The 56,663-nt window shown below is 65.9% G+C and carries 49 protein-coding genes (1 of these 49 running past the window's edge); 22 read left to right on the forward strand and 27 right to left on the reverse strand.

The window, feature by feature from the left end:
• Positions 1–434 precede the first annotated feature (434 nt).
• Complete coding sequence (locus tag ACQR1E_RS20665) at positions 435–983, forward strand: hypothetical protein (RefSeq protein WP_315751958.1); 549 nt, start codon at positions 435–437, stop codon at positions 981–983.
• Between the two features lie 556 nt (positions 984–1,539).
• Positions 1,540–2,574: a glycoside hydrolase domain-containing protein gene (locus ACQR1E_RS20670; protein WP_315751959.1), complete on the forward strand. Its 1,035-nt coding sequence runs from the start codon at positions 1,540–1,542 to the stop codon at positions 2,572–2,574.
• A 762-nt stretch (positions 2,575–3,336) separates the two neighbouring features.
• Here the strand turns inward: ACQR1E_RS20670 and ACQR1E_RS20675 are convergent.
• A complete protein-coding gene (locus ACQR1E_RS20675) occupies positions 3,337–4,383 on the reverse strand; it encodes a S1C family serine protease (protein WP_434897510.1) in 1,047 nt (348 codons plus the stop codon).
• A 156-nt stretch (positions 4,384–4,539) separates the two neighbouring features.
• Here ACQR1E_RS20675 and ACQR1E_RS20680 point away from each other — a divergent pair, with 156 nt between their 5' ends.
• Positions 4,540–5,307 carry a thermonuclease family protein gene (locus ACQR1E_RS20680; RefSeq protein WP_409977929.1) on the forward strand — a complete coding sequence of 256 codons (768 nt, stop codon included), beginning with the start codon at positions 4,540–4,542 and terminating at the stop codon, positions 5,305–5,307.
• Between the two features lie 76 nt (positions 5,308–5,383).
• Here ACQR1E_RS20680 and cyoD read toward each other — a convergent pair whose 3' ends face one another.
• The 6 genes from cyoD to ACQR1E_RS20710 form a co-directional block, all read right to left on the reverse strand.
• Positions 5,384–5,767 carry a cytochrome o ubiquinol oxidase subunit IV gene (cyoD, locus tag ACQR1E_RS20685; protein ID WP_315715673.1) on the reverse strand — a complete coding sequence of 128 codons (384 nt, stop codon included), beginning with the start codon at positions 5,765–5,767 and terminating at the stop codon, positions 5,384–5,386.
• Positions 5,764–6,405 (reverse strand): cytochrome o ubiquinol oxidase subunit III, encoded by a 642-nt coding sequence (cyoC, locus tag ACQR1E_RS20690; RefSeq protein ID WP_315715672.1) that lies wholly within the window; start codon positions 6,403–6,405, stop codon positions 5,764–5,766. The genes cyoD and cyoC overlap by 4 nt, the downstream gene beginning before the upstream one ends.
• A 24-nt stretch (positions 6,406–6,429) precedes the next feature.
• Positions 6,430–7,263, reverse strand: a complete 834-nt coding sequence (locus ACQR1E_RS20695; protein ID WP_315715809.1) for a COX aromatic rich motif-containing protein — start codon at positions 7,261–7,263, stop codon at positions 6,430–6,432.
• A 72-nt stretch (positions 7,264–7,335) separates the two neighbouring features.
• On the reverse strand, positions 7,336–8,667 hold the full coding sequence (locus ACQR1E_RS20700; RefSeq protein WP_434897511.1) for a PQQ-dependent sugar dehydrogenase: 1,332 nt from the start codon (positions 8,665–8,667) through the stop codon (positions 7,336–7,338).
• A gap of 81 nt (positions 8,668–8,748) precedes the next feature.
• Complete coding sequence (locus tag ACQR1E_RS20705; protein WP_315751963.1) at positions 8,749–10,536, reverse strand: chloride channel protein; 1,788 nt, start codon at positions 10,534–10,536, stop codon at positions 8,749–8,751.
• A gap of 255 nt (positions 10,537–10,791) precedes the next feature.
• The gene (locus tag ACQR1E_RS20710) at positions 10,792–12,024 is read right to left on the reverse strand and encodes an acetyl-CoA C-acetyltransferase (RefSeq protein ID WP_316185122.1); all 1,233 of its coding nucleotides are present in this window, start codon (positions 12,022–12,024) and stop codon (positions 10,792–10,794) included.
• A 569-nt stretch (positions 12,025–12,593) separates the two neighbouring features.
• Between ACQR1E_RS20710 and ACQR1E_RS20715 the strand changes: the two genes are divergently transcribed.
• The 7 genes from ACQR1E_RS20715 (at position 12,594) to ACQR1E_RS20745 (ending at position 23,029) form a co-directional block, all read left to right on the forward strand.
• Positions 12,594–13,559, forward strand: coding sequence for an amidohydrolase family protein (locus tag ACQR1E_RS20715; RefSeq protein ID WP_316185120.1), 966 nt, complete (start codon positions 12,594–12,596; stop codon positions 13,557–13,559).
• Positions 13,560–13,604: 45 nt separating this feature from the next.
• Positions 13,605–14,918: a C4-dicarboxylate transporter DctA gene (gene dctA / locus ACQR1E_RS20720; RefSeq protein ID WP_316164317.1), complete on the forward strand. Its 1,314-nt coding sequence runs from the start codon at positions 13,605–13,607 to the stop codon at positions 14,916–14,918.
• A 242-nt stretch (positions 14,919–15,160) separates the two neighbouring features.
• Positions 15,161–16,081, forward strand: coding sequence for a PepSY domain-containing protein (locus ACQR1E_RS20725; protein ID WP_434897512.1), 921 nt, complete (start codon positions 15,161–15,163; stop codon positions 16,079–16,081).
• 365 nt (positions 16,082–16,446) lie between these two features.
• Positions 16,447–18,009 carry an efflux transporter outer membrane subunit gene (locus tag ACQR1E_RS20730; protein ID WP_316170642.1) on the forward strand — a complete coding sequence of 521 codons (1,563 nt, stop codon included), beginning with the start codon at positions 16,447–16,449 and terminating at the stop codon, positions 18,007–18,009.
• A complete protein-coding gene (locus tag ACQR1E_RS20735; RefSeq protein ID WP_316170643.1) occupies positions 18,009–19,124 on the forward strand; it encodes an efflux RND transporter periplasmic adaptor subunit in 1,116 nt (371 codons plus the stop codon). Before ACQR1E_RS20730 ends, ACQR1E_RS20735 begins: the two co-directional genes overlap by 1 nt.
• 32 nt (positions 19,125–19,156) lie before the next feature.
• The gene (locus ACQR1E_RS20740; RefSeq protein ID WP_434841961.1) at positions 19,157–22,228 is read left to right on the forward strand and encodes an efflux RND transporter permease subunit; all 3,072 of its coding nucleotides are present in this window, start codon (positions 19,157–19,159) and stop codon (positions 22,226–22,228) included.
• Positions 22,229–22,339: 111 nt separating this feature from the next.
• Positions 22,340–23,029, forward strand: a complete 690-nt coding sequence (locus ACQR1E_RS20745) for a PadR family transcriptional regulator (protein ID WP_315715662.1) — start codon at positions 22,340–22,342, stop codon at positions 23,027–23,029.
• A gap of 339 nt (positions 23,030–23,368) precedes the next feature.
• On the opposite strand, the gene ACQR1E_RS20750 is transcribed toward ACQR1E_RS20745, so the two are convergent.
• Both ACQR1E_RS20750 and ACQR1E_RS20755 read right to left on the reverse strand, forming a co-directional pair.
• Positions 23,369–24,205 carry a class III extradiol dioxygenase family protein gene (locus ACQR1E_RS20750; protein ID WP_315751971.1) on the reverse strand — a complete coding sequence of 279 codons (837 nt, stop codon included), beginning with the start codon at positions 24,203–24,205 and terminating at the stop codon, positions 23,369–23,371.
• Between the two features lie 5 nt (positions 24,206–24,210).
• Positions 24,211–24,564 carry a protocatechuate 4,5-dioxygenase subunit alpha gene (locus ACQR1E_RS20755; RefSeq protein ID WP_315751972.1) on the reverse strand — a complete coding sequence of 118 codons (354 nt, stop codon included), beginning with the start codon at positions 24,562–24,564 and terminating at the stop codon, positions 24,211–24,213.
• A 123-nt stretch (positions 24,565–24,687) separates the two neighbouring features.
• Here ACQR1E_RS20755 and ACQR1E_RS20760 point away from each other — a divergent pair, with 123 nt between their 5' ends.
• The gene (locus tag ACQR1E_RS20760) at positions 24,688–25,620 is read left to right on the forward strand and encodes a LysR family transcriptional regulator (RefSeq protein WP_315715659.1); all 933 of its coding nucleotides are present in this window, start codon (positions 24,688–24,690) and stop codon (positions 25,618–25,620) included.
• Positions 25,621–25,644: 24 nt separating this feature from the next.
• On the opposite strand, the gene ACQR1E_RS20765 is transcribed toward ACQR1E_RS20760, so the two are convergent.
• The 3 genes from ACQR1E_RS20765 to ACQR1E_RS20775 form a co-directional block, all read right to left on the reverse strand.
• On the reverse strand, positions 25,645–26,031 hold the full coding sequence (locus ACQR1E_RS20765) for a VOC family protein (protein WP_315715658.1): 387 nt from the start codon (positions 26,029–26,031) through the stop codon (positions 25,645–25,647).
• Between the two features lie 73 nt (positions 26,032–26,104).
• Complete coding sequence (locus ACQR1E_RS20770; protein ID WP_434897513.1) at positions 26,105–27,382, reverse strand: flavin monoamine oxidase family protein; 1,278 nt, start codon at positions 27,380–27,382, stop codon at positions 26,105–26,107.
• Positions 27,375–28,094 (reverse strand): RibD family protein, encoded by a 720-nt coding sequence (locus tag ACQR1E_RS20775; RefSeq protein ID WP_434897514.1) that lies wholly within the window; start codon positions 28,092–28,094, stop codon positions 27,375–27,377. The genes ACQR1E_RS20770 and ACQR1E_RS20775 overlap by 8 nt, the downstream gene beginning before the upstream one ends.
• 165 nt (positions 28,095–28,259) lie before the next feature.
• On the opposite strand from ACQR1E_RS20775, the gene ACQR1E_RS20780 reads away from it, so the two are divergent.
• A complete protein-coding gene (locus ACQR1E_RS20780) occupies positions 28,260–29,786 on the forward strand; it encodes an alpha/beta fold hydrolase (RefSeq protein ID WP_434897515.1) in 1,527 nt (508 codons plus the stop codon).
• A 132-nt stretch (positions 29,787–29,918) separates the two neighbouring features.
• Positions 29,919–30,272: a DUF2200 domain-containing protein gene (locus ACQR1E_RS20785; RefSeq protein WP_315715654.1), complete on the forward strand. Its 354-nt coding sequence runs from the start codon at positions 29,919–29,921 to the stop codon at positions 30,270–30,272.
• A 24-nt stretch (positions 30,273–30,296) separates the two neighbouring features.
• On the opposite strand, the gene ACQR1E_RS20790 is transcribed toward ACQR1E_RS20785, so the two are convergent.
• Entirely contained in the window at positions 30,297–31,214 is a 918-nt protein-coding gene (locus ACQR1E_RS20790) for a PaaI family thioesterase (RefSeq protein WP_315715653.1), read from the reverse strand.
• A gap of 260 nt (positions 31,215–31,474) precedes the next feature.
• On the opposite strand from ACQR1E_RS20790, the gene ACQR1E_RS20795 reads away from it, so the two are divergent.
• Positions 31,475–32,143, forward strand: coding sequence for a hypothetical protein (locus ACQR1E_RS20795; RefSeq protein WP_315715652.1), 669 nt, complete (start codon positions 31,475–31,477; stop codon positions 32,141–32,143).
• Positions 32,144–32,218: 75 nt separating this feature from the next.
• Here the strand turns inward: ACQR1E_RS20795 and ACQR1E_RS20800 are convergent, their stop codons facing one another.
• Positions 32,219–33,772 carry a L,D-transpeptidase gene (locus ACQR1E_RS20800; protein ID WP_434897516.1) on the reverse strand — a complete coding sequence of 518 codons (1,554 nt, stop codon included), beginning with the start codon at positions 33,770–33,772 and terminating at the stop codon, positions 32,219–32,221.
• A gap of 463 nt (positions 33,773–34,235) precedes the next feature.
• On the opposite strand from ACQR1E_RS20800, the gene ACQR1E_RS20805 reads away from it, so the two are divergent.
• On the forward strand, positions 34,236–34,553 hold the full coding sequence (locus tag ACQR1E_RS20805) for an antibiotic biosynthesis monooxygenase family protein (RefSeq protein WP_315826451.1): 318 nt from the start codon (positions 34,236–34,238) through the stop codon (positions 34,551–34,553).
• Positions 34,554–34,566: 13 nt separating this feature from the next.
• Here ACQR1E_RS20805 and ACQR1E_RS20810 read toward each other — a convergent pair whose 3' ends face one another.
• Positions 34,567–35,949 carry a pyridoxal phosphate-dependent decarboxylase family protein gene (locus tag ACQR1E_RS20810; RefSeq protein ID WP_434897517.1) on the reverse strand — a complete coding sequence of 461 codons (1,383 nt, stop codon included), beginning with the start codon at positions 35,947–35,949 and terminating at the stop codon, positions 34,567–34,569.
• Positions 35,950–36,063: 114 nt separating this feature from the next.
• Between ACQR1E_RS20810 and ACQR1E_RS20815 the strand changes: the two genes are divergently transcribed.
• Both ACQR1E_RS20815 and fabA read left to right on the forward strand, forming a co-directional pair.
• Positions 36,064–36,744, forward strand: a complete 681-nt coding sequence (locus ACQR1E_RS20815; protein ID WP_434863308.1) for an ArsR/SmtB family transcription factor — start codon at positions 36,064–36,066, stop codon at positions 36,742–36,744.
• Between the two features lie 172 nt (positions 36,745–36,916).
• A complete protein-coding gene (gene fabA / locus ACQR1E_RS20820) occupies positions 36,917–37,441 on the forward strand; it encodes a bifunctional 3-hydroxydecanoyl-ACP dehydratase/trans-2-decenoyl-ACP isomerase (RefSeq protein ID WP_434863309.1) in 525 nt (174 codons plus the stop codon).
• A gap of 12 nt (positions 37,442–37,453) precedes the next feature.
• On the opposite strand, the gene ACQR1E_RS20825 is transcribed toward fabA, so the two are convergent.
• The 9 genes from ACQR1E_RS20825 to ACQR1E_RS20865 form a co-directional block, all read right to left on the reverse strand.
• On the reverse strand, positions 37,454–38,332 hold the full coding sequence (locus tag ACQR1E_RS20825; protein WP_434863310.1) for a bifunctional helix-turn-helix transcriptional regulator/GNAT family N-acetyltransferase: 879 nt from the start codon (positions 38,330–38,332) through the stop codon (positions 37,454–37,456).
• A gap of 244 nt (positions 38,333–38,576) precedes the next feature.
• Positions 38,577–39,512: a sugar-binding protein gene (locus tag ACQR1E_RS20830; protein ID WP_315715648.1), complete on the reverse strand. Its 936-nt coding sequence runs from the start codon at positions 39,510–39,512 to the stop codon at positions 38,577–38,579.
• Positions 39,513–39,595: 83 nt separating this feature from the next.
• Complete coding sequence (locus ACQR1E_RS20835; RefSeq protein ID WP_315751980.1) at positions 39,596–40,693, reverse strand: ABC transporter permease; 1,098 nt, start codon at positions 40,691–40,693, stop codon at positions 39,596–39,598.
• Complete coding sequence (locus ACQR1E_RS20840; RefSeq protein ID WP_315768001.1) at positions 40,693–41,448, reverse strand: ATP-binding cassette domain-containing protein; 756 nt, start codon at positions 41,446–41,448, stop codon at positions 40,693–40,695. The genes ACQR1E_RS20835 and ACQR1E_RS20840 overlap by 1 nt, the downstream gene beginning before the upstream one ends.
• A 46-nt stretch (positions 41,449–41,494) precedes the next feature.
• Complete coding sequence (gene xylA / locus ACQR1E_RS20845; RefSeq protein WP_315767971.1) at positions 41,495–42,817, reverse strand: xylose isomerase; 1,323 nt, start codon at positions 42,815–42,817, stop codon at positions 41,495–41,497.
• Positions 42,818–42,821: 4 nt separating this feature from the next.
• Entirely contained in the window at positions 42,822–44,270 is a 1,449-nt protein-coding gene (gene xylB, locus ACQR1E_RS20850; RefSeq protein ID WP_315826456.1) for a xylulokinase, read from the reverse strand.
• A 118-nt stretch (positions 44,271–44,388) separates the two neighbouring features.
• Positions 44,389–45,417, reverse strand: coding sequence for a LacI family DNA-binding transcriptional regulator (locus tag ACQR1E_RS20855; protein WP_315826457.1), 1,029 nt, complete (start codon positions 45,415–45,417; stop codon positions 44,389–44,391).
• 322 nt (positions 45,418–45,739) lie between these two features.
• A complete protein-coding gene (pobA, locus tag ACQR1E_RS20860) occupies positions 45,740–46,912 on the reverse strand; it encodes a 4-hydroxybenzoate 3-monooxygenase (RefSeq protein WP_315715643.1) in 1,173 nt (390 codons plus the stop codon).
• A 172-nt stretch (positions 46,913–47,084) separates the two neighbouring features.
• Complete coding sequence (locus ACQR1E_RS20865) at positions 47,085–48,005, reverse strand: helix-turn-helix domain-containing protein (RefSeq protein WP_315751984.1); 921 nt, start codon at positions 48,003–48,005, stop codon at positions 47,085–47,087.
• A 133-nt stretch (positions 48,006–48,138) separates the two neighbouring features.
• Between ACQR1E_RS20865 and ACQR1E_RS20870 the strand changes: the two genes are divergently transcribed.
• A complete protein-coding gene (locus ACQR1E_RS20870) occupies positions 48,139–49,302 on the forward strand; it encodes a cytochrome P450 (RefSeq protein ID WP_315767959.1) in 1,164 nt (387 codons plus the stop codon).
• Positions 49,303–49,406: 104 nt separating this feature from the next.
• Here ACQR1E_RS20870 and ACQR1E_RS20875 read toward each other — a convergent pair whose 3' ends face one another.
• Positions 49,407–50,525, reverse strand: a complete 1,119-nt coding sequence (locus ACQR1E_RS20875; RefSeq protein ID WP_315715640.1) for an NADH:flavin oxidoreductase — start codon at positions 50,523–50,525, stop codon at positions 49,407–49,409.
• Between the two features lie 181 nt (positions 50,526–50,706).
• Here ACQR1E_RS20875 and ACQR1E_RS20880 point away from each other — a divergent pair, with 181 nt between their 5' ends.
• On the forward strand, positions 50,707–51,030 hold the full coding sequence (locus tag ACQR1E_RS20880; RefSeq protein ID WP_409977936.1) for a winged helix-turn-helix transcriptional regulator: 324 nt from the start codon (positions 50,707–50,709) through the stop codon (positions 51,028–51,030).
• 20 nt (positions 51,031–51,050) lie between these two features.
• Here ACQR1E_RS20880 and ACQR1E_RS20885 read toward each other — a convergent pair whose 3' ends face one another.
• Positions 51,051–52,535 (reverse strand): AMP nucleosidase, encoded by a 1,485-nt coding sequence (locus tag ACQR1E_RS20885; RefSeq protein WP_315715638.1) that lies wholly within the window; start codon positions 52,533–52,535, stop codon positions 51,051–51,053.
• Between the two features lie 251 nt (positions 52,536–52,786).
• Between ACQR1E_RS20885 and ACQR1E_RS20890 the strand changes: the two genes are divergently transcribed.
• The 3 genes from ACQR1E_RS20890 to ACQR1E_RS20900 are packed head-to-tail and all read left to right on the forward strand — an operon-like array spanning position 52,787 to position 55,684.
• A complete protein-coding gene (locus ACQR1E_RS20890) occupies positions 52,787–53,629 on the forward strand; it encodes a shikimate dehydrogenase (RefSeq protein WP_315826459.1) in 843 nt (280 codons plus the stop codon).
• Positions 53,630–53,653: 24 nt separating this feature from the next.
• Complete coding sequence (locus ACQR1E_RS20895) at positions 53,654–54,505, forward strand: amidohydrolase family protein (RefSeq protein ID WP_316194529.1); 852 nt, start codon at positions 53,654–53,656, stop codon at positions 54,503–54,505.
• Between the two features lie 24 nt (positions 54,506–54,529).
• The gene (locus tag ACQR1E_RS20900; RefSeq protein WP_316194528.1) at positions 54,530–55,684 is read left to right on the forward strand and encodes an ABC transporter substrate-binding protein; all 1,155 of its coding nucleotides are present in this window, start codon (positions 54,530–54,532) and stop codon (positions 55,682–55,684) included.
• 58 nt (positions 55,685–55,742) lie between these two features.
• Here ACQR1E_RS20900 and ACQR1E_RS20905 read toward each other — a convergent pair whose 3' ends face one another.
• Positions 55,743–56,663 carry the 3' portion of a Gfo/Idh/MocA family oxidoreductase gene (locus ACQR1E_RS20905; RefSeq protein WP_315751989.1) on the reverse strand. It continues 39 nt past the right edge of the window, so 921 of the gene's 960 nt are visible here — the last part of the coding sequence; its start codon lies beyond the right edge, outside the window; its stop codon occupies positions 55,743–55,745.

Genomic DNA, 56,663 nt, shown 5'->3' on the forward strand with positions numbered 1-56,663 from the left:
TCATGACCTTCAGTCCTGCCCACTAGACAGACTGAATCACCGATATCTCTGCGTCGCAACTGCTGACTTTTTCAACAAAATCGACCCGAAGCGGACATCAGAACAACGGTGCTGCGCGCTGCAATCTGAACTTTATCAGGGAGCCCGAGTCGCGGCCGTTGTCACCGGGCAGTCAGACGCCACTGCCGGATGACGCCTTGAGAGTTGCCACTACAGGGGATCGGTCAATTGGACAGTGACAAAGCGTGAAAATTGGCGGCGCTATTTAGCAGCCTCCTTCATTAATATATGTTTGTAACATTTACAACCTTTCGGTATACTTCTAAACTTTCGCACTGGGCGGGCTCAAGGGGGATTGCATGAGGCTAATTAGTCGAAGGTCATTACTAACAGGCGCTGGCGCAGTCGCGATTTCGAGCTCCAAACTTTTGGCCATGAAAGACAGCGTTGGCACCTTGCAGCGCGCCTACGTTGCCAAGCCGCAAATCATTAAACAGGAATGTCCTGAATGGTGCTGGGCAGCCTCCACAGCAATGATCTTTGCGGCGCACGGACATCGTACCGATCAAAAGAAAATCGTAGCCAAAGTATTTGGCGGCCTCGCATGCAAACCCGCTGGAACGCCGCTCGCCATAGCGCAAGCACTCAGTGCGCCGTGGGTCGACGACAGCGGCCAGTCTTTCCAGGCGAGCATCAGCGCAGCCTACGATCCGACTGACGGTATTATGGCCATCAGTAATAACTTCATTATCAACGAACTTGCGAACGACCGACCCGTCTTGTACTGCAACACTCACCACGCAATGGTCATAGTCGATTTCAACTATGTTATGAGTCCAATGGGTCCGGCTCCCCAGCAAGTGGGCGTGCTCGATCCGTGGCCCGGCAGTCCGGACTACCATCCACTTTCTCAACCCGAAATGTACGGAATTAATATGGCGCCCGGCGGCCAGATGACGTTTCTGGCCGCGGTTGCTTTGTAACTGCGCATGCATGCTCGAATAGAACGAATAACATTTTGCATGGAGTCTAAGCGATGAGAAACGCACTAATCGCCTTAATACTCGTTGCGTCTACCACTTTTTCGTTAGCCGAAGACAGGGTACGGGCCGGCGACTGTTCGGTTATTGCAAGCTATCTCGAAGATCAGATCACTCCCGCTGATACGGACAATCCTTTTCACTCAGAGTAGATTTGCTACAGGTGGCAGGCGAGGACCACTTGTAACGTTCAGATGCGTTTTGACTATCGTGTTAGAAAAATGCGCGGGGGCGATGTGTCAGTCAAAAGCGGTACTATCAGCAAGGGCTCGCTGAAGAGCTTTTGCGGCCCCGGCGGGGATAGCGAACGCTTCTTTGTGGAATAAGGATAGGAAGCATTAGTGAGCGTCACGAGACGGGCGATCTCCATATCGCCCACCTCGGCGAGGAATTTATATCCCAACAAACTAGTGCTGCTCATGAAATAGCAAACGACGCCGCATCTCAGGCCCGGCAGCCTGATGTATGGGTATTGTCTATAGAATGACGAGGACACGCTATGGAGCGTCGACAATTTCTGTCTGGCATGTGTATAGGCGCTACGATCGGTGTCTTCCCTTCGATGGCTCGCGCTGAAGCGACTTGTAGGACCTCAAATCAAACCGACATACGCATCATTGATGCCAGCAAGAATCTTACCAGATCCGCCAAGCGGGTAGCAGACGCCGGCGTCACTACAGTGATCCGGTTTTATACACGCCTCGAAAATTTGGATCACGGCCCTTATCAGAACGCAGTTCTATCCAAAGCGGAACTAAATGCGCTTGAAGACCAGAGGATCGCCGTCGCAACTGTATTCCAGTATTTTAGCGGCGGGAGTGGCCGAACTTTTCAAGAGCCCACCAAGAAAATTTATGACGTGCGCGACGCAGTGAAGAATGCTGATAACATGAAGCAGCCCGAAGGGAGCGCTATCTACTTTGGCGCGGATTTTGACCTAGCGAGCGGCGACCGTGAGAAAAATATTCTGGCGATAAAACAGTATTTTCAGTACGCGCAAAAAGAAGTAGCCAAATCTGGTCGCAAAATCGGTGTCTACGGCTGCGGAAAAACCTGCGAAATCCTCGCAGAAGAACAGTGGGATATGTACTATTGGCTTTCGGCTTCTGTCGCTTATTGGCGCACAGCAGAATTTTACAATTCAGGCAATTGGCATCTATTTCAAACCAAGACTGATCTAGCCCGCCCCTATGGTGAGATCGATACCAATGTACTCAATCCGAAATTCACGTCGTTCGGGCAATGGCGGAGCGACGGGAGCCTAGTGACGGAACCCGCCGCGGTCTCGAAACGGATCCTTGATGCCCGTCGTTTCGTGGCACCGAAGCGGATACAGTTGTTCTCAGATCCGCTAAATCCCGATCAAACACTGATTCCTCTGGAGGATGCGGAGCTTAGTCGCGCCAGCTTCGGGCGTTCCGTGAGAGTAATGTGCCAAGAGGGAGAAGCACTCGGAGTAAGCCTAGATGAGCAGATGCTTCGTGGCTTCTGCCGACCTGAAGCTCTCCGTTCCACTATCCCGAGTTTCGGTTAGTTATCTAACTTTTATTGCCGCTCGACGTTTTATGTTGATCGGATTTTCAAGGGCGCAAGCCTGGTCGGCCTTCCCGTTCAACAGCCGACTCGGGTTTTTCTCGTCATCAATCGTCCGGCAACGGCTTCGCCCCCGGTACCGGCTGATCGGGCGACATTTCAGATAAAGATAAACCTCTTGCGATTTTACAGAAATCGTGATTGTCTATGCGTATCCCGCCTCATGCAGAGGGGCGTTGCGCGCGATCGTCACGACACGCGAGGTGGGGAGCGATGGCCGCGAGAGATCGCAGCGTCTTCGGTAACGAGGGCGCGGACGAACGATCTGTCGTGGACGTGAAGTCGCAGCGTCCTGACACCCCGATGCTGGTGTCCCGCGCAATGCGCAAGCGTTGCCGCGAATGGTGGCCAACAAGCCCGGTGCACCAGGGAGACTGCGTATAAGCGTGAAGACCATCGCGCAGGGAATGCCGGCGTGTTTCGGCTTTGCCTGTGGTACCTGCCGCCTGCATTCTTTTCGCAGGCGGGCCATGGGTGAGGCCTTCACCCGGCATTCCCTGCGCCCTCTGCATGAGTTGCGAGGGACGGACTGATCGCGGGACTCGGGCGTGCTACGCCGCGAGAATGCGATGACATGTCCCTCATCCGTTGGCTGTTTGAAACGTAAAATCCCGCCAGACCTTCTGCTGTCGTCCCGGACAAGCCGGCAGCGTTCGCCGGGACGACCGCGGTGTTGTTTATGGCTTTCGATATCTCACGACGCTCACGACGCCTGCCGTGCCGCCGGCCTGCGCTCGACCGGGTGGATGTCGATGCCACGCAGGCGGCCCAGCCGCAGCACGTCCATCGGCACGGTACGGCCGATGCGGTCGCGGTCGAGCACGCGGATCAGGTCGTCGACGCCGTTGATGTCGACGCCGTCGAGCTTGATCACGACGTCGCCGGGCAGCAGGCCGGCGCGGGCCGCGGGCCCGTCCGGCTCGATCTGCATCAACAGCGCGCCCATCTTGTTCTCGACGCCGGCGAGCAACGCATGTCGCCGCGGCACCGGCGCGGTCTGCCCGGACACGCCGACATAGGCGCGGCGGACGTAGCCGTGGCGGATGATCTCCGACAGCACGAACTGCGCGGTGTTGCTGGCGACCGCAAAGCAGATGCCCTGCGCGCCCTGGATGATGGCAGTGTTGATGCCGATCACCTCGGCGGCCGACGACACCAGCGCCCCGCCGGAATTGCCTGGGTTGAGCGCCGCATCGGTCTGGATGACGTCCTCGATCATGCGGCCCGAGACCGAGCGGATCGAGCGGCCGAGCGCCGAGACCACGCCAGCCGTCACCGTGGATTCGAAGCCGAGCGGATTGCCGATCGCGACCACGAGCTGGCCGCGGCGCAGGCTCTTGGAGTTGCCGAGCGCGGCGTAGCGCAGGTCGCGCGCGTGATTGGCGCGCAGCAAGGCGAGATCGGTGTCGGGATCGACGCCGAGCACCTGAGCGTCGGTGACGACGCCCTCGACGTCGCGCAGCCGGATGCTCTTGGAGGAGCCGACGACATGGCTGTTGGTCAGCACGAGACCGTCGGGCGAGATCACGATGCCCGAGCCGAGCCCGCCGCGCTCGGCGCGGGAGCCGGCGGTCGACCCAGCCCTGGGGCCGGTTTCGACGCGCACGACCGCAGGGCCGACCCGCTCGGTGACGTCGATGACGGCATTGGAATAGGCGTCCAGCAGCGCGCGGTCGTCGGCCGGCGCAGCATCAGACGCGCGCGCCGGCGACAGCGCATCGCCGGCGAGATCGGAGGTAAAGTCCAACATGGCAAGATTTCCTTCGCCCGGTCAGATGGGTAGCAGCCGCCCCCCGCGCAAGGTGGCGATCCGGCGACGCCGTTCCGCGCCGTCCTTGGCGAGACTCACGCGCGCTGTGATAGGACTACGGCCGGGTATTTGATGAATCTGATTGCGGGAGGAAGCATGCGGCTGCGAGATCGGCTGTTGTCGTTGTGTGGGGCCATGGTGCTGGGAGCCGACATGACCGGCGCATCGCTGGCGGCGAGCGCCACGGTGCGCAGCGGCGACACGATCCAGCTCGGCGACACGGTGTTCCGGCTCGACGGCATCGATGCGCCGGAGGTCGACCAGCTCTGCATCGACGATCACGCCGATTCCTGGAGCTGCGGCGTCGAGGCACGCGAGCAGCTTGGCAAGCTGATCGGCAGCCGCTCGGTGCGCTGCGACGATCTCGGCCCCGACAAGCCGCTCAAGACGCGCAGGATCGGCCTCTGCACCATCGACGGCGACAAGGTCAGCCTGAACCAACAGGTCGCGCGCGCGGGCTACGCCATGAGCGCGGATCCGGCGATCAAGTATCGCGCCAAGGACGATGTCGCCGCGGCCAAGGAGGCGGTGCGCGGGCTGTGGAAGGGATGTTTCGTCGCCCCAGCCGAGTTCCGCGCCGACAAAAAGGACGGCGCCCTGCTCGGCGCGGCCTGCCGCGCCGACCGCGACCGCGAGATCCGTGCGGTGCTCTTCCCGGACGCGCCGAGCGCGCCGCCGGGCTGCAGCATCAAGGGGAAGTTCGCGGTGCGTGCCCGCGTCACCGGCAACATCGGCATCTACCATCTGCAGGGCTGCCCGAGCTATCCGGCGACCACCGAGCCCGACCGCTGGTTCTGCTCGGAGGACGATGCACGCGCCGCCGGCTTCCGCCGTGCATTCAACTGCCGCGCGCCGAAGAAGTGAGATCGGACGGTCGACAAGCCGGCACGACGAAGCAATCGAGAGCTGTCGCGCGGCCCCTGGATTGCCGCAGCGATGCTCAGTGCTGCATCTGCAGCAGCTGATCCATCGGCATCATGTTGTGGTTGAGGTTCGCCATGATCCACAGCGAGCCGCCGACGACGAGAAACACGATCAGCAGCCCGAAGGCCAGCGCCAGCACGTTGTTGGTGTTGTCGGGCCCGGTGGTGATGTGCAGGAAGAACACCAGGTGCACCCCCATCTGGGCGATCGCCAGGACGATGATCGCGACCGGGATCGACGGCTGCCAGACGAGGTCGGTGCCGGCGATGAAGAACGATGTCGCCGTCAGCAGGATCGCGAGACCGAGGCCGGCGACATAGAACAGGACGCGGGAACGCAGGCTGCCATGCTGCTGCTCGCCGGGTGCGAGATCGAATTCCGCGGGGGCTTGATCGGTCATGTCGCACTCCCGAGCAGATAGACCACGGAGAACACCGCGACCCAGATGATGTCGAGCGCGTGCCAGAACAGCGCGAAGCACAGGATGCGACGCTCGATGTCGGCGCGGAAGCCCTTGGCGACCACCTGCGCCATCATGGTCAGCAGCCACAGGATGCCAGCCGCGACGTGCAGGCCATGGCAGCCGACCAGAGTGAAGAACGCCGACAGGAAGGCGCTGCGGCTCGGCCCGTCGCCGCGGCCGACGAGGTCGACGAACTCTCGGACCTCGAGCAGCAGGAAGCCGGCGCCGAGCAGGCCGGTGACGGCCATCGCGACCTGGAACCAGAGCTGGTTGTGGCGCTCGGCGGCAATGCTCGCCATGCCGCAGGTGAAGCTCGACAGCAACAGCAAAGCGGTCTCGACCGCGACGTTGCGGACGTCGAACAGTTCGGCGCCGCCCGGACCGCCGGCGGTCGCACCCGACAGCACAGCGAAGCTCGCGAAGAAGCACGAGAACATCACGATGTCGGAGAGCAGGAATATCCAGAAGCCGAATCCGGTCACGATCCGTTTCGGCGCCGGCCCAGGATGCTCGGCGGCACGCAGTTGATGCGGATCGGCATAGGCAGGCGCCTGAGCGACGGTGGTCACCGACATCGGCCCACTCCCTTTGCGACGACTTCAGTGGGCATGCGCCGTTCCGCCTTCCGGCCGCGACTGGTTCTCGCTGAGCTGCGGTCCCGGCGCCGGAGGGATCTTCTGGCTGGCGATGTTGCCGAACAACTCGGGATCCGCGAGCCGGTAGGTCTTCGGGCGGGTCTCGACGGACTGCGCCGCGAGCTCCTTGTAGCCCGCCTCGTCGAGCACCTGGCCGCTCCTGGCAGCATTCGTCACCCAGTTGGCGAAGTCGGGCTGCGAGACGACGTTGGTGTCGAACATCATGTCGGGAAAACCGTCGCCGCTGAAATGCGAGGCCAAGCCCTTGTAGGTCCCGACATGATCTCCGCGCAGGTTCAGCCGCGTGACCATGCCGTTCATGGTGTAGATCATGCCGCCGAGCTGCGGGATGAAGAAGGCCGTCATGACGCTGCCGGATGTCAGCTCGAAGCGCAGCGGCGCGCCGATCGGGACGGTCAGGCTGTTGACGGTGGCGATGCGCTGGTCGGGATAGATGAACAGCCACTTCCAGTCGAGCGACACCGCCTGGATGCGGATCGGAAGCCCGGTGCCGTCGACGGGCTTGCCCGGGTCGAGCTGGTGCGAGCCGATCCAGGCGACGCCGCCGAGCAGGATGACGGTGAGCGCGGGGATCGACCACACCACGAGCTCGACCGCGCCCGAATAGGCGAACTCCGGCCGGTAGCGCGCCCTGGTGTTGGAGCTGCGGAACCAGAACGCGAAAGCGAGCACCGCGATCGATGTCGGCACGATGATCGCCAGCATGATGATGACGGAATCGATCAGGATCGTCTGCTCGGCGGCGGCGATCGGCCCTTGCGGATCGAAGATGTTCATACGCTCATCCGGCATTCATCCGCGCTCCCAACCCACACCGGATCGAGAGGTTCCTGCGCCGCAAAGATCCGCTCAGCGGCTCACGCGCCAGATCGTGCTGTTGCCGTCTTCGGAGATGAGCAGGCTGCCGTCGCGCGCCACGGTGACGCCGACCGGCCGGCCCCAGACCTCGCGATCGTTGACGACGAATCCGGTGACGAAATCCTCGTATTCGCCGGTGGGCACGCCGTCCTTGAGCCTGACCCGGATCACCTTGTAGCCGGTGCGCTTGGACCGGTTCCACGAGCCGTGCTCGGCAGCGAAGGCATCGCCGCGATACTCCGGCGGAAACAGATTGCCGTCGTAGAATGTCAGACCGAGCGAGGCCGAATGCGGCTGCAGCAGCACGTCGGGCACGGTGATCCTGCCCTTCAGGTCGGGGCGCTCGCCGGCATGGCGCGGGTCGGGGTTGTCGCCGATGTAGTACCAGGGCCAGCCATAGAAGCCGCCCTCCTTCACCCGCGTGACATAATCCGGCACCAGATCGTCGCCGAGCCCGTCGCGTTCGTTGGTCGAGCACCACGGCGTTCCGGTCGCGGGCTGGATGGCGAGGCCGACGCAGTTGCGGATGCCGGTGGCGAACAGGCTGCGGTTCTTGCCGTCGGGATCGAACGCCAGCACGCTGGCACGGTCGGCCTCCCCGCCCCAGGCCGCGCCGAGCGGGTGCGCCTTGATCCAGGCACTGACTCCGCCGGCTGGCTCTCCCAGCGCTTCGCCGACATTGCCGGCGGAGCCGACCGACACCAGCATGCGCTTGTCGTCCCTGGTGAAGACGATATCGCGCGTCGAATGGCCGTAGCCAGCCGGCAGATCGGGCACGACGAGCTGCAGCGGCCCCGACGCCTTCATGTCGCCGGCCCGATAGGGAAAGCGCATGACGCGCTCGGTGCTCGCGACATAGATCCATTGCGGATCGCTGCTCGGGTAGAAGGCGATGCCGAAGGGATGGCCGAGACGGTCGGCGAAGATCTCGCTCGACGCGACCTTGCTGCCGTCCTCGCTCGGACGCAGCACGCGGACGCGCCCTGCCCGGGTCTCGGCAACGAAGATGTCGCCATTCGGCGCGGTGCGGAGGATGCGCGGCCCGCTCAGCCCCTCGGCGAACAGCGCGATCTTGAAACCGTCGATGACCCTCGGCACGGCGGAGGCCGGTCGTTGCATCACGCGGGAGACGTTGGCTGCGGACGCCGTCGCACCCGGTTTGGGCAGGTCTTCGGGACGGATCAGCCTGATTGTGCCAGGTGCATCACCCTGCCAACTGCCGAACGCGTCCTTGCCTTTCAGCACAACAGGTTCGGCTGCGGCGGCGGTCGCCGCCAGCGCGCTCAAGGTCGCCACGACAGCCGTGCTGATCAGTCTCGTCATGCGGTCCTCGCGCGTCTCGAACGGCCGGCAGTCTACCCCGGTCGAGGACCGGCGATCACGTGTCGCGGCGACAGGACGCGATCACGACAGCGCCCCGAGCACGCCGCGCGTCGCCTGGTCGATCTCCTCGACATAGCGGCGGCGCGCGAAGGACTCGGTCAGGAAGCCGATCACCTTGCGGCTGTTCTCCGATTCCAGCACCGCCAGCTCTTCCGCGCCGGAATCGTCGAAGATCTTCATCGCCGTCTTGACGTTCATTTCGGGCAACAGCGCGACGTCGAAATATTTGGCGAGCTCGACCACCTGGATCTCGTCGGCGATGGAGTCCAATTCGCCCGAGAACAGATCGGGCAAGGAGACCAGCCCGCAATAATCGTCGCTGTTGTTCACCACCACCACGGCCTGGCGCGTGCCCAGCGCGAACTCGCGCCGGCAGGCCGCGATGCTGGTCGTGGTCGGCACCTTGGCGACGTCGGAACGCATCAGCCGCTCGACCGTGAGGTTGCGCAGCCAGCCGACGTCATTGGCGCTGCGGATGGTCTCGCCGCGCAGATGCAGGCGCCAGGTCGAGAACGAGTGGCCGAACAGGACGCGGACGCACACCGACGTCACGATGCAAGCGCCCAGCACGACGGCCGTGACGTCGACACTGCGGGTCATCTCCAGCACCAGGAACGACATCGTCAGCGGCCCGCCGACGATGGCGACACCGAGCGTCGCCATGCCGGTGAGCATCGCCACCAGCGGGTCGATCGCGAGCCCGAGGCCGGCCAGCGCGAGCAGTCCCGCAAACAGCTTGCCGAGCAGGCTGCCGACGAACAGCGAGGCGAAGAACAGACCGCCGCGGAAGCCCGAGGCCAGCGAGATCAGGCAGGCGGCGAGCTTGAGCACGATGATGGTGGCGATCATGCCGACCGCCATCTCGCGATGCAGGTCGAGCAGCATTGCGCCGTGGCCTGCCGCCAGCACCTGCGGCGTCACGATCGCCATGGCGCCGACACAGACCCCGCCGATCACCGGGCGCAGCCACACCGGAATGCGGACGAACAGCCGCTCGACCGCCGGCGAGGCACGCATCACCACGATGCCGATGCCGGCGACGAGGAGCGCCAGCACGAACAGCGCGATGTATTGCTCGAAGCCGACCGCACCGACCTTGGCGACCTCCAGCGAATACGGCGCGCCGGCGAGATATTGCGAGGTCAGCGCACCCGCCAGCGAGGCCGCCAGGATCGGCGCCGCGCTGCCGACGGAGTAGACGCCGACGATCAGCTCATAGGCATAGAACGCCCCCGTGATCGGCGCGCCGAAAGCGGCCGCAATGGCGGCGGCCGCACCGCAGCCGAGGATGAGGCGCATATCGTTGCGGCGGAGCGTGAGATACTGCCCAAGCAGCGAGGCGACGCCGGCGCCGATCTGGGTGTAGCCGGCCTCGAGCCCGACCGACGCGCCGGAGCCGTTGGAGACCAGGGTCTGGCCGCTCACCACGATGCTGTCGCGCATCGACAGCCGTCCGCCGCGCAGCGCATTGGCCTCGACGGGGTCGACCGCGGCCGCGATCTTCCAGCGCCGCCGCAGCCATTCCATGATGCCGAGCGCAAGGCCGCCGCAGGCGGGCGCGATCAGGGCGACCGCCGGGTTGACCCAGGTATGAGCGCTGAGCCGGACATCGATCGGAATGCCGTAGATGACCACATGCGCGACCTGCGCGATCAGGCTCATCACCGTCACGATCGCACCCGTCGCAACGCCGATCACCAGCGCCAGCGGTATCAGGTAGAACTCGTTGCTGCGCAGCAAGGCCCGCAGCCGCGTGACCACCCGGTTCGAAGCCTTGCGATCGATGATATGCGACAGCGTCGACAGCACGGAGAGCCATTTCTTCTACGATGAGGCCTCGCCGTGGCAATAACCTGTCGCAACTAGCGGAACAAGCGCGAATTCCTGTCCGATCGAAACGTGGTTGACTGGTCCGGAAAGTGGAACCGCCGCGGCTCGCGCGATCCTGCGCCTCAACTGCGCGGCACCGCCGAGGTCACAAGCGGCCCAGGTGCAAAACAACGGCGCCCGCCACGGGAGACTCCGCAACGGGCGCGCGCAACTCAAATCGAGGAGATGTCCCGTTCAGATCCGCTCGATGATGATCGCGGGTGCCATGCCACCGGCCGCGCACATCGTGACCAGGCCGCGCTTGAGATCGCGCCGCTCGAGCTCGTCGAGCAGCGTCCCGATCAGGATGGAACCGGTGGCGCCGATCGGATGTCCCAGCGCGATCGAGCCGCCGTTCACATTGACCTTGGCGCGGTCGAGCTCGAGGTCGCGGATATACTTCTCGGCGACGACGGCGAACGCCTCGTTGATCTCGAACAGGTCGATGTCATCAAGCTTGAGCCCGGCCTTGGCCAGCACCTTGCGCGTCGCCGGCACCGGGGCGTTCAGCATCAGGGTCGGGTCGTCGCCCATATTGGCCATCGCCACGACGCGTGCCCGCGGCTTCAGGCCATGGGCCTTGGCATAGGACGGCGACGCCAGCAGGATCGCCGCCGCACCGTCGACCACGCCCGAGGAGTTGCCGGCGTGATGCACGAATTCGATCTCGAGGCCGGGATAGCGCTGCAGGATCAGGTTGCGATACGTCGTGCCCTTCTCGTCCAGCGCGTAGTCGGCGATCGCCGGAAACGCCGGCTTCAGCGCGGCCAGCGCCTCGGCCGTTGTCTGCGGCCGGGGGTATTCCTCGTGGTCGAGCGCGACGCTGCCGTCCTCGCGATGCACCGGCACCAGACTCTTCTTGAAATGGCCGGCAGCGATCGCAGCCGCCGCGCGCTTCTGGCTCTCCAGCCCGAGCGCGTCGACGTCGGCGCGGGTGATGCCTTCCATGGTGGCGATGGCGTCGGCGCAGACGCCCTGGTGCGACTGCGGATGCAGCGCGCGCAGATGCAGGTTGCCGGCATCCATCATCAGCGGCCCCTCGCCGCGCCGGCCGTCCATCGACATCATCTCGCAGCCGCCGGCGATGACGAGGTCCTCCTGCCCGGCCATGATCGAGCTTGCTGCGATGTTGACGCTGGTGATGCCGGAACCGCAGAAGCGATCGAGCGTGACGCCGGAGGCACGGATGTCGTAGCCGGCATCGAGCGCCGACATGCGGCCGAGATCGCCGCTCTGCGGTCCGCGCTGCGACGAGCAGCCCCAGATGATGTCGTCGACATCGCCGGTATTGATGCCGGTGCGGTCGGCCAGCGCACGCAGCACGGTGGCGCCGAGATGCTGCGGGTGCAGCCCGGCGAGCGCGCCCTTGCCGGCTTTGCCAATACCGCGCGGCGTTCTGCAGGCATCGATGATGAGCGCGTCGACCATGGTGTTTCCTTTGCCCGATGTTGTTTTGCGCTGACAGCGCGCGGCGTCTCGGCGGCCGCACGCCTCTCTTTGCTGTCGCATAGCATTGCGCGTGCGGTCTTCACAACGGCGCTTGAAGCTGCCGGCGCATGACCAGAACGCACGCCATGGCTTTGACACAACTCACCTTTCCGTCGCACGAACAATTCCGCGGATCGGCGCGCTCGGGCTGCCTTCTCGCAGACTGGTTGAAGAGCAACCCATCTCGCCCAGGCGCGCTGCAACGCAGCTCGAACGGAGGGTCTCGGCAACGTTGGCAGTTGGACTGCAGAGCATTGTCCAACCAAGCGAACTGACCGTTCACCCAATGCTTCTTGTCATGCTGCAGAGGCTGCAAGATCCTCGATCAGGAACAACTGGGATCACAGCGATCCGCCGGCTCCGGATCCGGAGCACCCATGATCACGACGCCACGTTGAGAGGTCGCCCGACCTCTCCATCGTGGCGTGACGATAGCAAACACGAACGATGCCGGAGCCTGGCGGGCAGCGCCTGCCTGTGACCGCGGCCATCCCGAGGAGGACGCTCTGATGTTGAGACGAGACCTGCTGGCCACCATGGCCGGACTGGGAGCGGCGAGCGTGCTCGGAGGCCCTGCCCTCTCCGCCGACGAGGCCAAGATCCCCAGCATCGCCGGCCCGGATCCGGCACCGAAGACCCCGAGCTTCAGGGCGCCACCGGGCAGCGTCGATACCCACACCCACATCTTCGGGCCGGCGGCGACCTATCCATTCTCGCCCAGCCGCCCCTACACGCCGCCCGACGCATCGCTGGAGATGTTCCGGGCGCTGCACGCCAAGATCGGCGTCGAGCGCGCCGTCATCGTCAACGCCACCGTCCACGGCACCGACAATCGGGTCGTGACCGATGCGATCGCGCAGAGCAACGGCAACTACAAGGGCGTCGCCAACATCAACGCGGCGATGTCCGATGCCGACCTCGCGGCGCTCGGCAAGGCCGGCATCTGCGCCTGCCGGTTCGCCTTCCTCCGCCGCCTCGGCGGCGTCGGCGACATGAACGTCTTCCGCACCCTGGTGGACCGCGTCGCGGCGATCGGCTGGCACGTCGACGTTTATCTCGAGGCCGGGACGATCCAGGAATTCGTGCCGATCCTGAAGGCGCTGCCGGTCACCTATGTGATCGACCACATGGGCACGATCAGCGCTGCCAAGGGGATCGACGATGCCGGGTTCAAGGCGCTGCTCGACCTGCAGGCGAGCGACGACAAGTGCTGGATCAAGATCACCGGTCCCGAGCGCGCTTCGGCCTCCGGCCCCCCGTTCCACGACGCGGTCCCGTTCGCCCGCAAGCTGATCGACAACGCGCCGGATCGCGTCATCTGGGGCACCGACTGGCCGCATCCGAACGTCAAGATCATGCCCAATGACGGCGATCTGGTCGATCTGATCCCACTCTACGCCCCGGATCCGGCCATGCAGCGAAAGCTGCTTGTCAGCAATCCCGAACGGCTGTTCAAGTTCGAGCCCAAGAGCTGAGTCACCGCCAGCTGCGAATTCGCCCGTTCAGCGACAGGACCGATCATGACCGCCACGACCCTCACCGCCGACAGCAAGGCAGGCGCCCGCCGCGGCTGGTGGAAGGAGCTTTGGGTCCAGGTCATGATCGCGATGGCAGCGGGCATCCTGCTCGGCGCCGTCAAGCCGGATCTGGGCGCCCAGATGCAGCCGCTCGGCGATGCCTTCATCAAGGCGATCCGGATGCTGATCGCGCCGATCATCTTCTGCACCGTGGTCAACGGCATCGCCCACATGGCCGACATGGCCAAGGTCGGCCGCGTCGCGATCAAGGCGCTGATCTATTTCGAGGCGATCACGACGCTGGCGCTGATCATCGGCTTGACCGCGGTGAACCTGTTTCAGCCCGGCGTCGGCATGAACGTCGACCCGGCGACGATCAACTCCGCGACGATCGAGCCCTATGTCAAGCAGACCGCTGCGGTCGGCTTCGTGCCGTTCCTGCTCAACATCATTCCGCAGACCTTCGTTGGCGCCTTTGCCGAGGGCAATATCCTGCAGGTGCTGTTCATCTCGGTCATGTGCGGCTTTGCACTGATCTGGCTCGGCGACCGCGCCAAGCCGGTGACGGACGTGATCGATGTCGCCGGCCGGATGATCTTCGGTGTCGTTCGGATCGTGATGTGGGCAGCGCCGCTGGGCGCATTCGGCGCCATCGCCTTCACCGTCGGCAAGTTCGGCCTGGGCTCGCTGGCGAAGCTCGGCCTGCTGCTCGGCAGCTTCTATCTCACGTGCCTGATCTTCATCGCCGCCGTGCTCGGCCCGATTGCCGCCTTCACCGGCTTCAGCCTGTGGAAGCTGATCCGCTACATCAGGGACGAGGTGCTGGTCTGCATCGCCACCACGTCATCGGAGACCGTGCTGCCGCGCATGCTGGCGAAACTCGAAGCCGCTGGCTGCGAACGCAGCATCGTCGGTCTCGTCATCCCCACCGGCTATTCGTTCAATCTCGACGGCACCTGCCTCTACCTCGCGACCGCCGCGGTGTTTCTGGCGCAGGCGACCAACACGCATCTCGACATCAGCCACCAGATCGGGCTGCTGCTGATCCTGCTGGTGACGTCGAAGGGCGCGGCCGGCATCGCGGGCGCCGCCTTCGTCGTGCTGGCCGCCACGCTCGCCGCGACCGGTACGATTCCGGTCGCCAGCGTCGCGCTGGTGCTCGGCATCCATCGCCTGATGTCGCAGGGGCTGACGCCGACCAACCTGATAGGCAATGCAGTCGCCACCATCGTCATCGCGAAGTGGGAGAACGGCTTGGACGCGACATGCCTGCGCGAGGTGCTCGATGGCCGCAAGACGGCATCTGATACAAATTGACATCATCCCAGCAGTCCTGAAACGACCTCTGCCGCATTGATGCCGATCAAACGGCGCATGACCTAAAATTAATAGTTATCTCCTTCGTCTCGCTGCTGCGCTCAGCTAATGAAGCGCGGCGGACGACAGGTTGATATCCCGGCGTCGTCCAGCGAGAACGATCAGAAACGTTCACGGAGCAGACGCCTGCGGACAACGGTCCCGCATGATACCGCGTGCGAGACGATCAATCGGAGACGATCATGAACAAGCAGCTTCTGCTCAAACTTCACCGTTGGATCAGCCTCGTCTTTGCGCTGCCATTGCTTGTCATCATCGTGACCGGGCTGATCCTCTCCTTCGAGCCGATGGCGCAGGTCGCCGCCGTCAAGCCGCAAAGCGTCGATCCGGCGCGCGTGGTCGCGCTGATCAAGCAATACGATCCCGACGGCAAGGCACGCGGTCTGTCGATCGACGCCTCCACGCAGCATCTGACCTTGCAGGGGGCGCCGGGCGCCGAGGTCGACATGACAACCGGTGCCGCGGTCGAAAAGCCGGCGATGCCCAGCTTCTTCTCGTGGGCGCGCAGGACCCACGAGCATCTGATCGGAATCCCCGGCCTCACCCTGATCTCGACCATCGCCATGATCAGCATCATGATCATCGGCATCCTGATGGGACTGCCGCGGCTGCGCAACACGCTGTCCGGCTGGCACAAGGGCACGGCCTGGTTCACGCTGCCGCTGATTTTGCTCAGCCCGCTCACCGGACTCTGCCTCGAGCTCGGCCTGACCTTCGCAGGCGCCACTCCTCCTGCCGCAGCCAAGCGCGTCTCGCTGCCTGACGCCGTCAGCATCGTCGCCAAGGACCACGACCTGTCGTCGGTGAACTCGATCGGCAATCGCGGCGGACGGATGATGGCGCGCATCATCGAGGGCGATGAGCTCAGGGCCTATGCCGTCACGTCCGACGGGCTCTCCGCGTTGCCGCGCAACTGGCCGCGCCTGCTGCATGAAGGCAACTGGTCTCTGATCGGCAGCGCGGCCAACGTTCTGATCTCGGTCGCGCTGTTCGCGCTGCTGGTCACTGGCCTGCTGATCTGGACGCAACGCCGGCTGCGGCGCCCGAGCCGCGTGCGCGACGTGCCGGCGAAGCCGGTGGTCGCATCCTCGATGCCATCCTGACCGGCGCTACGTTGCAGACGCCGGCTCGCACCGCGGGCCGGCTTCCAGCGCGATCTGCACGCGCTGCTTCGCTCGGGCCTGCCGTGGACAATGTGGGCGCGACGACGCTTTTTCGATCATTGTGAGAAACGACGCAGCTGCCCGCCACCGCGGGAAGGGCAGCGGCGCGTTCTCGGCGTTCGTCTCGGAGCTGTCATGCCCGCGTCCCGATGCAGACGAGCGCCGGCGCCGCGCAGCGGTGCGCGAGACGTGAAGCTGTGAGCAAGCTCGCTTTGTCATCAACGTGACTTGACTAGGCCGGAACCGCCACGCATCGTCGGCGACAGAAAACGAAACGGTTTAGTTTTATGTCCGATGATGTCAAAATGTTTCATGCCTGTTTGGGGCTGGTCCCGAGATGCAGCGCGCTGCCCTTGCGGCTCGGCCTCCTCGGCTGCAGCATGCTGCTCGCGTCCTGCGCCGTCGGTCCGGACTTCATGTCTCCCGACGCGCCGGCCGCAACTGGTTATGTGGCCGAACGTCGGCTCGCCGCGACCGCCGGCGCCTCGACACCGGGCGGCAATGTGCAGAGCTTCGCGCCCGGAGGCGATCTGCCCGGCACTTGGTGGGCGCTGTTTCATTCCCGGCAGATCAACGCCTTCGTCGAGGAGGCGATTCGCAACCACCCGGACATCGAAGCCGCACAATTGGCGCTGCGTGCTGCGCGCGAGAACGCGCTATCGCAGCAGGGCGCGCTGTTTCCGCAGCTGAGCGCGAGCGGCTCGGCCGAGCGTACGCAGGCCTCCAGCACGCAGCAGGGACAATGGCCTGGTCAGACCTCGCTGTACACGCTCTATGGCACGTCGGTGAGCGTCAGCTACGCGCTCGACCTATGGGGCGGCACGCGTCGCCAGGTGGAGGCGCTGCAGGCGCAGGCCGACTACCAGGCCTTCAAGATGGAAGCGACGTATCTGTCGCTGACCGCCAATGTCGTCACCGCCGCGATCAGCGACGCCTCGTTGCGCGATCAGATTGCCGCGACGGAGGAGATCATCAAGGCGGAGACCGACCAGCTTGGCCGGATCCAACACCAGTTTGACGTCGGCGCCATCTCCAAATCCGACGTGCTGGCGCAGGAAGCAACGCTGGCGCAGGCCAAGGCGACCTTGGCGCCGCTGCAGAAGCAACTCGCACAGCAACGCAATCAACTGATGGCCTATCTCGGCCGGCTGCCGAGCCAGGATCGCGGCGAGCATGTGACCCTCGCGGAGCTGCGGCTGCCGCGCAAACTGCCGATGTCACTGCCCTCCTCGCTCGTCCGGCAGCGTCCCGACATCCGGCAGGCCGAGGCCACGCTGCACCAGGCCACAGCGACGGTCGGCGTCGGCGTCGCCAATCTGCTGCCGCAGGTGACGCTGTCGGGCAGCTACGGCGCAAGCGGACCGGGCCGGCTGTTCTCGCCGACGACCATCGTGTGGGATGCGGCCTCGAGCGTCAGCCAGAAGCTGCTCGACGGCGGCACGCTGTATCACACCAAGGAGGCGGACGTCGCCACCTTCGAGCAGGATCTGTCGCTCTACAAGAGCACCGTCATCACGGCGTTCCAGAATGTCGCGGATTCGCTGCGCGCCATCCAGTACGACGCCGAGGCGCTGAAGGCCCAGGCCGCCGCCGAGAAGGCCACCGCCGACAGTCTCGCCATGGCGGTCGAGCAGTTCAGGAGCGGCGCGGTGCCCTACGCCAACGTCATCAACGCGCAGCAATCCTATCTCAACGCACGCGTCTCCCGCATCAAGTCGCAGGCCACGCGCTTCACCGACACCGCGGCGCTGTTCCAGGCGCTCGGCGGCGGCTGGTGGAATCGCCAGGACGAGACCCCGGCGGCGCTGCCCCGCGCCAATCCCGGCTACTTCGCCGGTCCCAATCGTACGACCCAGGAAGCAATGTAATGAAGAAACGCATGACGATCATGCTGGCCGCCATGGCGGTGCTGTTCGGCGGCCTCTACGGCTTTCAGACCTTCAAGGGCATCATGATCGCCAAGGCGATCGGCGCCATGGCCAACCCGCCGCAGACGATCTCGACGGTCGTTGCGGCGACCGCAGCATGGCGCTCCAACCTCACCGCGGTCGGTTCGCTGCGCGCCGTCAACGGCGCCGATCTGGCGCTGCAGGCCGCAGGCATCGTGCAGGGCATCCAGTTCAATTCGGGCGACACCGTCGAAGCCGGCCAGCAATTGCTGCAGCTGGTCGCGACCGATGACGTCGCCAAGCTGCAGTCGCTGCAGGCGACTGCCGAGAACTATGCCATCGTCGTCAAGCGCGACGAGGAGCAGATCAAGTTCAACGCGGTCAGCCAGGCCACGCTCGACAGCGACCGCGCCAACCTGAAGAACGCGCAGGCTCTCGTGACGCAGCAGAAGGCGATCGTCGAGCAGAAGACCCTGAAGGCGCCCTTCGCCGGCCGGCTCGGCATCCGCGCCGTCGATCTCGGGCAGTATCTCGGCGCCGGCACCACCATTGTCACCCTGCAGAGCCTCGATCCGATCTTCGTCGATTTCTATCTGCCGCAGCAGTCGCTCGCCGACATCCGGATCGGCCAGGACGTCGGAATCGCCGTCGACGCCTACCCCGGCGAACGCTTCACCGGTCAGATCTCGGCGATCAACGCCAAGGTCGATTCGACGAGCCGCAACGTCCAGATTCGTGCCACGCTGCACAACGATGCGACGCGGTTGCTGCCGGGCATGTTCGCCAAGGTCGAGATCGCGACCGGCAAGCCCGAACAGCTCGTCACGCTGCCGCTGACAGCGATCGTCAGCAATCCCTATGGCGATCTTGTCTACGTGGTCGACGATCTGAAGGACGGCGAGGGCAAGGCGCGGCAGACGTTCGTGAAGAGCAAGCCGGCCAAGGGCGACCGGATCGCGATCACCGACGGCATCAAGCCGGGCGAGACGGTGGTGATCGCGGGACAGATCAAGCTGCGCAACGGCAGCCCGGTGAGAATCGACAATTCGCACGTGCCGGTCGCGGAAGCCGCGCCGGATGTCGTCGACCAATAATCCGGCCAGCCCGCACCATCAGAGTCATCACTATGCGTTTCACAGACATCTTCATCCGCCGGCCGGTGCTGGCGCTCGTGGTCAGCGCCCTTATTCTCGTGCTCGGCCTGCGTTCGATGACGACGCTCGCCATCCTGCAATATCCGCGCACGCAGAACGCGATCGTCACGGTGAGCACGGCCTATGCCGGCGCCGATAGCGACATCATCGCCGGCTTCATCACCACGCCGCTGGAAAATGCGATCGCCCAGGCCAACGGCATCGACTACATGACGTCGACCAGCGTCACCGGCAGCAGCACCATCACCGTGAACCTGCGGCTCAACTACGATTCCGGCAAGGCGATGACCGAGATCAACGCCAAGGTGAACTCGGTGCTGAACCAGCTGCCGACAGGCACGCAGCAGCCGACCCTGACCTTGAAGGTCGGGCAGACCATCGACTCGATGTATATCGGCTTCGCCAGCGACGTGCTGGCGCCGAACCAGATCACCGACTACCTCACCCGCGTGGTACAGCCGAAGCTGCAGGCGGTCTCCGGGGTGCAGACCGCCGAACTGCTCGGCGCCAAGAAATTCGCGCTGCGCGCCTGGCTCGACCCCGACAAGCTTGCGGCCTATGGCCTGACGGCAACCGACGTGTCGACGGCACTGTCGGGCAACGACTACATCTCCGGGCTCGGTACCACCAAGGGCCGCCTCGTGCAGGTCGATCTCGCCGCCGCGACCAACCTGCATTCGCTGGAGCAATACCGCAATCTCGTCGTCAAGCAGGTCAATGGCGCCATCATCCGCCTGCGCGATGTCGCCAATGTCACGCTCGGCAATGACGACTACGACAGCGCGACGCGCTTCAACGGCAAGACCGCGGTCTACATCGGCATCCAGGTGGCGCCAACGGCGAACCTGCTCGACGTCATCAACGGCGTGAAGGTCGTTTATCCGGAGCTGCAGCGACAGCTGCCGAACGGCATCACCAGCGAGATCCTGTACGACTCCACCGATTTCGTGAACTCGTCCATCGACGAGGTGATCCATACGCTGGTGGAGGCGATCGGGATCGTAATTGTCGTCGTCTTCATGTTCCTGGGATCGTGGCGCTCGGTGCTGATCCCGGTGATCGCCATTCCGCTGTCGCTGATCGGCACCTTCGGCCTGATGCTGCTGATGGGCTTCTCCATCAACCTGCTGACCTTGCTGGCGCTGGTGCTCGCGATCGGCCTGGTCGTCGACGACGCCATCATCGTCGTCGAGAGCGTGCACCGCCTGATCGACGAGGGTGTGCCGCCGGTCGAGGCTGCCATCCAGTCGGCGCGCGCGCTGGCGAGCCCGATCATCGCGATGACCGTGGTGCTGATCGCGGTCTACGTGCCCGTCGGCTTCCAGGGCGGCCTCACCGGCGCCCTGTTCACCGAATTCGCCTTCACGCTCGCCGGCGCCGTCACCGTCTCGGCGGTGATCGCGCTGACGCTTTCGCCGATGAACTGCGCCTGGCTGCTGCGCCGGACCGAGCGCGACGCCACCACGGTCGAGGCGCGGCTGGTGCGTGCGATCGACCACGTGCTCGAACGGCTCGCACAGGGCTATCGCCGCGGGCTCGAAAGCGTGTTCGCGACCAAGCCGGTGGTCGTGGTGTTCGCGCTGCTGCTGCTGGCGATGATCCCCTGGCTCTATGTCAGCTCCACCAGCGAGCTCGCGCCGGACGAGGACCAGGGCATCGTGCTGTCGCTGACGAATTCGGCGCCCTCGGCCACGCTCGAGCAGCGCCAGTTCTACGGCCAGCAGCTGTACGGCCTGATTGCCCAGCGGCCGGAGACGCGCACCGTGTTCCAGATCGACACCTCGACGCAGGTGATCGGCGGCTGGGTGCTCAAGCCCTGGGATCAGCGCAATGCGACGACCAAGACCCTGCAGCCGGAATTCCAGCAGCTCCTGAACGGCATCGCCGGCGCCCGCTCGGTGGCGTTCCAGCCCTCGCCGCTGCCGGGCAGCAACGGCCTGCCGGTCCAGTTCGTGATCGGCACCACCGGCGCGTTCGGCGAGCTCAACGACGTGTCGCGCGATTTCATGGCCAAGGCGCTGGCGAGCGGCCGATTCATCTTCCTCGACAGCGATCTGAAGATCGACAAGCCGCAGACCACCGTGGTGTTCGATCGCGACAAGGCCGCCGATCTCGGCCTCAAGATGAGCGATCTCGGCGGCGCGCTCGCGACCATGCTGGGCGGCAATTATCTCGACTATTTCAGCCTGGAGGGCCGCTCCTACAAGGTGATCCCCCAGGTCCGGCAGAACGACCGCCTCACCGACAGTCAGTTGCTCGACTATTCGATCCGCACCAGCGGCAATGCCATGGTGCCGCTGTCGACCGTGGCCCGGCTCGAGCACAAGACAATCCCTGAGTCGCTCAATCACTTCCAGCAGATCAATGCGGCGACCATCTCCGGCGTGGCGATGCCGGGCATCGCGATGGGCGACGCGCTCGCCACCTTGAAGGAGATCGCGAAGTCGCTGCCATCGGGTTACTCGATCGACTATGGCGGCGCGTCGCGACAGCTCGAGCAGGAATCCGGCGGCTTCGTCACCACCTTCGTGTTCGCGCTGATCATCATCTTCCTGGCGCTCGCCGCCTTGTTCAACAGCTTCGTCGATCCGATCATCATCCTCGTGTCGGTGCCGATGTCGCTGGCGGGCGCGCTGATCTTCATCAGCCTCGGCGTCGGCGGCGCCAGCATCAACATCTACACCCAGGTCGGCTTGGTCACCCTGATGGGCCTCGTCAGCAAGCACGGCATCCTGATGGTCGAGGTCGCGAACGAGCTGCGCGAACAGGGCAAGGACCGCACCGAGGCGATCATCGCGGCGGCCACCGTCCGCCTGCGGCCGATCCTGATGACCACGGCGGCGATGGTGCTCGGCGTGATCCCGCTGATCACCGCGAGCGGCGCCGGCGCGGTGTCCCGCTTCAACATGGGGCTCGTGATCGCGACCGGACTCGCGATCGGCACCCTGTTCACGCTGTTCGTGGTCCCCGTCGCCTATGCGCTGATTGCGCATCGCGGCACGGCGCACGAGGTCGCGGGTCGCGTGACCGAGGCAATCCCATAAATCGCGTGAAATCAACGCGTTATTTGCAGATTCGGAAACCTGCATCGGTCACGGTTGACAAACGAAACCTATAAACGATATATCGTTCGTACGAAACGGAGATCATATCGTATGAGACATCATCATTGGACGTTTGGCCCCTCCCGCAGAGACGACGACAACCAAGAGCGCGGCTGGGGACATCGCGGACGTCATGGACGGCGTGGCTTCGACGAAGCCTGCGAGGAGATGCGCATGGGCGGGCGCGGCGGCGGGTTCGGCCCGCGGGCGGCCGGCCTGTTCGAGCGTGGCCGCCGCGGCGGTCGCGAGGAGTTCGGGCGTGGCGGCGGCGGCCGCTTCTTCGGTCCCGGCGATCTGCGCAGCCTGCTGCTGTGGCTGATCGGTGAGAAGCCGCGCCATGGCTATGAGCTGATCAAGGCGGTCGAACAGTTGGTCGGCGGGGCGTACTCGCCGAGCCCGGGCTCGGTCTATCCGATCCTCAATCTGCTCGAGGACATGGGCCAGATCGAAGCGGCATCGGCCGAGGGCGGCAAGAAGCTGTTCGCGATCACCGACGCCGGCCGTCAGGCACTGAAAGAGGATGAAGCCGCCATCGATGGCCTGCTGAGCCGGCTGCGCATCATGGCCCGCACCATGGGCGGCATGCGCCCGCCGGAGCCGGTGCTGCAGAGCGTGCAGACGCTAAAGATGGCGCTCAAGATGCACCGGCAGGGCTGGAGCGACGCGGAAGCGAAGCGTGTCAGCGACATCCTCACCCGCGCCATCGCCGATATCCAGGGCGACGAGGGCACCGCGAGCTGACATCAACATCAGCCAGGAGCGGAGCCGTGGCAGCCGGAATTGATATCCGTGTTCGCGCCGCCCAGACGCTGCGTTCCCTCTCAACCGTTCTTCACGGCGAGAGGGTCGGGGTAAGGGCAACCGCACGGAAGTCGGTCGAAGGGAGCCACTGACAGCCACATCCCTCGATAGCATCCGCGGTATGGGTCCGGCGTTCGCCGGGACGACAGCAGTGGTGGGGCGCGGCCTATCCAAGCCCACCCGTGTCGTCCCGGCCTTGAGCCGAGACCCATACCGCGTGATCGTCGTTGGCAGACGACTCTCAGTCGTCGCCTTCCGAAAAAGACTCTCGCAGGGGCCCTACACCGGCTCCAGCACCATCAGTCCCGTCGCCGTGTTGGAGATCGGGATATGATAGTTGGCGTGCTCCTTGCGGACCTTCTCCGGCAGCGTGCCGCGCGCCACCATCCAGTTCAGCAATTCGACGCCCTGGGTGCCCGACAGCTCGACCAGCTCGGTGGTCGAATACTTCGTCGCCCAGGCGGGATCGTCGACCATGCTGGCCATGAACTTCTCGTCGAAATCCTTGTTGATGAAGCCGGCGCGCTCGCCGTCGAGCTGATGCGACAGGCCGCCGGTCCCCATCACGACGACGCGCTCGTCCTTCGGCCAGGATTGAATCGCCCGCGCCAGCGCCTGGCCGAGCTTGTAGCAGCGCGCGGCCGACGGCAGCGGCGCCTGCACCGTGTTGACGACCACGGGCACCACCCGCACCGGCCATTTCTGATCGGGCCAGCACAGCGCCATCGGCAGCGTGAAGGCGTGATCGACCACCATCTCCTGGCAGGTGGTGAGGTCGAAATCCTCCTTCACCAGATGCTCGATCAAATGCCAGGACAATTCGCTGTCACCCTTGAACGGCGCGGTCTGCGGAATGCCCCAGCCCTCGTCGGCATTGCTGTAGCTGTCGGCCGCGCCGACCGCGAAGGTCGGCATCTTGTCGAGGAAGAAGTTGAGGCCATGGTCGTTATAGACGAGCACGACCACATCCGGTTTGACCTTGGCGAGCCACTCGCGGACATGCGGGAAGCCGTCGAAGAACGGTTTCCAATACGGATCCTGCTGCAGGCCCTTGGCGATCGCGCCGCCAATGGCCGGAACGTGCGAGGTGGTGATGCAACCGACGATCTTTGCCATGACGATTACCCCCTCGCCGCCAGAAGCTTGGCCTTGAACTGCTCTTTCGTCAGCCCGGTCTGCTGCGCGCCGATGTCCTGCATGTCGAGCCCGAAGATGCCGGCGAACTTGGCGAGGTAGTAGGCGTTGCCGCCGGCCTCGATCAGCTCCAGCACGTTGCGGTTCCTGATCGCCGCGCGCTGCTGTGCATTGAGGCCGTATTTGGCGCAATAGCCGTCCTCGTCGGCGACGAACGCCTTGCGGTTGGCGGCATCGTTGAACGAGTAGCACATCTTGTTGAGGGCGTAGCCTTTGCGGGCCTGCTCGCCGTCGAAGATGGTGGTGCCGGGCACGGGCTGCCGGGCTGACGTGGTGGACATCTGAGCCTCCCCTGGGCGTGTTTCGGACGGCCGCGCTTGATCTGGATCAAACGCGGCGCCGTTCGTGCCCGCCAGTATCGCCGACAGACAACGTCAATAAAGGCCGCGCGACCGATCCGATCCATGAGCCAATTCGATCATTTGGACCTCGACGGCCACCTGCTGCAGCTCCTGCTCGCCGTCATCGAGGAAGGCTCGGTCACCCGCGCGGCGCAGCGGCTCGGAGTCACGCAGTCGGCCGTCAGCCATCTGCTCGACAAGCTGCGCACGATCACCGGAGATCCGCTGTTCGTGAAGTCCGGCCGCGGCATCGTGCCGACCGCGCATGCGCAGCTCCTGGCGCTGCGCGCCCGCGCGCTGCTCGACGATCTCCGGAGCTTCTCGCACACCGCTGCGTTCGAGCCGGCGAAAATCTCCGCGCAGGTGACGATCGCGGCCAATGATCTGCAGCGCGACCTGCTGCTGCCGTCGCTGCTGCGCTATGCCCGCGCGCAGGCGCCGGGCCTCAGCCTGCGCGTGATCCCTTCCGGCGCACCGACGCCGGAAATGCTGCGCGAGGAGCACTGTCAGCTCATCATCACGCCGCGACCGCCTGAGGGCAGCGACATCCTGCAGAAGCGGCTGTTCGAGGACAGCTATCGCGTGTTCTACGATGCGAGCCAGCGCGAGCCGCCGCAGAGCCTGGAGGACTATCTCGCCAGCGACCATGTCACGGTACTGTACGAGCCGCGGCGCCGGCTCGACATCGACGAGGTCCTGGCCGAGCGCGGCCTCGTCAGGCGGTTCGCAGCGCAGGTGCCGGGCTTCGGCGGCATCGGCCCGTTCCTGCGCGGCAGCCGCATGATCGCGACCCTGCCGAGCCTGCTGCGCGCCTACATGCTGCGCGGCCTGGCGGTGGCGCCGGTGCCGGTCCCCTGCCCGGCGATGCCGATGTACATGGTCTGGCACCTGCGCCACCACGAAGATCCGATGCACCGCTGGTTGCGCCAGCAGCTCGAGATCGTGGTCGCGCCGAGCTTGGCCGCGGCCGCCGAGCACATGCCGGTGATGGCCTGACTCATCCCGAGGGGTGAGCGGCCCTCACGCCGGCGCGTGGCACACCGCCTCGATGTTGTTGCCGTCGGCGTCGCGCACGAACGCGCCGTAATAGTTCTCGTGATAATGCGGCCGCAGTCCAGGCGCGCCGTTGTCCATTCCGCCTGCGGCGATCGCCGCTTGATAGAACGCATCGACCGTGGCGCGATCCTTGGCGTGGAACGCGACATGCGTCGAGGTCGCGGCCGTCCCGCCGGTGCCGATCCAGAAATCCGGACGGCCGTCGCCGAAGCCGGCGTGATCACCGTGGCCGCCGGTCTGCGCGTCGGTGATTTCCATCATCAGGACATAGCCGAGCGGCGCCAGGGCGGCCGCATAGAACGCCTTGGCGCGGGCGAAGTCGGAGACAGGGAAGCCGACGTGGTCGAGCATGGTGATCCTCTCGATGATGACGGCCGAATGCTAGCTCCGCGGGCAGGACGGCGCAACGAGGCACGCGGCACGATCACACCGCGAGGGTCCACCGCGCCGTCCGTTGCCCGCTCGCCAGCGCCGCCTCGACCGTTCCCATGTCGCGGCCGCGATACAACGCCTCGCCGGAGATCAGCACTCGTCCGCCATCCCGGCGCGAAAGCGTATCCTGCGCCTCGCGCGACGTCAGCGTCGCGTAGGAATAGGCGCCGCGCGCGAACGGATCCTTCGCCCAATCCGTGACGTGCGACGCGACGAGTTGCCGCTTCAGCGAGCACACGGGCTGTGAGAAGATGTTTGCGAGCGCCGAAAGCCCTTTTTCGATCAGCGCGTCCTCGTCGCACGCGGCGAAGGCAGCGGCCGGCGGCCCGGCGAGCCAGCCAGTCATCACCGCGTCATCGTTCGGATGCTGCGTCCACCACACCGGCACGTCGGCGTCGGACAGCACGAACAGCATGTCGGAAAGGTCCTCGGTCCGGGCCTCTCGCCACCAGCGACGCTCGAAGCGCAGCAGCAGCTTGATGACGTTGCCGAAGCCGATGGTTTCGGCTGCGGCCAATTGCGGGCGCATGGCCGGCGGCAGCGCGATGGTTCGCAGCAGCGGCAGCGGCACGGTCAGGATAACGAGATCGCCGCGCTGCGCACGGCCGTCAGCCAAGCGCACGACGACACCATCGTCGGAGCTCTCCACCGCGCGGACCACCGCCTCGAGCAGCATCGCCACGCCATGCGCCCGGCACTCCGCCAGGAGATGATCGAGCAGCGCCGCGTAGCCGCCGACGATGCGCGCCTGAGCGCCGCGGTCGCCGCCCATCCATTCGTCGCGCAGCGCGAACACGCTGGCACGACCGGGATCGGCCGCGTCATAGCCCTGCACCATCCCCAAGACCGACTTGCGCAGGGCGGCAAACTCCGCGCCGGCGAAATGCCGATCGAGCAGCGCCGTCACGGTCATATCCTCGTCGAGCTGACGCGCCACGCGGTGCAACTGGCGCATCTGCCGATCAGCGGGATCCTCGCGCGAGAACGCGCCATCCGTCACGTACCAGCGCGCGCCATCGACCGGCGTCGAGGTGAGCCCCGCCTCGACCATCAGCGCGTGGGTGACGGGCGCCTCGCCATGGATGAATTCCGCACCGGCATCCGCGCGATATCCGAACCTGCTCGCGGGCAGCGGATGGATGCGCCCGCCGCAGCGATCGCGCGCCTCCAGCAGCGTCACCTGCTGGCCTGAGCGGGCCAGTTCGCGCGCCGCCATCAGGCCCGCGGCACCGGCCCCGACGATGATGATGTGCATTCGCCGCTCAGCCATGACTTGCCTGGGCCGGCAAGGCCGAGCCGTTGGTGATCTTGTAGCGCAGCCACAGCGCGCCGCCCTCCAGCGCCGTGCTGCTTTCGAGCGTCATGGCCGTGATCGGGGCACGCTCGCCGGACTCGGCTTCCGTCGAATCGAACACGCTGGGCGCCCCCTTGGCGCCATCCACCGCCGGACACAGAACGAGGTTGAACTCGTCGACCAGGCCCGCGCGAAGGAACGCGCCGTTGGCACCGCCACCGCCTTCGAGCAGCAGGCGTTTCACGCCGAGCTCCTGCGCGACGATCTCGAGCACGCGCGAAAGATCGAGCTTCGCCTGGCCGGCGAAGATGTACGACACGCCCTCGCCGCGCAGTCCCGAAAGATGCGCATCCGACACGGCCTCGGTCAGCACGACGACGATCGGATCGCCGCCGATGTCGGAGCGACCCCAGCAGATCTTGCCATGGGGATCGAGCACGATGCCGTAGGCCTTGGCATCGCGGCGCGCGATGCAATGGGTGCGCGGGAATTTCTCCGTCGTCTCGGCCGGATAGGCCGAGCCCTTGGCGAATTCCTGGCCGGTGACGCGGCCGATCAGCCAGGCGTCGCCGCCGAGCCGGTCATGCACCTGCTCGAACAAATCGCCCGATCCCTTCGGACGCCAGCGGCTCGGCAGGGTCCGGCCGTCGACGCTCGACGCCATCAGGCAGATGACTTCCGGTTTCATGCATCCTCCTTGTCGCCGCTGAACGGGGGTCACCGAATATCGCTCCGGCGGCGTTGTCAACGAAGCGGCGTGCGTTTCGTTCGATTGCGCCGGTGCGGCTCGCCTGCGCCGTCGTTGTTACCGCACCAATTCCTGCGCTAGTTTCGGCTGCAAACGGAGCCGATCATGGACGCTGCGCCGCGCAGACGAGACGCCATCGGTTTGCGCGGGGCAGCCCTGCTGGCCGCAGCGCTTGCCGGCCTCGCGCTCTGCGTCGCCGGGATCTGGCGCCTCGAAGCCGAGCGCGCGGGCATCACGATCACCCTGCTGCAGGCAGGCACCACCCCCATCACCGTCTATCGGCGCGACGACGCGGCTGCGGCGCCCGTGGTCGTCATTGCCCACGGCTTTGCGGGCTCACGCCAGTTCATGGAGGCCTATGCGCTGACATTGGCGCGCGCGGGCTATGTCGCGGTCTCGTTCGACTTCGAGGGGCATGGCCGCAATCCGACGCCGATGTCGGGCGACGTCACGCGCGTCGACGGCACGACGAAGAAGCTGATGCGCGAGATCGGCCGCGTCACCGACGCCGCGCTGTCCCTGCCGGGGAACGACGGCCAGGTCGCCCTGCTCGGACACTCGATGGCTTCCGACATCATCGTCCGCCAGGCGCTGGCCGATCCGCGTATCAGGGCGACGGTGGCGATCTCGATGTTTTCCGAGGCCGTCACGGCGAGCGCGCCGCGCAATCTGCTGATCATCACAGGCGAATGGGAGGCGGCCCTGCGCCGGGATTCGCTGCGCAACCTCCGGCTCGCCGATCCCGCCGCGCGCGAGGGCGACACCGTGGGCGATCCCGCCGCAAATGGCGGACGCCGCGCCGTCGTCGCGCCCGGAGTCGAACACGTCAGTGTGCTGTATTCGACGACCGCACTGCGCGAGGCGCGCGACTGGCTCGATCGGGCGTTCGGCCGCGCCAGCAGCGGCCCGGTCGCTTCGACTGGCGGTGCGATCGCGCTGCTGCTCGCCGGCATCGTGCTGCTGGCGTGGCCCTTGGCCGAGCTGCTGCCGAAGGGTGATGCGCCGCCGCCGACAATTCCGCTGCGCAGTCTTGCGATCGCCACGCTGGTGCCGGCGGTGACGACACCGATCGTCCTGAGGTTCGTCGAGACCCGCTTCCTGCCCGTTCTGATCGCCGACTACCTCGCCGTACATCTCTTCGTGTACGGCACGCTGTCGCTCACGCTGCTACGCGCGCAGGGCGTTCACTTCGGCCGCGTGGCCTGGCTCGCGGCGCTGGCGCTGGCCGCCTACGGCATCTGCGGCTTCGGTGGCGCGCTCGACCGCTACGTCGCCTCGTTCATGCCGATCGCGGCGCGCCTGCCGATCATCGCAGCGATCGCAATGGGCGCGGTGCCCTACATGCTGGCGGACTGCATCGCCAACAGGGGCGGCCACGCCGCGCTATGGCGCACCGTGTGGATCCGCACCGCCTTCCTGGCCTCGCTGGGCGGGGCAGTCGCGCTCGACCTCAAGCGGCTGTTCTTCCTGCTCATCATCATCCCCGTGATCGTGCTGTTCTTCATCGTGTTCGGACTGATCGGCGGCTGTGTCGGTCGCAGGACCTGCTCGCCGATGGCCGAAGGCCTCGGTCTCGGCCTGATCCTGGCGTGGTCGCTCGGGGTGTCGTTTCCGATGTTCCTGCCGGGCTAGCGTCCGTTTCCGACATGTGCGAACGAACGTGCTGTCCGACGATCCGAAACGCGGACATGAAGCACGCGCTCGTGCCGCGCCGTCGCCCCTCGCAGACCCGACATGCCTCGCCTACGATCCGATGGAGTCAGCATGGCAAAACACCGCATCTACACGACGAGCTTCGCGAGCGTGTACCGATTGTACGTCGCGAAGGCCGAGAAGAAGGGACGCACCAAGGCAGAGGTCGATCAGGTGATCTGCTGGCTGACGGGCTATGGCCAAAGCGAGCTTGAGATCCGGTTGGAGCGTCAGACGGACTTCGAGACCTTCTTCGCACAGGCGCCAGCGATGAATCCGGCGCGGACCCTGATCAAGGGCATGATCTGCGGCGTCCGCGTGGAGGATGTCGAGGAACCGACGATGCGGGAGATCCGCTACTTGGACAAGCTGGTCGATGAGCTGGCGCGGGGAAAGGCAATGGACAAGATCCTGCGCAAGGCCTGATCGTGTCTCGCGACCCGGTCTCCCTCAATCCTGCTCCTGCCCTGGCGCCGGTCGTAGCATGAAATGGCCGAAGGCGGTGGCGATCGGCTTCGTCGCATCGTCCTGCCAGGCGCGGGCCTCGAAGGCGACGACGCGGCGCCCCTGCTTGACGATCGACGCCGATGCGACGGTGTCGAGCGCGCGCCCCGACCTCAGATAGTTGATGGTGAGGCCGACCGGCTTCGGCGGCGCCGTGGCGCCGAGCTCGCGCATCACGGTGACGATCGCTGCGGTCTCGAGAAACGCACCGGTCATGCCGCCATGGATCGCAGGCAGCACGGGATTGCCGATGATCCGGCGCGAGAAGGGCATCACCAGCGTGTCGTTCTCGGCGAAGCGGATGCCGAGGCAGCGCGCGAACGGACTGGTGGGAAACGGCCCCGCCGGATCGTCCGGGGCGTCGAGCGGCGGTGGCGCGCCGTCGAAGGCCGCCCGGTCGGTCAGCATGTTGGTGCGGTTGGCGCCAATCATGAAGCAGGCGGTCGCGGTGGCGACCGGTGCGGTCTCCTCCTCCTGATAGGCGGTGGCGCGCACGAACGCGATCGAGCGCGTGACGCGGAAGCAGACCGCATGGGCCTTGATGTCGAGACCGGGGGTCGCCGGCTTCTGATAGTCGATGCGCAGATCGAGCGTGGCGATCGCCCGGCTGCCGTCGAGCGCAAGCTGCACCGCCATGCCGCAGCTCTCGTCGAGCATCGCGGTGACGACGCCGCCATGGATCACCCCGGTTTCGCTGTCACCGACGAACACGGGACGATAAGGCAGGGTCGACCAGGCTTCGCCGGGCGCGAAGCGATCCATCCTGAGCCCGCTGATATGGCCATAGACCGAGCGGCGCTGCCCGATGGCCTCGGCGAGCACGTCGAATGCCGGCGGTGCGGCGGTGGGTGGAATGTCGGACATGCGCGATTTAGATCACGATCCCGAGGACGCACGAAGCCTTTTCCGACGGATCCGATCTGCGTGCCAACGATCCAGCCGGGGCATCACCGTCCCTGCATCGGCACTCCTGAGCGCCGCCGGTCATGTTCACAGCTCAAGGCTGCGAGAGCCCATTCCCGCAAAACTACGTGGATGAAATGTTCCGCCGGAGCCGCGCGCTTAGAACATTGGCAACCTTAATATGATCATAATTGTCTCCATCAAATCCCGGAGACCCGTCGATGCGCAGATCCACCAAGACGCCGGACGCCCCGCCGAGCAGCGGCACGGCCTCTCTACGAATTGTCCTGAGCCTGGCGCTCGTAGCCAGCGCCGGTGCGATGTGGTGGAGCAGCGGCGGCGCCAACAGCTTCTCCTTCGGCACCGGAGCGCCTTCGCTCGAGAGCCGCGTCGCCACGCTGACCTCGGAGCTGGCGCAGCTCAAGGCCGAGACCGCCCAGCTGCGCGACCGCCAGAGCGACACCTCCGGCGAGCTTCTGCAATTGCGCGCCAGCCTCACCACGGCCGAAACGGGCCTGGCCGTCTTGCGCACCGCCGCCGACGAGACCGAGGCGCGCCGCCGCGATACGGCCGACAAGATCGAATCCGATCTCGCGCTGCTGAAGCGCCAGACGATCCGCCTCCGCGGCGCCCAGGAAGATGCGGCAACCGAGCTGAGCGGGCTGCGCACCGCGGCCGCGAACAGCGACATGACCATCGAGCAGCTCCGGACCTCCACCGGCGAGATGCGTCAGCAGCTGACGCGCATCGAGACCGCTCGCGAGGCGACCAGCTCGATCTCCCGCAGGCCTCACCGTGTCAGGCGCGTGGCGCGCGCGACCGAGGCGCAGCACGAGCCGCAGCCTTTCCTGATGCAGTGGCCCGGCGTCATCCCCGCAGGTCGCAACTGATTTGAAGCGCCATCCGGCCTGACCCGCGAATCGCGGTCAGGCATCAGCCCGGCTGGTCACCACCAGCCCGGCTGGTCACCACCAGCCCGGCTGCACCGGCCGGTAGTAGGTCGGAGGCGGACCGCGACGGCGCGGCGCCGCGACGGGCTGGCCATCCCAGCTGCGCTGGAAGAAGCTGCCGAAGCCGTCGTCATATTCGTCCCCGCTGGCGACGACGTCGACATTGGTCGTCGGCCGGCGCGTGATGAAGCCGCCCTGCGGCTGGTTGCTCAGCACCGCGACGAACTCGGTCCGGTAATTGGTCTCGCTCGACAGCGGCTCGTCCGAGACGATGATCGAGGAGCGCGGCACGGCCGTCGGCGCGATCCGGTCGAGCACGTCCTTCGGAATGGTGATGCGGTCGAGCGCGTCCTTGGCGGTGTCGCCGTCGTCGATGGTCACCGCCGTCCAGCGCAGCTCCGCGCCGTTCTGCGCCACCGCGGTAAACACATGCGTTCCGATCGGCCGGTCGGGATCGCGGATGGTCACCGGCGCCTCGATCGAGGTGTCGAACACCTCGCCGCCGCCATCGGGGGCCGGCTTGTGCGTGTTGCGCCTGACATAGAGCATCTGCGTCGAACGGCTGATATAGACCGAGACCGGCTCGGTCGCGAGCCTGGCGTCCGTCGCAGCCTTGCTCGCATCGGCCTTCCTGGCCGCCGCCGCCTTGGCGGCATCCTTGGTCGAGGTCGCCGCAGCGAGCTTCGCGGTCGCGTCCGACTTCGCGGCCTCGAGCTGCGCTGCCGCGTCGGTCGCCTTGGCGGCGGCCTTCTGCTTCGCATCCTCGGCCAGCGTCCTGGCCTGATCGGTCTTGGCGGCGGCCAGCTTCCTGTCGGCGAATTTGAGCTCGGCCTCGGCGCGCGCCTTGGCCTGCTCCAGCTTGCGCAAGGACGTCTTCAGAGCCTTGGCCTCGCGCTCGGCCGCGGCAGCCGCCGCCTTGGCCTCGTCGGCGCTCCTGGCGGCGTCCTCGGCCTCGCGGCCGAGCGTCGCGGCCCGCGAGGGCACCGCGGCGAGCGCCTGCGCATTCGGCGCGAACAGGGCGGGATGGGAGAACTCGACGGGCGCCGGGTCACCCGGCGCGATGATCACCCGCATGCCGATCCAGGTCCGGTCGAACAGCTTCTCGGCAAAGCCGTAGGGCATGCGGACGCAGCCATGCGAGGCGGCATAGCCGGGCAGCGGCCCGCCATGCAGCGCCACCCCGTTCCAGGTGATGCGCTGCATGTTCGGCATCCAGGCATCGTCGTAAAGAGTCGAGTGGTGGTCCTTGTCCTTCTCGATGATGGCGAACACGCCGGCCGGCGTCTCGCGGCCGGAGACGCCGGTCGACACCGGTGCGCGCCATATCCAGCCATCGGCGTCGTAGAACGTCACCTTCTGGGTCTTGATCGACACGATCGCCATGATCGGATCGCCATGCGCACGCGGCGCCGTCGCCTCGATCACCGGCGCCGGACGCCCCTGCCGGGCGCGGGCCTCGACGCCGCCGGACAGCGCCAGCACAGCCAGCGCCGCAATGGTCACGAAGGCGGAACTTCCCCAACGCCGCCTGGCTGGAGCGAATTGCGACGCCGTAACCTGACCAGCCATGCCCTGCCTCGATTTCAATGCCCGTTGCCGCCCGCTCAGCGCGGGCGGCCGAGCACAGTCTTTGCGCTCGATCATGTTTTTTGGGTGAAGAACCTGGTGTCCAGGCTCGTGCGGGGCGCGAAGGCCGCGAGAATCGTGACTTGCCATACCGAGCCGAGAAACCTCCAGACGTGGCCGACGTGATCCTGCCGAGACGTGCCGTGTGCACAGGCGAACCACCCGGCCCCGTCGGACCAGAGACCCGGCAGGTTCCCTGCCATCCCGCGCGCTATCAGGAGAGTGGCGATTCGATTGCGCAAAGACAAGTCACCTACTCAGCAGTCGATCCGGCTCGCCCGTCGCATCCGCTGTCGCGAGGCGCGTAACAAATCCCAATGCCAATCGAATGGCCATTCAGCGCCCGGGGGGCGGCCCGCACCGACCTCTGGACGGCGCGCGAATTGATCGGCAAAGGAACGAAACCATGATCGGCGAAGTGATCGTCGTTGGCGATCTGAAGCTGCGCAGCGACGCCTCGCTCGACACATATGAGCGGCTGGGCGAACGCATGTACGGCATCGTGAGCAGACTTCCGGGCTTCCTGTCGGTCAAGTCGTACAAGGCGCCCGATGGCGAGGAGCTGACCGTGTTCCGCTTCGCCTCGGAGGAAGCGCTCGAAGCCTGGCGGACCCATCCCGAGCATGTCGAGACCATGAAGCGAGGACATGCCGAGTTCTTCGCCAGCGGATTCCTGCAGATCTGCAAGGTCGTCCGCGAGGTCGGACCGTTCGAGCACGACTGAGCTTTTCGATCCGTCATTGTGACGGACCGCCGAGGACGCACCGGGCTGCGGCAACGGCGCGATCGATGTCGGCCTCGTTCGTCTGCCAGTTGCAGACCGAGACCCGCATGCAGCGCTTGCCGCGCCACGTCGTGCCGCCGAAGAAAGCTTCTCCGGTGGCGCAGATCGCCGCGATCACGGCATCGGTCCGGCGATCGTGATCCATTTCGGTCGCGGCTGGACGCGGATCAAGGAACCTCAACAATCCCTGATTCAGGGTCGGCTCCCACATCACGGCCGCACCGGACAGCGTTCCGATCCGCATGACCAGGGCGTGAGCATAGGCACAGCATCGGTCGACGAGGTCAGCGATGCCCCGCCGGCCGAGCTGTCGGATGGCAGCATAGGTCGGAACGGCGCGGCCACGCCGCGACCATTCGGGGGTCCAGTCGATCGGGTCGCGGGCGCCGTCGACAAACATCGTATAGCTCGTACGATGCGAGAAGGCGCTCCGATGCGCCCCGGCATCGGCCACGAACGCGTAGCCGCAATCGAACGGCGTGTTGAGCCATTTGTGGCCGTCGTTGGTCCAGGAATCCGCGAGTTCGACGCCGCGCAGCAGATGCCGGTAACGCGAACTCGCAGCCGCCCACAGGCCGAAGGCCCCGTCCACATGCACCCATGCGTCGTGCGCGCGAGCGATGGGGATCAGGTCGACAAACGGGTCGAACGCGCCGATGTTGAGGTCGCCCGCCTGCAGGACCACGATCGTCGGCTGCAGGCTGTCTGCCAACGCGCGTTCGAGGGCCGACGGCGTGAGCTGCCCTGCATCGTTGCAAGGCAGAGACTGCACCGCGTTCTTGCCGAAGCCGAGCAGGCGCAGCGCGCGCTCGACAGAGCCGTGCCGCTCGCTACTCGTGATGACGCGAATGGAAGGCGCGCCGAACAATCCCCGTTCCTCGACATCCCATCCCAGCCGCGCGAGCAAGCGATGACGCGCCGCGCCGAGACAGGTCACATGCGCCATCTGCGTGCCCGTCACGAATGCGAAACTCGCCGTCATGGGCAGCCCGAACAACTCCTTGAGCCAGGCGCCCGCAATCTCCTCGATGACGGCCTCTGCAGGACCACAGGCATTGATCGCCGCGTTCTGGTCCCAGGCGGAGACCAGCCAGTCGGCGGCCAGCGCGGCCGGCATAGTCCCGCCGATCACCCAGCCGAAAAACCGCCCGGATGTGCTGCCGAGGATTCCCCCCTCGACGTCGCGAACGAGATCATCGATGACGCGCTCTGCGGCAACTCCGTCACTGGACAGCGCACGGCCTAGCCGAAGTCGTAGATCTTCAAGTGAAGCCGTCGCGCGGACCGGCGTGCTGTGCTGCCGCTCCAGATGCCGCACGGCATGCTTCAGCGCCAATTCCAAGGTCCCGATCCGTTCATCGCGTCCCGGCATATATCCGTCCATTCTTGCGTCAGGTTTGCAGCGTTATATGCGTTGAAACCGCCCCGATGCTTCGCTATCGATCACACCATGAGGGACGGTCCCAACTTCGCTGCCATCGCCGCGCTGATCGGCGATCCGGCGCGCGCCAACATTCTCTCCGCACTGATGGATGGCCGCGCCCTGACCGTCAGCGAGCTCGCCAGGTCGGCGGACATCGGACTTCCGACCGCCAGCGCCCACGTCAACAAGCTCGAGCGGGCAGAACTGCTCGTCTCGGTCCGGCAGGGACGCAATCGCTATGTGCGCCTGTCCGGCGAGGACGTCGTGCACACGTTGGAGACGCTGATGCTGCTGGCGGCGCGCACGGGACATCGGCGCGTTCGCACCGGTCCGCGCGATCCCGCGCTGCGCGAGGCGCGCGTCTGCTACGATCATCTTGCCGGCGCCCGCGGTGTCCAGATGTTCGAGAGCCTGCTGCGTGGCAGGCTGCTGGAGCGCAGCGGAGAGCACGTCACGCTAACCGACGCCGGGCGACTTTTCACCGAGCAGTTCGGGATCGATCTTGGCGAGCTGCAGTCGAAGGACCGCATGACCTGCGTCAGTTGCCTCGACTGGAGCGAGCGGCGAGACCATCTCGCCGGCCGTCTCGGCTCTGCCTATCTCGCGCGGATCTTCAAACTCAAATGGGCCCACCGCGACAAGGACAGCCGCGCCGTGCTGTTCAGCCCGCAGGGGCTGCGCGAGTTCGAACGGTTGTTTCCGGTCTGAGGACCCGCCCACCCTGGCGTGGCTCGCCTGCATCAGCAGAGCGCCTTTCGCTGCGTTATTTGACCGCCTCGGCTTGCACGGCCTGCACTGCATTCCCATCCTCTGTGGAGGAGGACGGCCCGCGGCTGGGTCCTTCCCTTGCCGATGCCCGATCGCTGACGGAGATGACGCGTTGCCCGACCCGCTCGCTTTTCACGTGCCGCAATCGTCCTACGCCAAGGAGGATCTCCTTCGCTCAAGCGAAGGCGGCTATTTCGGCCCGGGCAATGCGCAGCTGCCGGCGCCGCCGATGCTGATGATGGATCGTATCACCGAGCTGAGGCTCGACGGCGGGCGCTATGGCAAGGGGCGTATCGTCGCCGAGTTGGACATCACGCCCAAACTCTGGTTCTTCGAATCCCTCTTCCGCGACGATCCGGTGATGCCGGGCTGTCTTGGCCTCGACGCGATGTGGCAGATGGTGGGCTATTGGCTCGGCTGGTCGGGCTCGCCCGGCAAGGGCCGCGCCACCGGCGTCGGAGAAGTGAGCTTTAGAGGCCAGATCACGCCGGACGTCAATTGCGTGCGCTACGAGGTCGACATGCGCCAAGTCAAACGCGGCCGCCTAGTGCTCGGCATCGCCGATGGCCGCGTGCTGGCGGACGGCGCGTGTGTTTACGAGGCCAATTCCATGAAGGTAGCGTTGACGACATCTTGAGCTTTGCTGCCGTTATGACGACAGCTGCTTCTCGAAGAACAGGTCTGGATAGGGATCGTCGTTGAAGCGGTCGATCTCCGTCCAGCCGGTGCGGCGATAGAGCTGGACGGCCTCGGCGAGCGCGCTGTTGGTGTCGAGGCGAAGAATGCTGATCGAGAGCGTGCGGGCAGCCTCTTCGGCCGCATCCATCAGGCGGCGGCCGAGGCCGAGGCCGCGCGCGGCGGGCGCGACCCAGAGCCGCTTGATCTCGGCGACATCGCCGCCGCTGCCCTTCAGCCCGACACAGCCGAGCGGCAGGCCGTCGGACAACGCCACGAAGAAAGCCCCGCGCGGCGCCATCATGTCCAAGGCATCGGGATCGCGCGACAGCGACACATCGAAGCCGCGTTCGAAGCGGCGCGACAGCTCGGCGTAGTACTCGCCGAGGCAGTAGCGCGACTGCTCGCCGCGCGGATCAACCTCGTCGATGGCGATGCGGCTGCGTCCGAGCGCGGCCGCGACCAGGTCCATCGCCGCCAAGAGCGCCTCGGGCTGCCCGTGACGCGCCAGCATCGATTCGGCCTGGGCGTTGGAGAGCGTCTCATAGGCCTCGAATTCGCGCCGCCCGGCGGCTGTGAGCCTGGCGACGCGGCGGCGCGCGTCGTCGGGATGCGGCCTGGTCATCACCAGCCCCTCCTCCTCCAGGCTGCGCAGCAGCCGGCTCATCAGCCCGGAATCGAGTGCGAGATAGTCGCGCAGCTCCGCCACGTCGCTGCGGCCATGGCCGATTGCATTGAGCACGCGGGCCGCCCCGAGCGGCCGACCGCGCCCGAGGAACGAGGTGTCGAGCGCGCCGACCTCCGAGGTGACGGCGCGGTTGAAGCGGCGGACGCGGGAGACGGGGTCGAGCATAGTATCTGACTTAAGTCAGATATTTCCGTCTGTCAATTGTGACCGTAGTCGAGTGCAGGCAGCCGCTCCAGCCTCTGTCGTCGTTGCCTGCGCAAGCAGGGCATCCAGTACGCCGCAGCGTTTCGATTGATCACAGCCGTCATGTCCAGTCCGTGGGTACCAAAAGCATCCCCAAACAAAAAAGGGCGGCCCAGCCGCCGGCCGAAGCCGGTTGCCGGACCGCCAGGTTTTCCCCGGGAGGAACTCAGTTCAAAAGCTTGGCGACGTTGTCCTTGGTGACGAGGTCGAGGCCGGTGTAGATCACCTCCGGCACCTTCTCGCCCTTCTTGATCGCGAGCAGCGTGTCCATCGCCTTCTCGCCCATCTCGAACGGACGCTGGCCGGTCAGCGCGTTGGAATAGCCGTCGCGCAGCAGCTCGAGCTGCATCTTCAGCGTATCGGCAACGACCAGCGTCAGCTTGCCAGCGTCGATGTCCTTGCGGTTCTTGTTGACGAAGGCCTTGTAGCCCTCGGGCGCGAACATCGGCCAGCCGCCGATCGGCACGATGGCGCCGAGATCCGGCGTCGCGGTGCGCAGATCGGCCATCTGCTGCACGGCGAGCGCGGGATCGTCGTTGCAGAAGGTCGGCGAGCCCGCCACTTCCGTCCACTTCGAGCCCTTCAGCGCCTCGCGCACGCCGTCGACGCGCTCGGCAAGGTTCTTGGCGCCGGGACCGCCGGAGACGACGGCGTACTTGCCGCCCTCAGGCCGGAGCTCGCGGAGCTGCTTGCCGAGCGCGAGGCCGAAGTCCTTGTTGTTGGTACCGATATAGGCAATGCGCTTCGAGCCCGGCGCATCGGCGTCGAAGGTGATGACGGGAATGCCGGCCGCCGTCGCCGCCTCGATCGATTTCGTCATCGATGGAACGTCGGCGACCGAGATGGCGAGGCCGTCGACCTTCTGGGTGATGAAGTCCTGGATGATCTGCGCCTGCGTGGCCGGCTCGTGCTCGACCGGGCCCTTGTAGATGCACTCGACATTGCCGAGCTCCTTGGCGCGCTTCAGACAGCCGTCGCGCGCGACGTCGAAGAACGGATTGTTCATCGCCTTCGGCACGATGGCGAAGCGGTATTTGGTCTCGGCCTGCGCCGGGGCCATCAAAATCGCGAGCGATGCGACCGCATAGAGCAGCTTCTTCATGGGTTTCCCTCCTCCATGTCTATCCCTGATCATTGTCTGTTCCGGGTGAGGATAGACGCGATTGTCACCCCGGCCAGTATTCGTCACAGCAGGCGCGCGCGGATACGATCCACAAGCACGGCGGCGATGATGATCACGCCGACCAGGGTCTGCTGCCAGTAGGAGTTGACCTGCGCCAGCACCAGCCCGTTACGGATCACCTCGAGCAGGACGCAGCCGACGATGGCGCCGAGCGGACCGCCGAGACCACCGGCGAGGTTGGCGCCGCCGATCACGGCCGCGGCGATCACGTTGAGCTCGTAGGACGTCGCCATGTTCGCGGGCGCCGATCCGAGCCAGCCCGAGATGATGATGCCCTGCAGGCCGGCGGCAAGCGCGCCGATCACATAGACCTCGATCTTCACCCGGGGCACGGAGACGCCGGTGAGCTCCGCGGCCTTCTCGTTGCCGCCGATCGCGAACACGTGGCGGCCGAACGCGGTGTGGTGCAGCACCAGCGCCATCACCAGCGCCAGCACGATGAGATAGATGAAGGGCGCAGGCACGCCGTACACATCGCCCTGCGTCAGCGCATAGAAATAATCGGCGTCGGGGCCGCCGGGGAAGCTGCCCTTGCCGTTCGAGATCACGTAGCTGAGGCCGCGCACGATCGACAGCATGCCGAGCGTGGTCACAAACGGCGACAGCCCGAGCAAGGCGATGCAGACGCCGTTGATCAGGCCGACCACCAGCGAAACCGCCAGGCCTGCCAGCACCGAGACGATCAGGATCAGGCCGGGCACGTTCGCGACCACGGTCTTGCCGTCCGCGGCGAGATGCACGAACAGCGACGACAGCGGCATCCCCGGCGTCGATAGCGTCGTCATCACCATCGAGGTGATCATCGCCGCGAAACACATCATCGAGCCGACCGACAGGTCGATGCCGCCGGTAATGATGACGAAGGTGATGCCGAGCGTCGCGATGGCGATGAAGGAGAAGTTCTTGGCGACGTTCTGCAGATTGCCTTCGGTCAGAAAATAGGGACTGGCGAAGCTCATCACGATGATGAGGGCGATGAGCGCCAGCGTAACGTAGGCCGTCTGCGAGGCGAACACGCCGCGGTGCCACCATCTGATGACGCCGACATTGGTGAAGGTGACGTCGGTGCCGGCGGAGCTGGTCTCGGATGGAACGGACATCACGCCGCCTCCTTGGCGCCAGTGATCAGCGCGGTCACTTCCTCGGGGCTGGTCTCGCCGACCGGCTTGTCGGCCTTCTTTTCGCCGCGGCGCATCACCACGACGCGATCGCACACCGCGAAGATGTCAGGCATGCGGTGCGAGATCAGGATGACGGCTATACCCTGTTCCTTCAGGCGATGGATCAGGCTCAGCACCTGCTCGACCTGGCGCACCGAGATCGCCGCGGTCGGCTCGTCCATCATCACCAGTCTGGCGTTGGACAGCCGCGTCCGCGCGATCGCCACCGCCTGGCGCTGGCCGCCCGACATGTCCTTGACGAGATCGTGCGGCCGCGTCTCGGAGCGCAGCTCGCGAAACAGCTCCAGCGCGCGCGCCTCCATGCCCTTGTGGTCGAGCAGCACCAGCGGGCCGAAATTGCGCTTCAGCTCGCGGCCGAGAAACACGTTGGCCGCTGCCGTGAGGTTGTTGGCGAGCGCGAGGTCCTGGTACACGACCTCGATGCCGACGCTGCGCGAATCCATCGGGCGATGGAAATGCACCTCGCGGCCGCCGAAATGGATCGTGCCCTGGCTCGGCGGAAAATTGCCGGCGATGATCCGCACCAGCGTGGACTTGCCGGCGCCGTTATCGCCCATCAGGCCGACGACCTCGCCGGAGCCGATCGAAAGATCCACGCCCTGCAGCGCGCGGATCGCGCCGAACTGCTTGCCGATGCCCTTCAGCTCAAGGACCGGCTGCGCGGCGGTGCTCATCACGGCGCGCTCAGCGTCATTCGTCATCGTGCGCAGGTTGCTGTCGTCAGACATAGCGGTTCACCACGCTTTCGAGATATTCCTGCCGGCCGGACCGCGGCTGCGGATCGAGGCCGGTGTTGACGGCGCGGTCGGCGAGCTCGGCGAGCGAGCGGCGGCCGGCGAGGATCGCCTGCCCCTCGTCGCCGTCCCAGCCGGCGTAGCGCCGCGCCAGCGGCGCGGTCAGCGCACTGTCGGTCAGCATCTCGTCGGCGGCGATCAGCGCCCGCGCGCAGGCATCCATCGAGCCGACATGGGCGTGCAGCAGGTCATCCGGATCGATCGACTGCCGGCGGATCTTGGCGTCGAAATTCAGCCCGCCCGTGGTGAAGCCGCCGCCCTTGAGCATGTCGTGGAACACCAGCGCCAGCTCCGGCACGTTCATCGCGAACTGGTCGGTGTCCCAGCCGAGCAGATCGTCGCCGCGGTTGATGTCGAGGGAGCCGAACACGCCGAGCGCCTGCGCCAGCGCGATCTCGTGCTGGAACGAATGACCGGCGAGGATGGCGTGGTTCTGCTCGATATTGAGCTTGACGTCGTTCAAAAGGTCATAGCGCTGCAGGAAGCCGTAGCAGGTGGCGACGTCGAAATCATACTGGTGCTTGGTCGGCTCCTTCGGCTTCGGCTCGATCAGCAGCGGGCCCTTGAAGCCGATCTTGTGCTTGTGCTCGACGACCAGCGCGACGAAGCGGCCGAGCTGGTCGAGCTCGCGCTTCATGTCGGTGTTGAGCAGCGTCTCGTAGCCCTCGCGGCCGCCCCACAGCACGTAGTTGGCGCCGCCGAGACGATGCGTCACCTCGAGTGCGGCACGCACCTGTCCCGCCGCGTAGGTGAACACGTCCGGATCCGGATTGGTCGCGGCGCCCGCCATGTAGCGGCGATGCGAGAACAGATTGGCGGTGCCCCACAGCAGCCGCACCTTGGCAGACGCCATCTTCTGCTCGAACAGATCGCCGATCGCATTGAGATTGGCAACCGACTCCTTCAGCGTCGCGCCTTCCGGCGCTGCATCGACGTCGTGGAAGGTGAAGAACGGCACGTCGAGCAGCCGGAACAATTCGAACGCCACGTCGGCCTTGGCCCGCGCCATCGCCATCGCGTCGTCGCCATGCTGCCACGGCCGCAGGAAGGTCTCGCCGCCGAACGGATCGCTGCCCGGCCAGCAGAACGAATGCCAGTAGCAGACCGCGAAGCGCAGATGATCCTCCATCCGCTTGCCCCGGATGACGCGATCCTTGTCGTACCAACGGAACGACAGCGGGCTGCGTGACTCGGGCCCGCCATAGCTGACGGTCGCGCCGGTCTGGAAGAAGGGGGCCTGGACGTTCACGACGTTACTCCTTGAGAGCAGGATAGAGCTTGCGCCATTGCGCGTAGGCGGCGTCATATGCCGCGCGCTGCGGCGCGCGGGGTTCGAAACTCTGCAGCCGCTGCGGCTTGCGGCAGACATCGGCCGGTGCTGCGCCGGTCGCGGCAAGACGGCCGAGCCGCGCGGCGCCGATGGCGGCGCCGACCTCGCCCTCCTCGACCCGGTGCACGGTGACGCCGAGCACGTCGGCCATGATCTGCGCCCACAACAAAGAGCGCGAGCCGCCGCCGACGAGATCGAGCTCTGTGATCGGCTGCGCGCTGCGCGCGAGCGCGGCGAACATGTCGCGTGAGGCAAACGCCACGCCCTCCAGCACCGCCTGCACGAGATCACCGCGGCCGGCTGCGCTGCGCAGGCCGACCAAGGCGCCGGCGGCATGGGCATCGTTGTGCGGCGTGCGCTCGCCGTCGAGATAAGGCAGGAACTGCACCGGGCTCGGACGTTCGACGCTGATACCGAGCGGCGCCAGCAGTGCGGCTTCCGGCGTCTCGAGAAGGCGCGCCAGCCACGCCAGCGAGGCCGCGGCCGACAGCATCACGCCCATCTGATGCCAGAGACCGCCGAGCGCATGGCAGAACGCATGCACGGCCGCTTCCGGCGCCGGCGCGAAGCGGTCGGTCACCCGGAACAGCACGCCTGATGTGCCGAGCGACAGGAACGCATCGCCGGGCGTGATGGCGCCGAGCCCGATTGCGCTCGCCGCGTTGTCGCCGGCGCCGCCCGCGATCACGACGTCAGCGCCCATGCCCCAGCGCCGCGCCAGCTCGGGCGACAACACGGCACTGCGCTCATTGCCCTCGACGAGGCGCGGCATGTGATCGAGACCGAGCCCGGTCGCCGCCAGCAGTTTCTCCGACCAGCGCCGCGCGCCGACGTCGAGCCACAGGGTGCCGGCCGCATCCGACATGTCCTCGACCATCTCGCCGGACAGCCGATAGCGCACATAGGCCTTCGGCAGCAGCACCTTCGCGACCTCGGCAAATATCTTCGGCTCGTGCTTCGCCACCCAGACGAGCTTCGGCGCGGTGAAGCCGGGCATCGCGAGGTTGCCTGCGATGGCATGCAGTTCGGGACAGCGGCGTTCGAGCTCGGCGCATTCGGCCTGCGAGCGGCCGTCATTCCACAGGATCGCCGGCCGCAGCGGCCGACCGGTGCGGTTCAGCAAGGTCGCGCCGTGCATCTGGCCGGACAGGCCGATGCCGCTGACGGCAGCGGTCTCGCGCGGACGCTCCCGCGCGAGATCATCGACCGCGCCGATGACGGCCTCGACCCAGTGATCCGGATTCTGCTCGGACCACAGCGGCTGCGGATGCGACAGCGCCAGCGGCCGCGCGGCGCTCGCGATCAGCGCGCCCGTCTCGTCCTCCAGCACGGCCTTCACGCCGGATGTGCCCACATCCAGTCCGAGAAACACGTCTCCACTCCTCCCACCGACCGCAAGGCGCTTCGGCGATCTGCCGTCGCCTCGAGACCAGCGCCTCGGTCGTTTCTCATTCCGTGTTCGGGCCGACCGCGTTATCGCGGCCATCCGCTCACGGCAGATTGTCCCGCATCACGATGTCGATGCGGATCGTCTCCTGTTCGCTCAGGATCGGCTCGCCGCGCGCCAGCGCGAGGAGCACGCGCACCGCGGAGCGCGCCTCGTGTCCCGGGTTCTGCGAAATCGCCGCGTCCATCACGCCGTTCAACAGCAGCTTGCGCGTCAGTGCCGTCACGTCGTGGCCGACGAACACGATGTCGTCGGCGCGCCCCGACTCGGTCAGCGCCTTGGCGACGCCGGCCGTGCCAGCGCCGACATTGTAGAGCCCGACGATGTCACGATGCTCGGTCAGCAGCTTGCGCATGAGGTGCTCTGAGCGATCGTCCACGTCATGCCCCTCAGCGACCGGCAAAACCTCAAGTTGCCGAAACTCCGCCGCGAGGACCTGGCCGAAGCCGAAGATGCGCTCGGCATGATCGCGCAGGCTTTGCGAGCCGGCCATGATCGCGACCCGCCCCGCCTTGCCGCCGGCGAAGCGTCCGACCAGCGCGCCCGCGGTGCGGCCGGCGGCGATGTTGTCGATGCCGACATAATGATGCCGTCGCGACGACGGCACGTCCGACACCAGCGTCACCACCTTGGCGCCGGACTCGACGAGATCGTTGATCGCCGCGCGCACGCTCGGATGATCGAGCGCCACCACCGCGACGCCGTCGACCTGACCGACGAGCTGCTCGAGCTTCGCGGCCAGCACGGCCGCATCGAACACGTCCGTCGTGACCACATCGACCGTGAGCCGGCGCGCGGCCATCCAGCTCGTCAGATCGCCGAGATGCGCCTGAATCTGCTGCATGAAGGGATTGGCGCCGGACGGCATCACGAAGGCAAAGCGCCGCGCGCGGGCACGGGCGAGTTCGGAGGCCGCCGCATGCGGCTGGAACGCGCTGCGCTCCATCGCGTCCTTGACGCGTCGCACCGTATCCGGGCGCACGCCGGGCCGGTTGTGCAGCACGCGATCCACAGTGGCGAGGCTCACGCCCGCCTGCCGCGCAATATCCCGCAATGTCAGCGGCGCGTTCATGCTCCTCCCCTTTGGGTTGAGGACCATAGCGCGGTTTTTGAGGTACGCAACTCATTTTTGAGGGCGGGCGGGGAAGCCGACAGACTGAGGCAGCCGGCGCCAATCCCGACAGCGCGTCCCCGATCGTCTGCCCCCTCCATCTCGAGCTGAGCGAAGTTGCACCAGCCGAAGCAGCCGCAGGCGGATGGGCACAAAGCCAATCGCCAGCCTGCCTCAAACCGCTCCCTGGGTATGGGTCCCGGCGTTCGCCGGGACGACAGCGAGGCTGCTGATGCGTGATGCGATCAAGCAGCGCAGGCGAACTGCGTCGCGTTGACCTCGCTCAGAACGGCAGCCCGACATAGTTCTCTGCCAGCGACCGCTGCGCGGCCTCGGACGAGAACAGATAGGCGAGCTCGGTGTCCTGCAGTCTGTCGTCGTAGGACAGCCGGTCGGGGAAACGATGCAAGAGCGTCGTCATCCACCAGGAGAAGCGCTGCGCCTTCCAGATCCGCGCCAGCGCCCGCTGCGAGTAGCCGTCGATGCCGCGATCGTCGCCTTTCTTGTAGTGGTCGAGCAGCGCATGATAGAGATAGTAGATGTCGGACGCAGCCGAGTTCAGCCCGCGCGCGCCGGTCGGCGGCACGATATGGGCGGCGTCGCCGGCCAGGAACAGCCTGCCGTAGCGCATCGGCTCCGCGACGAAGCTGCGCAGCGGCGCGATGCTCTTCTCGATCGAGGGCCCGGTGATCAGACGGCCAGCGATCTCCGCCGGCAGCCGGCGCTTCAGCTCCTCCCAGAACGCGTCGTCGCTCCAGTCCTCGACCTTGTCGGTGAGCGGCACCTGGACATAGTACCGGCTCAGCACCTGCGAACGCAGCGAGCACAGCGCAAAGCCGCGCTCGTGCTTGGCATAGATCAGCTCCGGCGACACCGGCTTGGTGCGGGAGAGCACGCCGAGCCAGCCGAACGGGTACACCCGCTCGTATTCCGTCAGCTTGTCGTGCGGGATCGACTTGCGGCTGACGCCATGAAAGCCGTCGGCGCCGATGATGTAGTCGCAGTCGATGCGGACGACCTCCTCGTCCTGACGGTAGGTGACGAAGGGCTTGTCGGAAGCGATGTCGTGCGGCGTCACGTCGGCCGCGTTGTGCACGACCTTGCCGCCGAGCTTGTCGCGGGCCTCGTAGAGATCGCGCGTCAACTCGGTCTGGCCATAGACCATCACCGAGTTGCCGCCGGAATATTTGTGCAGGTCGACGCGATCGAGCTTGCCGTCATGGGCGATGTAGAAACCGTGATGGATCTCGCCCTCGCGGTCCATGCGCTCGCCGCACTGCGCCTCGCGCATCAGCTCGGCAAAGCCGTGCTCGAGCACGCCGGCACGGATGCGCGACAGCACGTAGTCGCGGCTGGATTTCTCCAGGATGATCGTATCGATGCCCTGCAGATGCAGGAGCTGCGACAGCATCAGGCCCGACGGGCCTCCGCCGATGATGCAGACTTGGACTTTCATGGGCGTGTTCTCCCGGATTCGCAGACGCAGGCTTGTTGGGTATGCTTTTCAGTCGCGGATTTTAGCAAGGAATGCGCAGGGATCACTTGGATGGACGCGGCATTCTCTTGCACTTTTCCGACACCATGCTGCGATGCACAACGAACGCTGCAATGGCATGGGGCGGCGCCGATCAGCCTGCCGGCGGCGCCGCGTCGTCTCCGACGCCCATCGCACGCCGATAGTCGCGCGGGCTCGCCCCGGTGTGCCGCTTGAAGAAGCGGCAGAAATACGCCGGGTCCTTGAAGCCGAGCTCGAACGCCAGCTTCGACACCGGCGCCGCAATATAGGTGAGCCGCCGGCACGCCTCGCGCGCGAGCCGCGCATGCACGATGTCGAGCGCGGACTGACCGGTCTCGGCCCGCGTCAACCGATTGAGCCGCTCCGGCGTCATGCCGAGTTCGTCGGCGTAGCGCGCCACCGACCAGTGATCGCGGTGATGCGCCTCGACCAGCACGATGAAGCGGGTGAACAGCGCGGCATGCCCGCTGCCGCGCCGCGCGCCTTGCGACTGCCGCGCGCTCTGCTGCGCCAGCCGCCACACGATCGAGCGACCGAGCCAGTGCGGAACCGGCGAGGCCGCGGAATCGGCGGCGGCGAACTCGTCGGCGAGGTCGACGAACAGCGCGGCGATGCGCCGCGTCGCGACCGCCTGTGCGTCGAGATGCAGGATCTGCGCGGTTGCGAACAAGTCGCGCAACGCCTCGCCGGTCGCCGGCACGTCGCCCTCGACCACCGCCCGCGGATTGAACGTCAGCACATAGCCGTCGGTGTCGCGCGAGAAGCGGAAGGCATGGACGACGCCGGGGGGAATGATCACGGCGACCGGGCCGGCACAGCGCTCGCGGCTTTCGTCCAAGGCGATCTCGGCCGGGCCGGAGCCGACCCAGAGGATCTGGTGCAGGCCCTGATGGGTGTGCGCCTCGATCTCCCAGCGATACAGCTTGCTGCGCACCTGGATCGGCTCGACATGCAGCATGTCCGGCTGCGCGGCCGACGCTTCGCCGTACAGCGCGAACGCGGGGATCGACGGCTTGGTGCGAAAGCGGGGCATGAGCGAGAGCTAACCCTGAATGTCGGAAAAGTACAAGTCTTGGCCGGCTTTCGTGTCTCACGCCGCGGCCACGGCTCGGCTAGATCAATGAAAAGAACAACAACGACCACACTCAATGGAGAGGAGGCCCAACATGTTCGCGTTCGACCCGTATTCGCCTGCGGTCGATGCCGACCCGTTCCCGTTCTACAAGACGCTGCGCGACGAACACCCCTGCTTCTGGAGCCCGCAGGCCCAGGTGTGGATCCTGTCGCGCTATGCCGATGTGGCGGCGGCCGGAACGAACTGGCAGACCTATTCGTCGGCCAAGGGCAACCTGATGACCGAGCTGCCGAACCGTGCCGGCGCGACGCTCGGCACCACCGACCCGCCGCGCCACGACCGGCTGCGCGGCCTCGTCCAGCATGCCTTCATGAAGCGCAATCTGGAGAGCCTGTCAGGCCCGATCCGCGACATCGCGCGCGACTGCGCCGAGGCGCTGCGCGGCCAGGACCGGTTCGACTTCATCGAGGCATTCTCGTCGAAATTCACCGTGCGCGTGTTGTTCGCCGCGCTCGGCCTGCCGCTCGGCGACGAGCAGACGGTGCGCGACAAGGCGGTGCTGATGGTGCAGAGCGATCCGGTGAGCCGCGCCAAGGGACCGCAGCACATCGCAGCCTACAACTGGATGCAGGACTATGCGGCCGGCATCATCGCGGAGCGCCGCGCGCGGCCGCAGAACGACCTGATCTCGCACTTCAGCATGGCCGAGATCGACGGCGACAAGCTCGACGAGCGCGAGGTGCTGCTGACGACGACCACGCTGATCATGGCCGGCATCGAGTCGCTCGGCGGTTTCATGACGATGCTGGCGTATAATCTCGCCGATCACGCGGAGGCGCGCCGGGCGGTCGTCGCCAATCCCGACCTGATGGCGGACGCCGTGGAAGAGTCACTGCGCTACAACACCTCGGCGCAGCGCTTCCGCCGCTGCCTGCAGAAGGACGTCACCCTGCACGGCCAGACCATGCGCGAGGGCGATTTCGTCTGCCTCGCCTACGGCTCCGCCAACCGCGACGAGCGGCAGTTTCCCAATCCGGATGTTTATGACATCAGGCGCAAGCCACGCGGCCATCTCGGCTTCGGCGGCGGCGTGCACGCCTGTCTGGGATCGGCGATCGCGCGCATGGCGATCAAGATCGCGTTCGACGAGCTGCACAAGGTCGTGCCGGACTATCGCCGCACCCAGGAGCAACTGCCCTGGATGCCGTCTTCGACCTTCCGCAGCCCGATGTATCTCGAGCTGACGGTGCATTAGTCATCGCGAGGACTAATGGCAGGCTCGCGCTCGCGCCTCGCTGACGGTACGCCCCCCTCGCCCCGCTTACGCCGGACGAGGGGCACCAATGGGTCTACAACAGCTCAAACCAGCGCGCCGAGATCCGCTGCGCTGAAGCCCTTCAGGCCCGCCTTGTCGCCGGCCTTGATCTTGGCGACCCATTCGGCATCGCTGATCAGCGCGCGGCCGACCGCGATCAGGTCGAACTCCTCCCTGGCCATGCGCTCCAGCAGCGCATCGAGATCGGCCGTCGTCGACGGCTTGCCGGCGAAGGCCGAGAAGAATTCATCGGACAAGCCGACCGAGCCGACGCTGATGGTCGCGGCGCCCGTGATCTTCTTGGCCCAGCCGGCGAAGTTCAGGCCCTTCTCGCCGTCGACGTCCGGGAATTCCGGCTCCCAGAAGCGGCGCTGCGAGCAGTGCAGGATGTCGACGCCGGCCGCGACCAGCGGCTGCAGCCAGTCGGCCATCAGCGCCGGCGTCTCGGCGAGGCGCGCCGCATAGTCCTGCTGCTTCCACTGGCTGACGCGCAGGATGATCGGGAAATCGGGACCCACCGCCTTGCGGATCGCGGCGACGATCTCGCCGGCAAAGCGGGAGCGCTCCTTGATGGTGGCGCCGCCATAGCGGTCCTCGCGCTGGTTGGTGCCGGACCAGAAGAACTCGTCGACCAGATAGCCGTGCGCACCATGGATCTCGACGGCGTCGAAGCCCGTGCGCTTGGCGTCGGCCGCGGCTTGCGCGAATGCGGCAACGGTGTCGGCGATGTCGTTCTCGGTCATCGCGTTGCCGCGCGGCTTGCCGGGCGCAACCAGCCCGGATGGGCTCTCGACCGGCGCATCGGGCTCCCAGCGGCTCATGCCCTTGGTCGAGCCGGTGTGCCAGATCTGTGGCGCGATGCGGCCGCCGGCGGTGTGCACGGCGCTCGCCACGTTCTGCCAGCCGGCCAGCGCGGCATCGCCGTGGAAGAAGGGAATATTGGGCTCGTTGCGCGAGGCCGGGCGGTTGACGACCGTGCCCTCGGTGAGGATCAGCCCCACGCCACCTTCGGCGCGGCGGCGGTAATAGGCAGCGTTGGCCTCGCCGGGAACGCCGTTCGGCGCGGCGTTGCGGGTCATCGGCGCCATGACGATGCGGTTCTTCAGCTCCAGCGACTTCAGGCGAAACGGACGAAACAGCACGCTGGTATCGAGGTCGGACATTCAGGGGGCTCCATTGCGTTCGGAACCGCTCCAGTATACTTCGTAAACCTGAAGTCAATCAGGCACCCGAAGTCGCTCAGGTATATCGGAGGAAACTGCTGTCGTGACCGCCGCATCGACATCACAGACCGCCCCGCTCCGCTGCAAGCCGCAGCACTTCTCGTCGGAATGTCCGAGCCGGGTGCTGATCGACCAGATCGCCGACAAATGGTCGATGATGGTGCTGGCCGTGCTGGACTCCGGTCCACTGCGCTTCAACGCGATCAAGAAGCAGCTCGAGGGCGTCACCCAGAAGGCGCTGACGCAATGCCTGCGCCGGCTCGAGCGCAACGGCCTCGTCGCCCGCGAGGTGATCGCGGACTCGCCGGTCGCGGTTCAGTACGAGATCACGCCGCTCGGCCGTACCCTGCAGCCACCGTTCCGCGCGCTCTATGCCTGGACCATCGCCAAGATGCCGGAGGTCGAGCAGGCCCGGCAGGCCTTCGACGAGCGCCGGAGTCGCTGATCCCAGGCGGCCAAAGGCCGCTACTGGAAGGCCACCTCCGCGAAGCTGCGCAGCTTGCGCGAATGCAGCCGCTCCGACTCCTGATGCTTCAAGAGCTCCAGCGCCTTCAGCCCGATCTGGAGATGCTGGCCGACACGCTGGCGATAGAAGTCGCTCGCCATGCCGGCGAGCTTGATCTCGCCATGCAGCGGCTTGTCGGAGACGCAGAGCAAGGTGCCGTAGGGCACGCGGAAACGATAGCCGTTGGCGGCGATTGTGGCCGACTCCATGTCGAGCGCGATGGCGCGCGACTGCGAGAGGCGATGGATGACGGCCGGGCCGGAGATCTCCCAATTGCGGTTGTCGACGCTGGCCACGGTGCCCGTGCGCATCACCCGCTTCAGCTCGAACCCGGAATAGCCGGTGACCGTCTCCACGGCCTCCTCGAGCGCGACCTGCACCTCGGCGAGCGCCGGGATCGGCACCCAGGGTGGCAGCTCCTGGTCGAGCACATGGTCCTCGCGGACATAGCCGTGCGCCAGCACGTAATCGCCGAGCCGCTGCGTGTTGCGCAGGCCCGCGCAGTGGCCGACCATCAGCCAGGCATGCGGCCGCAGCACCGCGATGTGGTCGGTGACGTTACGCGCGTTCGACGGACCAGTACCGATGTTGATCAGCGTGATGCCCTGGTGCCCCGGCTCGACGAGATGAAGCGCCGGCATCTGCGGCGTGCGCGCCGGCGCGGAGCCGGTGGTGCCGCCGCCGAGACGGGCATTGCGGGTGATGACGTTGCCCGGCTCGACGAAGGCCTCGGCTGCGCCCTGCCCGGCCGCCAGTTGCTGGCGGCCCCAATCCGCGAAGGCGTCGACATAGAACTGATAGTTCGTGAAGATCACGAAGTTCTGGAAATGGTCCGGGTCGGTGCCCGTATAATGATAGAGCCGGCGCAGCGAGTAGTCGACGCGCGCGGCGCGAAACAGCGACAGCGGCTCGGGCATGCCGGGCTTCAGTCCGAGCGTGCCGTCGGCGATCGCATCGTCCATGGTCGCAAGATCCGGAGCGTCGAACACGTCGCGCAGCGAGCGCGTCACCAGCGGGCTCTCGTGGTGCGGAAGCGCCGTCTCGATGTTGATGTCGCGGCGGTAGGCGAAATGCACCGGGATCGGCTCGGCCGACTCGCCGATCTCGACCGGCACGCCATGATTCTCGATCAACAGACGGATCTGCTCGGTCAGGTACGAGCGGAACAGGTCCGGCCGCGTGACGCTGGTCTCGTGCACGCCGGGCCCCGCGACGAAGCCATAGGCGAGACGCGAGTCGAGCCGGGCGTGACTTGCGGTGGTCAGCCGCACGAAGGGATAGGTGGCGCGGATCCGTGTCGCCGGCACGACGCCGTTGGCATAGGCCTCGAAATGGCCGCGCAGGAAAGCGGTATTGCGCTCGTAGATCTCTTCGAGCCGGGCCACCGCGGCGGCCGCGTCGGTGAAGGTTTCTGTTGCCACGGGTGGCGGAGATTGGACAGTCAATGGCGATCCTTTGTATCCGGCGGACGGTCGTCGAGGCAGACTTGCGCAATCATAGAAATCACCCCTGGCTTTGCCCAGGGGGGCGGGTCACGCGACGACGCCCATGAACTGGACGTTGAGCCATGATGCGCTGCATTGCGACAAGGATTTGTGGCCGAATGTTTCAATTGCCTGTGCGCGTCATTGCTCATAAGACGGTTTCACATTGGCCGGAACAGGTCGATATCTGAAAAGGGAGGTCATCGCGCAGCATGTCGCAAGCGAATGGATTCGGATTGGCTGGCGTCATCGGCATGCCCGTCGCTCATTCCCGCTCGCCCACGATCCACAATTTCTGGCTCAACGCGCACGGCCTGCGCGGCGCCTACGTCCCGCTCGCGGTTCAGCCGGAGCGGCTGAAGGATGCGCTGGCTGGGCTGGTGGCGCTCGGATTCCGCGGCTGCAACGTGACCATGCCGCACAAGCAGACGGCGATGCCGCTGCTGCACCGGGTCAACGACACCGCACGACGCATCGGCGCCGTGAACACGATCGTGGTCGAAGCGGATGGCACGCTGAGCGGCTTCAACAATGACGGCAACGGCTTTGTCCAGAGCCTGCGCGATGCCAGGCCGAACTGGCGCGCCGACGAAGGCCCTGTTCTCTTGCTCGGGGCCGGCGGTGCAGCGCGCGCGGTCGTTGTGGCGCTGCTGGAGAATGGTGCCCGCGACATCCGCATCTGCAACCGCACCACCGAGAAGGCGCAGGCCATCGCAGCCGAATTCGGGACGGCCATCAGCACGGTGGCGTGGGATGATCGTTCGGCGGCAGTCGCCGATGTCGCCCTGCTCATCAACAGCACCGATCGCGGCATGATCGGAAAGCCCGCATTGGAGATCGACCTGGGGCGGCTGTCCGCGACGACGCTCGTCGCAGACCTGATCTACACACCGCTCGAAACGCCCTTCCTCGCGGATGCGCGCGCGCGCGGCTGCACGACGGTCAACGGGCTCGGCCTGCTGCTCAACCAGGCGCGTCTCGCTTTCCAGGCCTGGTTCGGCGTGCTGCCCGACGTAACGCCCGAACTGATCAAGGCCATTCAGGCGACGTTCTGAGCGTCTGTCAGAGAAGGCTCGACCATGGCACTTCCGGCAGGCCCCAGGATCGATTGCCACCTCCACACCATCGATCCCGCGCGCTTCCCCTACGCGCCGGATACGCCCTATCGTCCGACCGGCCAGGAAATCGCGCCCGCCGCGCATCTCATTCGCGTGCTCGACGTCTTCGACGTCCGGCACGCGCTGATCGTTGCGACCAATTCCGGCTATGGCTCCGACAGCCGCATCCTGCTCGACACGCTCAGGCTCGGAGATGGCAGGTTCAAGGGCGTTGCGGTCGTCGAGAAGGACGTCGACATCGGAGAACTGGAGCGGTTGAAGGCCGCTGGCGTCATCGGCATCGCGTTCAACGTGCCGTTTCACGGCACCGACTATTACCGCGACGCCGCGCCGCTGCTGGACAAGCTGACCGACCTCGATCTGTTTCTGCAGGTCCAGGTCGAGCAGGATCAGTTGCTCGACCTGCTGCCCCTCATCGAGCGGTCGACGGTCCGCCTCGTGTTCGATCACTGCGGCCGGCCTGCCGTGGAGCATGGGCTGCGACGCCCATCCTTCCAGGCCCTGCTCGCGCTCGGCCGCGACCGCGACGCGCATGTGAAGCTGTCCGGCTACTACAAATTCGCGCGCCAGCCCTATCCGTACGCCGACACATGGCCGTTCATCGCCGCGCTGGTCGAGGCCTTCACGCTCGACCGCTGCGTGTGGGGCTCCGATTGGCCGTTCCTGCGCGCGCCCGAACGCCTCGACTACGGGCCGCTGCTGGCCGGCATTACCGAGATCTTTCCGGACCCGGACGATCAGCACCGGCTGCTATGGCGAACGCCGTCGCGACTACTGGGTTTTGCAGAGGCACCCGCAAGTTCATCATCATAAGCAAAAAACAATCGGGAGGACGTCATGAGGCATCTGGGAAGATTGAGCGGCTTGGCGGCCGCCATGGCACTGTGGGCGGGTTTGGCCTGGGCAGAGAACACCGTCTACATTCCCGATGTCGTCGAGCTGTCCGGCCCCGGAGCCGTGTCGGGCACGAACTGGCGCGATGGCGTCGCCCTGGCGGTCGACGAGATCAACAATGCCGGAGGCATTCTCGGCCGCAAGATTGCGACCGAGCACCTCGACACCCAGAGCAATCCCGGCGTCTCCCGGGCCCAGGTGCAGAAGGTGCTCGACCGCGAGCCCTATGTAGTGCTGGGGCCGATCTATTCGGGCTCGGTCAAGGTCAACATGGCGCTGACGCAGCAGGCCGAGGTGCCGCAGATCGTCGGCGCCGAGGCCGCCGATATCACGACGCAAGGCAATCCCTGGATCTTCCGCACCGCCTTCGGCCAGCAGTTCAGCATGCCGAAGATCGCCAACTATCTGCATGACCAGCTGAACGTGAAGTCCGTCGCGGTGGTCTGGGTGAACAACGATTTCGGCAAAGGCGGCCGCGACAGCTTCGTCAAGGAGATGAAGGCCCGCGGCATCGAGGTGGTGTCGGACATCTCGACCGAACAGGGCCAGGTCGATTTCGGCTCCGACGTCATCAAGCTGAAGAACGTCAAGGCCGACGCGATCTTCGTCTACACCAACGAGGAAGAAAGCGCGCGTTTCCTGATCGAGGCCAAACGTCAGGGATTGTCGGTGCCGCTGTTCGGAGAGACAACGCTGCTCAGCCAGAAGGTCGTGGAGCTCGCAGGCCCCGCCGCCAACGGCGTGCGCGGCCATGTCGGCCTGAGCGCGGATGCGCCCATTCCTGCCATCCAGGCCTTTGCGAAGAAGTTCAACGAGCGCTACCGCTACTGGCCCGACCATAACGGCATCAAGGGCTATACCGCGGTCTATCTCGTCAAATACGTGACCGAGATGATCGGCAAGTTCGACGGCCACGCTTTCGGCGCCACCATGAAGGGATTGACGCTGACGCCGGACAAGGCGCCGGGCATGCTGATGGAGGCAAGCTGGGACCAGAACGGCGACATCGACCGTGAGAGCTTCCTGGCCGAGATCGTCGACGGCAAGCAGAAGATCGTCGCGACGCTGCCGAAGCTGAAGCCGTCCAAGGCGCCGTAGATCTGCGCCATCGTAGAAGCCCTCCTCACGCGCAACGCGCGCAAGGAGGGAAGAAGTATCAGCCCTTGGCGAGCTGCACGTCGAGATCGTGCAGCACCTGGTAGCAGGGCAGCACCTGGGCCACGGAGGCGTTGGGCTCGCGGCCCTCGCGGATCGCGGCGAAGAACTCGCGGTCCTGCAGCTCGATCCCGTTCATGGAGACGTCGACCTTGGAGACGTCGATCTTCTCTTCCTTGCCGTTCACCAGATCGTCGTAGCGGGCAATGTAGGTGCCGGTGTCGCCGATGTAGCGGAAGAAGGTGCCGAGCGGGCCGTCATTGTTGAACGACAGCGACAGCGTGCAGATCGCGCCATTGGCGGCCTTGAGCTGGATCGACATGTCCATGGCGATGCCCAGGGTCGGGTGGATCGGACCCTGGATCGCATTGGCCTTCACGATCGGCGAGCCCGCCTGATAGGCGAACAGGTCGACGGTGTGGGCGGCGTGGTGCCACAGCAGATGGTCGGTCCAGCTGCGTGGCTGGCCCAGCGCGTTCATGTTGGTGCGGCGGAAGAAGTAGGTCTGCACATCCATCTGCTGGATGTGGAATTCGCCGGCCTTGATCTTCTTGTGCACGAACTGGTGGCTGGGATTGAAGCGGCGGGTGTGGCCGCACATCGCGACCAGCTTGGTCTCCTTCTGCAGCTCCACCACCTGCTGCGCGTCCTTCAGCGAGTCGGCGAGCGGAATCTCGACCTGGACATGCTTGCCGGCCTTGAGGCAGTCGATCGCCTGCGCCGCATGCATCTGGGTCGGCGTGCAGAGGATGACGGCATCGACCTCCGGCAGCTTGAGGCTGTCGGCGAGCTCGGTCGAGACGTGCTTGATACCGTATTTGTCGGCGACTTCCTTGGTCTGGTCGAAGCGGCGGCCGACCAGCGACACCACCTCGACCCCGTCGATGTTCTTGATGCCGTCGAGATGCTTGATGCCGAAGGC

The organism is Bradyrhizobium sp. HKCCYLRH1030, assembly GCF_051168395.1.
Classification (GTDB): domain Bacteria; phylum Pseudomonadota; class Alphaproteobacteria; order Rhizobiales; family Xanthobacteraceae; genus Bradyrhizobium.

Excerpts from the sequence above, each read along its gene's own strand:
- ACQR1E_RS20665 (WP_315751958.1), top strand. The coding sequence starts at position 435 with ATGAAAGACAGCGTTGGCACCTTGCAGCGCGCCTACGTTGCCAAGCCG.
- ACQR1E_RS20670 (WP_315751959.1), top strand. The coding sequence starts at position 1,540 with ATGGAGCGTCGACAATTTCTGTCTGGCATGTGTATAGGCGCTACGATC.
- ACQR1E_RS20675 (WP_434897510.1), bottom strand. The coding sequence starts at position 4,383 with ATGTTGGACTTTACCTCCGATCTCGCCGGCGATGCGCTGTCGCCGGCG.
- ACQR1E_RS20680 (WP_409977929.1), top strand. The coding sequence starts at position 4,540 with ATGCGGCTGCGAGATCGGCTGTTGTCGTTGTGTGGGGCCATGGTGCTG.
- cyoD (WP_315715673.1), bottom strand. The coding sequence starts at position 5,767 with ATGACCGATCAAGCCCCCGCGGAATTCGATCTCGCACCCGGCGAGCAG.
- cyoC (WP_315715672.1), bottom strand. The coding sequence starts at position 6,405 with ATGTCGGTGACCACCGTCGCTCAGGCGCCTGCCTATGCCGATCCGCAT.
- ACQR1E_RS20695 (WP_315715809.1), bottom strand. The coding sequence starts at position 7,263 with ATGAACATCTTCGATCCGCAAGGGCCGATCGCCGCCGCCGAGCAGACG.
- ACQR1E_RS20700 (WP_434897511.1), bottom strand. The coding sequence starts at position 8,667 with ATGACGAGACTGATCAGCACGGCTGTCGTGGCGACCTTGAGCGCGCTG.
- ACQR1E_RS20710 (WP_316185122.1), bottom strand. The coding sequence starts at position 12,024 with ATGGTCGACGCGCTCATCATCGATGCCTGCAGAACGCCGCGCGGTATT.
- ACQR1E_RS20715 (WP_316185120.1), top strand. The coding sequence starts at position 12,594 with ATGTTGAGACGAGACCTGCTGGCCACCATGGCCGGACTGGGAGCGGCG.
- dctA (WP_316164317.1), top strand. The coding sequence starts at position 13,605 with ATGACCGCCACGACCCTCACCGCCGACAGCAAGGCAGGCGCCCGCCGC.
- ACQR1E_RS20725 (WP_434897512.1), top strand. The coding sequence starts at position 15,161 with ATGAACAAGCAGCTTCTGCTCAAACTTCACCGTTGGATCAGCCTCGTC.
- ACQR1E_RS20730 (WP_316170642.1), top strand. The coding sequence starts at position 16,447 with ATGTTTCATGCCTGTTTGGGGCTGGTCCCGAGATGCAGCGCGCTGCCC.
- ACQR1E_RS20735 (WP_316170643.1), top strand. The coding sequence starts at position 18,009 with ATGAAGAAACGCATGACGATCATGCTGGCCGCCATGGCGGTGCTGTTC.
- ACQR1E_RS20740 (WP_434841961.1), top strand. The coding sequence starts at position 19,157 with ATGCGTTTCACAGACATCTTCATCCGCCGGCCGGTGCTGGCGCTCGTG.
- ACQR1E_RS20745 (WP_315715662.1), top strand. The coding sequence starts at position 22,340 with ATGAGACATCATCATTGGACGTTTGGCCCCTCCCGCAGAGACGACGAC.
- ACQR1E_RS20750 (WP_315751971.1), bottom strand. The coding sequence starts at position 24,205 with ATGGCAAAGATCGTCGGTTGCATCACCACCTCGCACGTTCCGGCCATT.
- ACQR1E_RS20755 (WP_315751972.1), bottom strand. The coding sequence starts at position 24,564 with ATGTCCACCACGTCAGCCCGGCAGCCCGTGCCCGGCACCACCATCTTC.
- ACQR1E_RS20760 (WP_315715659.1), top strand. The coding sequence starts at position 24,688 with ATGAGCCAATTCGATCATTTGGACCTCGACGGCCACCTGCTGCAGCTC.
- ACQR1E_RS20765 (WP_315715658.1), bottom strand. The coding sequence starts at position 26,031 with ATGCTCGACCACGTCGGCTTCCCTGTCTCCGACTTCGCCCGCGCCAAG.
- ACQR1E_RS20770 (WP_434897513.1), bottom strand. The coding sequence starts at position 27,382 with ATGGCTGAGCGGCGAATGCACATCATCATCGTCGGGGCCGGTGCCGCG.
- ACQR1E_RS20775 (WP_434897514.1), bottom strand. The coding sequence starts at position 28,094 with ATGAAACCGGAAGTCATCTGCCTGATGGCGTCGAGCGTCGACGGCCGG.
- ACQR1E_RS20780 (WP_434897515.1), top strand. The coding sequence starts at position 28,260 with ATGGACGCTGCGCCGCGCAGACGAGACGCCATCGGTTTGCGCGGGGCA.
- ACQR1E_RS20785 (WP_315715654.1), top strand. The coding sequence starts at position 29,919 with ATGGCAAAACACCGCATCTACACGACGAGCTTCGCGAGCGTGTACCGA.
- ACQR1E_RS20790 (WP_315715653.1), bottom strand. The coding sequence starts at position 31,214 with ATGTCCGACATTCCACCCACCGCCGCACCGCCGGCATTCGACGTGCTC.
- ACQR1E_RS20795 (WP_315715652.1), top strand. The coding sequence starts at position 31,475 with ATGCGCAGATCCACCAAGACGCCGGACGCCCCGCCGAGCAGCGGCACG.
- ACQR1E_RS20800 (WP_434897516.1), bottom strand. The coding sequence starts at position 33,772 with ATGGCTGGTCAGGTTACGGCGTCGCAATTCGCTCCAGCCAGGCGGCGT.
- ACQR1E_RS20805 (WP_315826451.1), top strand. The coding sequence starts at position 34,236 with ATGATCGGCGAAGTGATCGTCGTTGGCGATCTGAAGCTGCGCAGCGAC.
- ACQR1E_RS20815 (WP_434863308.1), top strand. The coding sequence starts at position 36,064 with ATGAGGGACGGTCCCAACTTCGCTGCCATCGCCGCGCTGATCGGCGAT.
- ACQR1E_RS20825 (WP_434863310.1), bottom strand. The coding sequence starts at position 38,332 with ATGCTCGACCCCGTCTCCCGCGTCCGCCGCTTCAACCGCGCCGTCACC.
- ACQR1E_RS20830 (WP_315715648.1), bottom strand. The coding sequence starts at position 39,512 with ATGAAGAAGCTGCTCTATGCGGTCGCATCGCTCGCGATTTTGATGGCC.
- ACQR1E_RS20835 (WP_315751980.1), bottom strand. The coding sequence starts at position 40,693 with ATGTCCGTTCCATCCGAGACCAGCTCCGCCGGCACCGACGTCACCTTC.
- ACQR1E_RS20840 (WP_315768001.1), bottom strand. The coding sequence starts at position 41,448 with ATGAGCACCGCCGCGCAGCCGGTCCTTGAGCTGAAGGGCATCGGCAAG.
- ACQR1E_RS20855 (WP_315826457.1), bottom strand. The coding sequence starts at position 45,417 with ATGAACGCGCCGCTGACATTGCGGGATATTGCGCGGCAGGCGGGCGTG.
- pobA (WP_315715643.1), bottom strand. The coding sequence starts at position 46,912 with ATGAAAGTCCAAGTCTGCATCATCGGCGGAGGCCCGTCGGGCCTGATG.
- ACQR1E_RS20865 (WP_315751984.1), bottom strand. The coding sequence starts at position 48,005 with ATGCCCCGCTTTCGCACCAAGCCGTCGATCCCCGCGTTCGCGCTGTAC.
- ACQR1E_RS20870 (WP_315767959.1), top strand. The coding sequence starts at position 48,139 with ATGTTCGCGTTCGACCCGTATTCGCCTGCGGTCGATGCCGACCCGTTC.
- ACQR1E_RS20875 (WP_315715640.1), bottom strand. The coding sequence starts at position 50,525 with ATGTCCGACCTCGATACCAGCGTGCTGTTTCGTCCGTTTCGCCTGAAG.
- ACQR1E_RS20890 (WP_315826459.1), top strand. The coding sequence starts at position 52,787 with ATGTCGCAAGCGAATGGATTCGGATTGGCTGGCGTCATCGGCATGCCC.
- ACQR1E_RS20895 (WP_316194529.1), top strand. The coding sequence starts at position 53,654 with ATGGCACTTCCGGCAGGCCCCAGGATCGATTGCCACCTCCACACCATC.
- ACQR1E_RS20900 (WP_316194528.1), top strand. The coding sequence starts at position 54,530 with ATGAGGCATCTGGGAAGATTGAGCGGCTTGGCGGCCGCCATGGCACTG.